This window comes from Alistipes sp. Marseille-P5061 (assembly GCF_900290115.1).
Classification (GTDB): Bacteria; Bacteroidota; Bacteroidia; order Bacteroidales; family Rikenellaceae; genus Alistipes; species Alistipes excrementigallinarum.
Genome location: NZ_LT985750.1, coordinates 341,801 through 388,651, shown reverse-complemented (window position 1 = coordinate 388,651; position 46,851 = coordinate 341,801). Strand labels below are relative to the sequence as shown.

The following is a 46,851-nucleotide window of genomic DNA, read 5'->3' as shown; positions in this document are numbered from 1 at the left end:
TTAACCGTCGTACGGGTGCTGGGACGACAAACAAAAACTTAGTGCAACGATGAAAAAGTTGTTTTTCTTTGCGACCGCTCTGTTTGCGGCAGTCTCGTTTTCGGCATGCTCCGATGATGACAAAGACGATAACAAAGATGCGTCGATCATCGGAACATGGCAGATTACACGTGAGGTCGGCTATGAAATTGTGCCAGGAGAGGGTAAATTCGATAAGGATATAACCTATCCGATTGACGATGTGAACGACGATTACGGATTCTATTACACCTATACGTTCAACGAGGATGGTTCGGGCACATACAAAAGTTTCAATTATTATGAAGACAATCGGTTGCAGGAAGAGTGCCCCTTCAGATATTCTGTCTCAAATAATGTTTTGACAATTCCGGAAGAATACGAATATCACGGGACCTTCCGAATCGAGCAATTAACGGGAACGCAACTCGTTCTTTTCGAGGAAATCGACGACAACGGCCATAAGGCAGCGACGACATATACCTTCAGGAAAATCTGATTTGCGCCCATCGCATGAAAAGTGACAGACTCTGCGGGAAGGTTCATCCGTAAGACCTTTCGGCAGAGTCGGTCACTTTTTATTTCACTTATAACTGGGGGACACGATTTTTCACGCGATATGGACAAAGACAAACAGCCGGAACAGAATCGGAACCGAAAACATGCTCCACGTGCGGTCCCTCTTCCATCTCCTTGTCCCATCACCTTGTCCCAATCGAGGAGCAGCAACATCGGCCCCAGATTGTCGGCCGAAGAGGTATCGGGGACGGGGCGTAAGGTGGAATCGCTCCGGAAACGCCTTGCCGGATAGAACAAACCGACCCGCCGATGTCGGCAGGTCGGAAGGAGCGGCCGGGAAAAGGCCGGATGGAGAGAGGGGGGTGGATAACAACTTGCAACCGGCAGCCAAAGGCATTCACCTCGCACATAGGACGATACGGGGTGGGAAGAGTCTCACCCGGGACCGACGCCCGATGTGTTTTGCGTCAGGCCCTCCGGCCCCGGGAAGCCCGACGCCTAAATGCCGTAATGGTTGCGATAATACTGTATCAGTTTTTTCATCATGTTCATGGATTCATTGGAGGAGGCAACCTTGCATATGTCGTAGATTCCCTGAAACTTTCCTTGGAGCGTACCATACGGACCTTCCAACGAGACAACCGTTTTTGACTCGTCCGGAATAAGCTCGTCGATGTATGAAAACTTCAAGGTGAACTTTTCATCCGCTTCGTTTGTGCAATTCATCTGCATACACCGGGTGTTGTCTTCGGCGGAAAGGACGTCGTCCCGGGCGGATTCGACAAAGAGGATAAAATTCTTGTATACCTCCCCGAGATTCTCGAGCCGAACACCGATTATGGGCGATTTATCCTGCAGCTGGACAAAATAGAGGTAGACTGTTCCTCCCACGTATACATTGACATTCTTGCTCAAGGATGCATAGACCGTGGGGATTTTGTAAAAATAGGTGTTGGTTGAAAGGTCGTAGTTCCCGACTTTGTATTGCGCCGACGCATTCAGGCAGATGAACAATACTCCGAGAAGCGATAAAATCTTTTTCATTGTCTTCATTTTTTAGGTTAGTAATTCCGATTGCAGTTTGTTCCCATGCTCTTTCGCCGGGTTGCCCGCACCTACAAAAAGGCAAGTAAAGCGGCCAGAGCGCCAAAAAAGAGGAGGAGAATAATCAGGTCGATGATTGAGATGATAAATCCGGCGACGGCCAAACCTCTTGGCGCACTGAACAGGCCGATGAACGACAGAAGAAAGCCCAGAAACCAGACAACCCAGCCGACTCCCGGCATCCACGAAAGAATCAGAGAGATGAGCGCCAGGACGAATCCGGCCGTTCCCGCCCCGTTTGACGAACGAGCGGGTGGCTGCTGGATGACAATCGTCTGGCAGCGTTCCGCCTGCGGAGGCTCCTGAGTCTGGACGGCCGCATGAATCGGATGCCCGCATTTGATACATGTCGGGGCATAGCGGGAGACCTCCGCACCGCATGCGGGGCAATGAATCAACAATGGCTCCGGCTCCGACGGTTCGACCGGAGAAGCCTCCGGGGGAGTCCCGTCTGCCGCCTCAGACGGCGTCGCAACGGACGAGCGCCTCCTCTTCAGGAGCTTAACGAGAATCAGTACGACAACAATTGTCGGGACCAGTACCATGACTATAATACCTATGGTATCGTCATATTGCTGCACAAAGCCGGAGAGCAGTTCGAAGGGATTCATCTCTTCCATAATCTTCAAGGTTTAGGCCCTTATCGGGATGCTGTTTTCTTCCAAAGCGACGAGCGGGACGTTCTCCCGTTCATGTTCATGGAGGTTACCTCCCCGATTTTTTCGATTTCCAGTGCCCGGCTGTTCTGTCTGAGGTAGTTCCCGATTTGATTTGCGATGGCACGATGGGGCTCCCGCGTGTCGTCCCCTTCGCGTGCAAGGGCGCTCAGCATCCGTTCGTAATAGGGTCTGAACTCCTCTGGGAAGCGGCTGGTGATGCGGTGCGAATCGAAGGTCGGTTCGGCGATGTTTTCGTAGATGTACCTGCGCAACTGGTCATTGCCCAGCTCCTTGAGGATACGGTAGGTTTCGGTCATAACGGCAAAGGTTGGTTGTTGCCATTCGACTCCTGCATGGCGGGATTTGTACAAAAAGAAAGTGTGGAGTCGTTAGTTTATCTATGCAGAGGCTCTGGTAAAGCCCGAATGTAAATAAACAGATACAATACCCCACACCTGTATAGTATGGGATGTCATCCCCACATACCAATACAGATGATGAGTGTTGCAGCTATCCTTACATTCAGTGAAATTTTCCAGATTTCTGCATAAGGATAAAAGCCAAACACTTTCATCAAATATGTCCGTCGCCTGCGCGACACACAAAGATAGGAAATGTTTTTCAAACAACACGCTTCGGAAGGGGTATTGTAGACACTTCATGTCGAGTAATTGATAAATGTCCGGCCCGAAGTCATCCTTTCGGGCCAAAGCGCCGCAAGTGTTCTGTCACACGGAGCAAAGCGGTGTTTTCACCCGTGGGTGCTCCGACGCAACCCGTCGGAGTTGTTCCCAGGATGGGCCACACCACCCCCTCGCAGCCTCCGGACGCATTCTGTGCCCTCCTGCAGGCTGCCTCATCGGGCTCTCTTTCGTCAAGTCTTTCGGTTTCATACTTGTTCCGTTTTATGGATTACAGGGGCAAAGCTATCACGCGAGTGTGCCGAAGGCCCGCACACTGAAGCATCAAATGAGTAAAAACTCTGAAAAATTGCTGCAGATTCAGTTCCGGAAAGCCGGTTTGGGCCCAGTCACCCGGACAGAGGAGGGGCAGGGTTGTCGAGCCTTTTCGTTTCTGTGCCTGCCCTTCGTCGCAGCCGTGGGACACAAATGGAACAAAGGGCGGGAACTTTCCACCCTTTGCCGGAGTTGGGGCACGAGCAGGAACACCGGCAAGGCAAGGCGCGCACAGCCTCAAATGCTCCGCGTCGGCCAACCGTAGGACTCATATAATAAAAAGGGATGCTGTCACCCGCAGGTGACAGCATCCCTTTCTTACCTTGTGCAACGTCCGGACCGTGACCCGCCCCGGACACCGAGAGCTCTATTTTTTCTTCTGTTCCGGGGCCGAAGCAGCTGTGCTTTCCGCCGCAGAGGCGCCGGCGGTCGTGGCTGCCGAGCCCGTACCGGCCGAAGCGGTCGAAGCACCCGCGGCTCCCTTTGCCTCAATCTCCCCGTCGGGGAAGCCCTGGGCGCGCAGGCGGATGTTCGAGCCGTCGGGCGTCACCAGGCAGGCCCCCGACTCCTCGGAGGTGATGTGGCCGATGACGTCGATGCCCCCCATACGCATCACCTGCTCCTGCATGGCCAGCGGCACGGTGAAGAGCAGCTCGTAGTCCTCGCCGCCGTGCAGCGCCGCCACCACCGGGTCGGAGTGCATCTCCTCGGAGAGCTTCGTGGTCTGCTGCGCAATGGGAATCCGCTCCAGATAGAGCCTTACGCCGCACTTCGAGGCGCGGCAGAGCTGCAGCATGTCGCTCGCGAGGCCGTCCGAGAGGTCAATCATCGACGTGGGGACGATGCCCTCCTCGGCCAGTGCCTCGATGATGTCGGTGCGGGGACGCGGCTTGAGGTACTTCTCGAGCAGGTATTCGTAGCCCCCGAAGCGCGGCTCGGGGTTCTTCACGTCGCTCAGCACGCGCCGCTCGCGTTCGAGGAGCCGGAGCCCCATGTAGGCTGCGCCGAGATTGCCCGTGATGCAGACCAGGTCGTGCAGCCGCGCGCCGTTGCGGCGGACCACCCGCTCACGCTGCGCCGCACCGAGCACCGTGACCGTGATGACGAGCCCCGTCATCGAGGCGCGCGTGTCGCCCCCCACCAGGTCGATGTGCTGCTCGCAGCAGGCGAACGAGATGCCCTCGTAGAGGTCCTGCAGCGCCTCGACGGGGAGCTTCGACGAGACGCCGAGCGACACGGTCAGCTGCCGCGGCAGGGCGTTCATCGCCAGGATGTCGCTCACGCCGGCCGTCACCACCTTGTAGCCCAGATGCTTGAGCGGGAAGTAGGTCAGGTCGAAATCGACCCCTTCGTAGAAGGAGTCGGTCGTGCAGAGCACCACCTCGTCGGCCGACGGCGCGATGACCGCCGCATCGTCGCCCACACCCACGAGTGTCGAAGGATTCGTGGGGGTAAAGTCGCGCGTCAGCAGGTCGATGAGGCCGAACTGACCGAGCGTTGCGATTTCCGTGCGCTGTTTCTTCTCCATGATTATAAATTTTTTTACAAATCTAACGAATCTTTGGCGTATCTACAAAAATTAGCGTATTTTTGTCCAGCTAATCACATAAACGGTTCAATTCATGATAAACATCGTTTTATTCGGCGCGCCGGGCTGCGGCAAGGGCACCCAGGCCCAGCGCCTCAAGGAACACTACGGCATCGAGCATGTCTCGACGGGCGAGGTCATCCGCGGCGAGATTGCCCGCGGCACCGAGCTGGGACGCAGCATGGAGTCCTACATCAAGGCCGGCAAGCTGGCCCCCGACCAGATTGTCATCGACATGATTGCCAACTACGTGGCCGAGCACCGCGACGCCAAGGGGTGCATCTTCGACGGCTTCCCCCGCACGACGGTCCAGGCCGAGGAGTTCGACAAAATCCTCGCCAAGAACGGACTCAAGGTGGACATCATGATTGACATCCGCGTCCCGGAGGAGGAGCTCGTCAAGCGCATCCTGCTGCGCGGCAAGGATTCGGGCCGCGCCGACGACGCCTCGGAGGAGGTCATCCGCGGCCGGCTGGACGTCTACCACAAGCAGACGGCCATCGTCTCGGACTACTACACGGCACAGAACAAGTACGCCTCGGTCGACGGCGTGGGTACGATGGACGAGGTCTTCGACCGCATCGCCGCCATCATCGACAACCTGAAGTAACGGGGGCGTCGCCGGGCCGTTCCCGCCGACACGTCTCCGACAGAAAGGGGAGCATCGCCACCGCGACGCTCCCCTTTTTTCGTGCGCAACGCTTCACGCGGCGGCCCGCAACCGCGGGCGGACCCGCCCTCCGCCGGCCGCTCCTGCGCTATGCCGGTACAGTTACCCGCCCGGCTTCACTACCGGCAGAAGTGGCCGACAAGCAGCGGCACGCTCAGCTCGAGCGCCAGCCCGTGGAGGACGGCCAGCGGGATGAGCTCGCTGCCCGAACTGCGGACAATCATCGGCAGGCAGACATCCATCGAATTGATGCCCGCCACGGAGATGGGCGCCAGTCGTCCGCCCAGGCGGGCGAAGAGCGGAATGCCGAAGAGGGCGACCAGTTCGCGCATGATGTTGGCCAGCAGCGCCACGGTGGCCAGCGCCGCAGCGTCGGCCGCACCTCCCTTTAGATTGGTAATCAGCACCGACGAGAGCGAATAGTATCCGAAGCCGCTCCCCACGGCGAGGCAGTCCATCAGCCGGAGGTCGCGCAGCAGAAAGACCGCCAGCCCCGAGAAGAGCAGCGTCCCGGCAATGGTGAAGAGGGGCAGCAGAAGCATCCGCCAGCGGAACCCGCGCAGCGAGGCGAGCACCTCGCGGTCGCCGCCGAGCGTGATGCCGACCAGAAAGACCAGCCCCGAGAGCAGCACGAGCGGCAGCCCTGGGTGAGCCAGCGCAGCGGGTGCCGTCCCGGTCATTCCGGCGGCAAGTCCCAGCGCAAGACAGGCGAAGATGAGCAGATTCTCCTTCATCGCGCACCTCCTTTCCCGAAGAGAAGCCGCGCCGCCAGCCATGCGGCAACGAGGCTTCCCGCGATGCCAAGGGCCGCAATGACGACGGCCTGACGGCCGAACTGACCGAACTGACTGAGAAGCTCCCCGTGGGAGCCGGTCGAAAAACCGATGACAAAGACCAGCGCCAGCACGACGAAGCGGATGCTCCGCCCGGCGAGGGCCACCACCCGCCGCCCGCGCAGCAGGTAGCCGATGCCGATACCCGACATCAGGAACAGAATAATCGTAAACATGGATTGACTGATTTTCAAGGTTATAAACTGCGTACAGCACGCCGGCGCACGTCCTCCTCAGACACGGACCGGCCGACCTTGGCCGACGGCCCCGCGACGGGGAGGCAGCACCTCGCTGCGGGCGCTTCGCTCCGGAAGGCCCGACCCATCAGCCGCCGCACCCCCGAACGGACCGGCGACAAACCTTGTCAGTCAGATGAAGCCGCTGAACCAGTGGACATGGACCCGGAAGGCACGCGCAATGACGCACCTCCGACCGTAGTAGATATGTCCCTTTCTGCGATACATGGTTCAACGAATGGTTCCGGCCGCAAAGATAGCGCGTGCGGACAAGATTTCCAAATCACCCTCTGCGTCGCCCGGAGAGTGCCGCCCGGCCCGGAGACGTTTGCAGGCACACGGAAGCCGGGCGTGCAACCAAAAGCACCGGACAGAGCATCCCGCGCACCCGAATCGAGGCAAAAGAGGCCCCGACATACCACCCCCTCCGACCGTCCGTAAGCCCCCCTCGCCGCACCGGGCCACTTCCTTCTGTCCGCACCAACCCACCTGCCGCCCCGCACCGGCGCCTCTTCTGCCCGCGCCGGCAACCCGTTTTCCACACACCGGCCGGCATCCGCGCCCTGCACAGCCCCCGAAATATCGGAAAATCAGCGTCCGAACGAAAAAATTTCGGCGCCGCACTTTGCACAGTCTCCGTTTTTTGTTATCTTTGCACCCGCTTTAAGCCTAATTAATTTTTAATTACAAGCATCATGAACAATTACGAAACCGTTTTCATTGTCACGCCGGTACTGTCCGATGCACAGGTACAGGAGGTCGCTGACAAATTCCAGGGCGTCATCACCGAGAACGGCGGTCAGATTGTGAACAAGGAGTCGTGGGGCCTCAAGAAGCTCGCCTACCCTATTCAGAAGAAGACCACCGGTTTCTATTTCCTCATGGAGTTCACCGGTGAGGGTTCGCTCATCAACACGCTCGAGACGCAGTACCGCCGCGACGAGCGCGTGATTCGTTTCTTAACTTTCAAGCAGGACAAGTACGCCGTGGAGTACTCGGCTAAGCGTCGTGCAAAACTTTCTAACAAGCAGGAGGAGTAAACCATGGCACAGGAGAACAAGGCTCAATCGGAAATCCGTTACCTCAACCCGGTGACGGTAGACGTCAAGAAGAAGAAGTACTGCCGTTTCAAGAAGCTCGGCATCAAGTACGTGGACTACAAGGACGGCGAGTTCCTGAAGAAGTTCCTCAACGAGCAGGGCAAGATTCTGCCCCGTCGTCTTACGGGTACTTCGCAGAAGTTCCAGAAGAAGGTGGCCCAGGCCGTCAAGCGCGCCCGTCATCTCGCCATCCTGCCCTTCGTAACCGATTGCATGAAATAATTAAAGAGGAGGAGAGACAATGGAAGTCATTCTGATTAAGGATATGGATAAGCTGGGCTACGCCAACGACATCGTGAACGTGAAGCCCGGTTACGCAAACAACTACCTGATTCCCCAGGGATACGCCAAGGTTGCCACCGCAGCCGCCAAGAAGGTGCTCGCCGAGAATCTGAAGCAGCGCGCCCACAAGGACGCCAAGATTCTGGCCGACGCCCAGGCTCTGGCCGAGACCATCGCCAACCTGCCGCTCACGCTCAACGTGAAGGCCGAGGAGGGCAAGCTCTTCGGTACGGTGACCGCAGCCGACCTGGCCGAGGCACTCGCAGCTAAAGGCATCGAGGTGGACCGCAAGCTGATTGTCGTCGAGCCCATCAAGACCGTGGGCGAGTACGAGGCAACGGCCAAGCTGCACCGCGAGGTAAAGGCTACCATCAAGTTCTCGGTAGTCGCTGCCGAATAAGGCATCGTCTCAACACGACAAAGGCCTTCCGCTCAGCGGAGGGCCTTTTTGTTTGGGTGCGCCCCAGGTGGCGGCCCCACGACGTTACTCGGCGGTCCGCTGAGGAGCAAAGCTCCACAACAGACCTTCCCTCCGGCAAGTTGTCCAGACGGCAAGCCGGTTCAGACGGCAGGCCGGTCCAGACGGCAAGCCGGTCCAGACGGCAAGCCTCCGTTTCTACCCGCATTCTGTCAGACAAGCCCAGCCTTCCGGTCCCGGGCCACTCCAAACCTTCCCTGCCCAACCGCGCCAACCTTCTGCAGACGCGCTATTGCGCTGCGGCCGCACCCAAGGCTCAGCCCAGCCTCACACACCCAAAAGCCTCCACCCGGCCGCGCCACGCTGACGCCGCACTCAGCCGCACTCCTCCGCCCTCGACACCACCCCAATGCCGCCCCGGCACCGCCCCGTCCCGCCATCCTGCCCGAATCGGCCTGCCCCACCACGCTCGTCCCTCTTCCGGCACTTCTTTCTCTCCTCCTCCGACCTCGCCGCACGGGATTGGTTGCCCCGCACCCTCGCGTTCACGCTCTCGCCCAACACGCCCCCCTCACCCTTAATCACAACTCACACGCTCGCCTGCACACACGACTCACCGCACCGCGACAGCCGCCTCTATCCTGTCCCGCGCCGTCGCCACCGCCACCGGAACCGCCACCGGGACCGGACCAGGCACAAAAAAACGCCCGCACCACTCAAGGTGCGGGCGTCGGTATTACCGAATAACCGAAGAATTACTTCTCGTTCTTCTCGGCATTCTCCATGGCGGCCTTCAGAGCGGCCAGACCGGCGATGTCGCCGAGGGTCGTCTTCTCGACCGAAGCGTTAATCTTCTTCACCGTCGACTTCGTAGCGTCGGCAGCAGCGCGCTTCTCGGCCTTCTCGGCAGCGATTTCAGCCTTCTTGGCGTCCGAGTAGGTACGCACGTGCGAAAGCGTGATACGCTTGGTAGCCTTCGAGAACTCGAGAATCTTGAATGCCAGCTTGTCGCCGACCTTCGGCATCGAGCCGTCCTCCTTGGTGAGCTGACGGTTCGGGCAGAAGCCCTCGACGCTGTCACTCAGTGCTACGACGGCACCCTTCTCGGTCATCTCGGTGATGGTACCCTCGTGGATGCTGTCGATGGGGAACTGCTTCTCGAACTCGGTCCAGGGGTTCTCCTCGAGCTGCTTGTGACCGAGCGACAGACGGCGGTTCTCCTTGTCGATTTCGAGCACAACCACGTCGATGTCGGCACCTACCTGCGTGAACTCACCGGGGTGCTTGATTTTCTTGGTCCAGCTCAGGTCCGAAATGTGAATCAAACCGTCGATGCCCTCCTCAATCTCGACGAATACGCCGAAGTTGGTGAAGTTGCGCACCTTGGCCGTGCACTTCGTACCGACGGGATACTTGGTCTCGATGTTCTCCCACGGGTCGGGGGTCAGCTGCTTGATGCCCAGCGACATCTTGCGCTCCTCGCGGTCGAGCGTCAGGATGACGGCCTCAACCTCGTCGCCCACCTTCAGGAAGTCCTGAGCCGAACGCAGGTGCTGGCTCCACGACATCTCCGAAACGTGAATCAGACCCTCCACACCGGGAGCAATCTCGACGAATGCGCCGTAGTCGGCCATCACAACCACCTTGCCCTTCACGTGGTCACCCACCTTGAGGTTGGGGTCGAGTGCCTCCCACGGATGCGGGGTAAGCTGCTTCAGACCCAGAGCGATGCGCTTCTTGGCATCGTCGAAGTCCAGGATAACGACCTTGATTTTCTGGTCGAGCGAAACAATCTCCTCGGGATGGTTTACGCGGCCCCACGACAGGTCGGTGATGTGAATCAGACCGTCCACACCGCCCAGGTCGACGAATACGCCGTAGGAGGTGATGTTCTTGACCGTACCCTCGAGAATCTGACCCTTCTCGAGCTTCGACATGATAATCTGCTTCTGAGCCTCGAGCTCGGCCTCGATGAGGGCCTTGTGCGAAACGACCACGTTGCGGAACTCCTGGTTGATTTTCACAACCTTGAACTCCATGGTCTTGTCGACATATACGTCGTAGTCGCGAATCGGCTTCACGTCAATCTGCGAGCCGGGCAGGAAGGCCTCGATGCCGAACACGTCGACAATCATACCGCCCTTCGTACGGCACTTGATGTAACCCTTGATGACCTCGTCCTTCTCGAGGGCCTCGTTGACGCGGTCCCACGACTTGAGCTGACGGGCCTTCTTGTGCGAGAGCAGCAGCTGGCCGTTCTTGTCCTCGGCCGACTCGACGTAGACCTCTACCTTGTCGCCTACCTTCAGGTCGGGGTTGTAGCGGAACTCCGAAACGGGAATCACACCCTCGCTCTTGTAGCCGATGTTGACGAGAACCTCACGCTTGTTGATGGCGGTAACCGTACCCTCGACAACCTCGCCGACAGCTACGTTCGACAGCGTCTTGTCGTAGGCCTCGGTGATTTGCTCCTTGGGCTGGTCATAGACACCCAGGTCGTTCTCATAGGCGTTCCAATCGAAATTCTCGTTGGCAACGGCAGTTTTGTTTTCTTCCATTGTGGAAAGTTTTGCGATACAATCGCTCGTTAAATGGTTAATAATTAAGTTCATACCCGGAACCATGCGCGCATGTTGCGCGTATGCGGGACTGCAAAGCTACATCTTTTTCGCTGAAAATCAAATTTTTCAGCCGATTTTCGGCCGATTTGCCGCCAAGACCCGCTCCGGGAAAAAGGCCGGGCCTCCCTCCCGCTGCCGGGAAGAAGGCCCGCAAGGCACAAGATGAGGACGCCCCGTCGTCAGTGCGACCCTGCTCCGGATCAGTGCGACGCCGCTCCAAGGTCAGTGCGACGCCGCTCCGAAGTCATGTGACGCCGCTCCGAGGTCAGTGCAACCCGGCTCCGAGGCGGACGACACGCTGCCGCGCCTCGTTGTCGGGGTGCAGCGGGGAGTCCTCGCGCAGCTCTTCGAGCAGGACGCCGGCCACCTCGTCGTCAAGGATGCGGCCATCCGCATACTCCAGCGCGCGGTAGTTGCGGAAAATGTAGTCGTTCATCGCCACGCGGTAGAGGCGTCCTTCGAGCAGCTTCGGGAAGCGCACGTCGAGGGCCCGGTCCTCCGCATCGACAACCAGTTCGTAGGGGGTCGTCGCTATGAGGTCGATGCGGTGCGCCTCCTTCAGGTTCACCGTATCGTTGTACTTCTCGACAATCATCCGCCGCATCTGCGCGGGGGTCATCCGCATCGCGGCCACATGGGTGCCGAAGGGCTCGAGTCCGTAGACCGTGGCAGAGCTCACGGCCCCCTTTTCGACGCGGTCGAGCCGCACGCCGCCCACGTGGTAGAAGCCCACCTCGGCATCGGCGCAGTCGGCCACCGCTTCGGCCATCCAGTTGGCAAGCCCCTGCTTGTCGGCCGCCTCGGCCAGACTCCCCACCGGGGCGTTCAGCTCGGGCGAGGCGTAGATATCCGTCACCAGAGCCTCGTATTCGGGCGCAGGCTCGTAGTCGGAGAGCGGCACCACGCGCGTCTCGACGCCCACCAGGCGATGCCCCTTCAGACGGAGCACCGTCACCCCGACGTTGCGCAGCTCCTTGCCCGTCTGCAGCAGGGGCGTCCCCCCGACGAGGGTGTCGACCACCACGTGGGTGTGGCCGCTCAGCAGCAGGTCGTAGTCGCCGTTCGAAGAGAGGAACTCGCGGTCGCGGTCGTCACCCATGTGCGACAGCAGCACCAGCACGTCGACCTTGTCGCGCAGCTCGCGGGCGCAGCGCGCCGCCGCCTGCTGCGGGTCGGGGAATTCGAGGCCGGCGTAGCTCGAGTCGTTGCCCGCCGGATGGCCCGGGCCCTCGTAGTTGGTCACCACGCCGACGAAGCCGATGCGCACGCCTCCGCGCTCGAGGATGGTCCAGGGGGCCATCTGCGGGAAGGTCGCCGTGTCGCTCACCACGTTGGCGCAGACCACCGCGAAGCGCATGCTGTCGAGCATGCGCCCCAGAAAGGCCTGTCCGTAGTCGAACTCATGGTTGCCGAGCGTCGCCACGTCGAACCCCAGACGGTTCATCAGCGAGAGCATCGGCATGCCGGGCGTGGGGGCCTTGTCGACAAAGGCGTTGCCCGTCCAGCGGTCGCCGGCATCGGCCAGCACCACGTCGCTCACCGTGTCGCGGCAGCGCTCGACGGCCGCGGCCAGACGGGCGAAGCGCTCGATTTTGGCGTGCATGTCGTTGGTCGACAGAATGACCACAACCCGTTCACGCGGTGCACAGGCCACCGTCACAAGGGCCGCCAGCACCGTTACAAAGCGGAAAAGCATTTTCATATTCTCGGTATTCGTTTGCCAAAATTACAAATAATTTCTACCTTTACACATTGAGACATTGAAAAAACATGACCGACACCGTTCAAGTCATCTACGAAACATCCGGCGAGCGAATCCGGATTCCGATGGGCACCTCGCTGCTCGAACTCGCGCGCAAGGTGACCCCGGGCGACCACCCCTTCCTCGCCGCCTACGTCAACAACCGCATCCGCGAACTCAACTACCGCATCTTCTCCCCCGTATCGCTGCGCTTCGTCGACATCACCTCGTTTGCGGGGCTGCGCGTCTACCAGCGCACCTCGTGGTTCCTGCTGCAGCTGGCCGCGGGCGAGCTCTTTCCCGGCAAGCGGCTCCACATCCGCCACTCGATGGGACAGAGCGGCTTCTACTGCGAGATTGAGGGCATCGAGCGCTTCTCCCCGGACGCCGCCGCACGGCTCAAGGAGCGCATGCGGCAGCTGGCAGCGGCCGACATGCCGATTCGGCGCGAGAAGCTGCCCACCGACGAGGTGCGCGCCCGCTACACCGAGCTGGGCTTCGACGACAAGGTGGCGCTGCTGGATACGCGTCCGCGCCTCTACAGCGACCTCTATACGCTGGGCGACACGGCCGGCTACTTCTACGGCTCGCTGGCCCCCTCGACCGGCTACATCACCCTCTTCGACATCACCCCCTACTACAACGGCTTCTACCTCTCGCTGCCGCTGCGCACGGCGCCCGACCGGCTCCAGAGGGAGGTGCACCAGGAGAAGATGTTCGACATCTTCCGCGAATACCAGTCGTGGGTCCGCATCATGGGCGTCCCCACGGTGGGCGACGTCAACTCGAAGGTGCTCGCCGGCGACGCCGGAGGCATGATCAAGCTGGCCGAAGCCTTCCACGAACGCAAGTTCGCCCAGACGGCCGACGCCATTCTGGAGGCCAACCGCACGCGCGGCACCCGCATGGTGCTCATCTCGGGCCCCTCGAGCAGCGGCAAGACCACCTCAGCCAAACGCCTCGGTCTCCAGCTGGGCGTGCTGGGGCTCAAGCCCGTGCTCATCTCGCTCGACGACTACTTCGTCGACCGCGAGCATACGCCCCGCGACGAAAACGGCGAGTACGACTACGAGGCGCTCGAGGCCATCGACCTGGAGCTCTTCAACGACCACCTGCGCCGCCTGATGCGGGGCGAGAGCGTCGACATCCCCCGCTACGACTTCATCACCGGGCGCCGCACGTGGCACAACGCGCCGCTGACGCTCGACGAGCGCTCCATCCTCGTCATCGAGGGCATCCACGGCCTCAACCCGCGGCTGACCCCCGCCATTCCCGACGAGCAGAAGTTCCGCATCTACATCTCATGCTTCACCTCGGTGGCGATGGACAACCTCTCGCGCATCGCCACCACCGACAACCGGCTGCTGCGCCGCCTCACGCGCGACTACCAGCAGCGGGGCTCCGACGCGCTGGCCACCCTCTCGCGCTGGGCTTCGGTGCGGCGGGGCGAGGAGCGGCACATCTTCCCCTATCAGGAGAATGCCGACGTGATGTTCAACTCGTCGCTCTTCTACGAGATTTCGGTGCTGCGCCCCTTCGCCGAGAAGATTCTGCGCGAGGTGCCCGACACGGTTCCCGAATTCGACGAGGCGCGCCGCATGCTCAAGTTCCTCGACAACTTCATCCCCATTGCGCCCGACGAGGTGCCGCCCACCTCGATTCTGCGCGAATTCATCGGCGGCAGCAGCTTCAAGTACTGACCCCCGCCCGAGTACCGGAGAGCAACGACCCGCAACATTCAGAACCCACCACCCCCGCACCCGCATGGAAAAAAGCCTTCTTCTGGCCGCGGCCGCCCTGCCGCTCGCAGCCCACGGAGCCGCCGGAGCTACCGGAGCGGCATCCCGCACCGAGGACGCGCCGACGCGCCGTCCCAACATCATCCTCTTCATGGTCGACGACATGGGGTGGCAGGACACGTCGGTCCCCTTCTGGAGCGAACGGACCCCCTACAACCGCCTCTTCGAGACCCCCGCGATGGAGCGGCTCGCCTCGATGGGAACGCTCTTCACGCAGGCCTACGCCTCGAGCATCAGCTCCCCGTCGCGCTGCAGCCTGCTCACGGGGTGCAACGCCGCACGCCACTGCGTCACGAACTGGACGCTCGAGCGCGACAAGTCGACCGACCACGAGAGCCCCACGCTGCAGCTGCCCGAGTGGAACGTCAACGGCATCCTCCAGTCGGGCGAGGTCGACCGCACCTTCCGCGCCACCTCCTTCGTCGAGCTGCTGCGCCGCAGCGGCTACCACACGATTCACTGCGGCAAGGCTCACTTCGGAGCCATCGACACCCCGGGCGAAGACCCGCACCACTTCGGCTTCGAGGTCAACATCGCCGGCCACGCCGCCGGAGGTCCGGCCAGCTATCTGGGCGAGCAGAACTACGGCAACCGCACCGACGGCGCCCCGCAGTCGCTCTTCGCAACGCCGGGTCTTGAACGATACTGGGGCACGGATACCTTCCTCTCGGAGGCGCTCACGCGCGAAGCGCTCCACGCGCTCGACAAGGCCCGCCGCTACGGCCAGCCCTTCTTCCTCTACATGGCGCACTACGCCGTCCACGTCCCCGTCGACCGCGACGCCCGCTTCTTCGCCAAATACAAGGAGCGGGGGCTGAGCGACCGCGAGGCGGCCTACGCGGCGCTGGTCGAGGGAATGGACAAGAGCCTGGGCGACCTGCTCGACTGGCTCGAACGCAACGACGAGCTGCAGAACACCATCATCCTCTTCATGAGCGACAACGGCGGTCTGGCGGCCGAGGGGACGCGCGACGGCGCGCTCCACACGCAGAACGCCCCGCTCAACAGCGGCAAGGGGTCGGCCTACGAAGGGGGCATCCGCGAACCGATGCTCGTCTACTGGCCGGGCGTCACGCGCGGCGGCGAGCGATGCGACGACTACCTGCTCATCGAGGACTTCTACCCCACCATCCTCGAGATGGCGGGCATCCGCCGCTACCGGACCGTGCAGCCGATTGACGGACGCTCGTTCGTCCCACTGCTTACGGGGCGCGGCCCGAACCCCGCACGCGGGCGCTCGCTCTACTGGAACTGCCCCAACGTCTGGGGCCCCACGGGCCCGGGCATCGGCCCCACCTGCACCATCCGCCGCGGCGACTGGAAGCTGGTCTACTACTACGAGGACGGCCGCCGCGAGCTCTTCAACATCCGCCGCGACATCGGCGAGCGGGAGGAGCTCTCCGCCTCCGAGCCGCGCCGGGTCCGCGAGCTGTCACGCCGTCTGGGACGCTTCCTGCGCCGGGTCGGCGCCCAGCGCCCCTCGTTCAAGGCGACGGGCGAGCCCTGCCCCTGGCCCGACGAGATTGATACGAAGGCCCCCGGGGGCCGATGAGCCGCACCGCCGGAGGCACCGGCACAGCACCGGGCAGAGGCACAGCACCGGGCAGAGGCGCAGCACAAGACAAGGCAACACAATACAAAACACGATACGGAACGCAAAGACAACCAACGCATAACCCGCAAAAACTCAATAACCAACGAATCCTATGTTCGACAAATTCTCCGACCGCCACATCGGCGTCACCCGCGAAAACGAACTGAAGGCGATGCTCGACACCATCGGCGTCGGCTCCGTCGAGGAGCTCATCGCGCAGGTCATTCCCCAATCCATCCGGCTCAAGAAGCCGCTCGCTCTGCCCGCCCAGGGGATGAGCGAATACGAATTCTCGGCCCACATCCGCGCGCTGGCCGACCGCAACCGCACGCTGCGCTCGTTCATCGGCATGGGCTACTACCCCTGCGCCGTGCCGGCCGCCGTGTCGCGCAACGTCTTCGAGAACCCCGCCTGGTACACCTCCTACACCCCCTATCAGGCCGAGATTTCGCAGGGCCGCCTCGAGGCGCTGCTCAACTTCCAGACTGCCGTCATCTCGCTCACGGGGATGGAAATCGGCAACTGCTCGCTGCTCGACGAGGGAACGGCCGCAGCCGAGGCGATGCTGATGATGTTCGCGCTTCGCTCGCGCGAGGCAGTGCGCGAAGGACGCAACCAGCTCTTCGTCGACCGCAACATCTTCCCCCAGACGCTCGACGTGCTGCTCACGCGCAGCGAGCCCTTCGGCATCGAGCTTATCATCGACGAGTACGACGAGTATGAATTCACGGGCAAGGAATTCGGCGCCATCGTGCAGTACCCGGCCGCCAACGGCCACCTGCGCGACTACTCGGACTTCACCGCCGCGGCCCACGCCAAGGGGGCGCTCGTGACGGCCGTGGCCGACCTGCTGGCCCTGGCGCTGGTGAAGGCCCCGGGCGAGTGGGGCGCCGACATCGCCGTGGGTACGGCGCAGCGTCTCGGCACGCCGATGGGCTTCGGCGGTCCGGCCGCCGGCTACATGGCCACGCGCGAAGCCTTCAAGCGCCACATGCCGGGCCGCATCATCGGCGTCTCAGTCGACCGCCTGGGCAACCGCGCGCTGCGCATGGCGCTCCAGATGCGCGAGCAGCACATCAAGCGCGAAAAGGCCACCTCGAACATCTGCACCGCCACGGCCCTCATGGCCTCGATGACGGGCTTCTACTGCGTCTACAACGGTCCCGAGGGGCTGCGCCGCGCCGCCCTGACGGCCCACCTTGCGGCCGTGACCGTCGCCCGCGGGCTCGAGGCGCTGGGCTACACGCTCGCCGCACACGACTTCTTCGACACGCTCGAGGTCGAGGCCGAGGCGGCCGTCGTCCAGTCGCTGGCGCTCGAGCAGGGCATCAACTTCTACTACCCCTCGGAGGAGCGCGTGCGCATGTCGTTCGACGAGGTGACCACCCCCGAGGAGGTCGACCTCGTGCTGCACATCTTCGCCCAGGCGAAGGGCCGCAAGGCCAAGGCGACGAAATACGCCACCGAGGAGAGCATCCCGGCCGCCCTGCGCCGCCAGTCGAACTACCTGACCGAGCCGGTCTTCCACGCCTGCTGCTCGGAGAACGAGCTGATGCGCTACATCAAGCGGCTCGAGCTGCGCGACATCTCGCTGGCCAACTCGATGATTTCGCTCGGTTCGTGCACCATGAAGCTCAACGCCGCGGCGCTCATGCAGCCGCTCTCGCTGGCCGGCTTCCAGAACATGCACCCCTTCGCCCCGGCCGACCAGGCCGAGGGCTACATGGAGCTCATCGCCGAGCTCGAGCGCGACCTGGCCACCATCACCGGCTTTGCCGCCTGCTCGCTGCAGCCCAACTCGGGCGCCGCGGGCGAGTACACCGGTCTGATGGTCATCCGCGCCTACCACCAGAGCCGCGGCCAGGGCTACCGCAACGTGGTGCTCATTCCCGCCTCGGCCCACGGCACGAACCCCGCCTCGGCGGCGATGGCCGGCATGAAAATCGTGACGGTCGCCTGCGACGAGCGGGGCAACATCGACGTCGAGGACCTCGAGGCCAAAGCCCGCGAGCACAGCTCGGAGCTCTGCGGCCTGATGGTGACCTACCCCTCGACGCACGGCGTCTTCGAGAGCCGCATCCGCGAGATTGTCGACGCGGTGCACGACGCCGGCGGCCAGGTCTACATGGACGGCGCCAACATGAACGCCCAGGTAGGTCTGACCAACCCGGGCTACATCGGCGCCGACATCTGCCACCTGAACCTCCACAAAACCTTCGCCATGCCTCACGGCGGCGGCGGTCCGGGCGTGGGCCCCATCTGCGTGGCCGAACATCTGCGTCCGTTCCTCCCCTCGCATCCGATTGTCGGCACGGGCGGCGACGAAGGCATCACGGCGGTGGCTTCGGCCCCGTGGGGCTCGGCCATGCTGCTCCCCATCACCTACGGCTACATCAAGATGCTGGGTGAGGAGGGTCTGCGCCACGCCACCGAGATGGCCATCGTCAATGCCAACTACATGTCGGCGGCCCTCGCTCCGGAGTTCCGCACCTACTACTCGGGCGAGACGGGCCGCGTGGGCCACGAGATGATTCTCGACCTGACGCACTTCAAGCATGACTACAACATCGACTGCGGCGACATCGCCCACCGTCTGATGGATTACGGCTTCCACGCCCCGACGCTCTCGTTCCCCGTCCACGAGACGCTCATGGTCGAGCCCACCGAGTCGGAGCCCAAGGCCGAGATGGACCGCTTCATCGAGGCGCTCGTCCAAATCAAGCGCGAGTGCGAGGCGGCGGTCGGCAAGGCGGACAACGTGGTGGTGAATGCGCCCCATACGGCCGTCGAGCTGGCTGGCGAGTGGACCCATCCCTACACGCGCATGGAGGCGGCCTTCCCGCTGGAGTGGATTCGCCAGGCGAAGTTCTTCCCCTACGTCTCGAAAATCGACAACGGCTACGGCGACCGCAACCTCTGCTGCCGCAACCTCGACTAACCGGGAGCGACACGCTCCGATGCTTCGGGGGCGGCGGCCGCAGGCTGCCGCCCCTGCCTTTTGTCCCGGAAGGAGGCCGAAGGCGGGTGTCCCGAAGAGGAGGCCGGAAGAGGAAAAGGGGACCCGAAGGGAGAGAAGGCCGAAAAAGAAAGAGGCGACCAGAAGAGGAAGGCCGGGAGAAAGGAGAAAAGGTCGAAAAAGCCGAAAGAAGAATCCGGGAGAAGGGTGTCGGAGCGCCGTCTGCGCCCCGTTCCGAGGGGCGGGATGCATTATTTTGCGCAAGAATTTGGCAACTCGCGCCGAAGTGCGTACCTTTGACGACTTGCCGGTGCGAACCGCACCCCGCCGGAGCGTCCGCTCCAACCGCCCGCGCGACGGCGAGCGGCCCCGCAGCAGGACGGAAGCCGGACCGGCACGAAACGGAGTCAATAACTCAAAACAAAGCATATTCAAATGAAAGTAGCACAGAACAAAATGGTCGGCGTGAACTACAAGCTCACCGTCGACGGCAAGATTGCGGACCAGTCGCGTCCGGGCCAGCCCCTCGAGTTCATCTTCGGTACGGGCATGCTGCTCCCCAAGTTCGAGGAGGCGATTCTCGGCAAGGAGGTAGGCGACAAGGTATCCTTCACGCTCGAGCCCAAGGACGGCTACGGCGAGCTGATTGCCGAGGCCATCGTCGACCTGCCGAAGAGCATCTTCATGGTTGACGGCAAGCTGGCCGAGGATATCCTCTTCGAGGGCTCGCAGGTGCCGATGAGCGACGCTCAGGGCAACCGCATGATGGGCACGGTCAAGGAGGTCGGCGACGAGCACGTCAAGATGGACTTCAACCACCCGATGGCCGGCAAGACGCTCAACTTCGAGGTTGAGGTGGTATCGGTGCGCGACGTGACGCCCGAGGATTTGAAGGGCGGCTGCTCGTGCGGCTGCGGCGAACACGACCACGACTGCGGCTGCGACGACCATGGTTGCGGCGACGGCTGCGGCCACTGCCACTAATCGCACGAAAGAAGAAGCAGGGCCGGGACATCCGGCCCTCTTTTTTTATAACACCATACTGCACGCGTGTACACTCTTCGCCAATACCTCACAACGCTCGAGGAGCCCTCGGGGCTCTGCCGCACGCTGGAACCCTTCGAACTCTGCCGCGACCAGCAGGGAAGGCCGCTCTATGCCGTGGGCAACAGCGCGGCGGTCTTCCGCATCCGCCGCGAAGGGCGCCTTCAGGCGCTGCGCTGCTACATGCGGCCGGCCGAGCATCTGGCGGAAATCTACGGCAGCAGGCTCCTGACACGCGAGCTCTTCCTCTACACCTCGCCCGACGAGGGGGTCTGGTGCGACGTGGTGGTCGACGACTGGGTCGAGGGGCGCACGCTCCGCGAGGAGATTGACCTTGCGCTGCAGGCTGCGGACCGGGAGCGGATCGGTGCGCTGGCCAACCGCTTCGACCGTCTGGCCGCCCGCCTGGTGGCCGACGACTGGGCCCACGGCGACCTGAAGCCCGAGAACATCGTGGTCCGCCCCTCGGGCGAACTGCAGCTCATCGACTTCGACGCGATGTTCCTCCCCGCCTTTGCCGGGCGGCGGAGCCCCGAGCTGGGCACCACGGCCTACCAGCACCCGGCCCGCGAGGCCGGCGACTTGGACGCCTCGCTCGACGACTACCCCGCGGCGCTGATTTCGACGGCACTCCACGCCCTGGCGCTCGACCCCTCGCTTGCGGCGCGCCACGCCTCGGACGGGCTGCTCTTCACCCCGTCGCGGATGGACCGCGACGGAGTGCTGGAGGAGGTGCTCACCCTCTTCGAGCAGCGGGGCATGGCCGTCGCCTACCGGATTGCACGATTGTTGTGCTCACCCACGCTGCAGCTCTTCGGCCTGGAGCACCTGCTGCGCCTTGCCGTCGCCCGCGCCGACAGGAAGGGGTGCCCCGGTGGTGCCGAAACCGGAGGTGCAGCAACCGAAGGAGCGGCCGGAGCCGGGGAAATGGCCGGAAGCGCTCCCGGCGAAGTTCCATCCCCAGCCGCGGAGACCGCCCGGACCGACACCGGGGCGGAGCGAGCCGAGGAAATGGCCGGAGAAGAGACCGAACCCGGCGAGGAGCCCGAGCTCTTTGTCGAGAACGGGCTGTGGGGCTACCGCTGCAACGGGCGGGAGGTCATTCCGCCCCTCTACGACTGCGGCTTCGACTTCAGCGAGGGGCTGGCGGCCGTACGGCTGGGGCACACGTGGCACTACATCGACCGCAGCGGACGCACGCGGCTCAGCCTGCCGGGATGCGAGGCGGTGAAGCCCTTCCGCAGTGGAAGGGCCCGCATCTTCCGCGACGGCACGTGCCGCACCATCGACCCCGAGGGGCACGAGTGCGGGGAGTGACCCGCCCCGTGCGCGGGCCCGCGACAACGGCCCGACCGTGGCTGCGCAACGCCGCCCCGGACCGCAGGAGGGAGCCGAGGCGACGATTCCGACGGCTGCAGCCTCCGCCGGAGCAACGGCCCGCCGGAAGAGCCCTCCCGCTGCCTCTTACACACATCACATCTGACGCCGCCGACACATAATGTAGACTATGCTTACTCTCAATCCCATTACTAAAAAAATCAGTTGAATCTAGCTACGACGGCTTCCTGATGCCTTTGACAACCTCTTTGTGCGCATCGGTTGCTTTCCACATACTCGACCATTACACCTATCTCCCCACACTACAATTGTNGCGGAATTGGGACATAGGCTCCATTCGTTTGATGCAAAGATACGAAAAGGCGGGGCAAAAAACTCATGCGGGCGCGCTTTTTGCCCCGCCTTTTCGTATCTTTGCATCAAACGAATGGAGCCTATGTCCCAATTCCGCAATCTGACCGACGACGAGGTGCACCGCCTCGAGGCTACCGGCTGCAGCGCCTCCTCGTGGAGCGACGTATGGGTGGCCGCAGACTTCTGCACGGAGCAGCTGGCCGCATGCCGCCTCGAGGGGCGTGTCCGCATCGCCTCCGGTGCGCGCATCTACCGCTCGCGGGTCCGCAACTACGACATCGGCGAGCGCTCGCTCGTGGCCGACGTCACGGCGCTCGAGTGCCGCCACGCCTCCCCGTTCGGCAACGGAGTGCCGGTGGCGACGATGAACGAAGGGGGCGGCCGCACGGTGAAAATCTTCACCGCGCTCTCGGCCCAGACGGCCTATCTGGCGGCCCTCTACCGCCACCGCCCGCAGCTTGTCGCCGCGCTGGAGCGCATGGCCGCGGAGGAGGCCGGGCGCGTACACTCGGAGTTCGGACGCATCGGCTCCGACTGCCGCATCACGACCTGCCGCCTGCTGCGCGAGGTGCTGACGGGCGACCGCGTGGAGCTCGACGGCGTCTCGCTGCTCGAGAACGGCACGCTCTGCGACGGGGCCCGCGCCGGCATCGACGTCAAGGCGCGCGACTTCATCGCCGCCGAGCAGGCGCAGCTCGACAACGGCGTCATCGTCGAACGCTGCTTTATCGGCGAGTGCTGCCGGCTCGACAAGGGATACTCGGCCACCGACGCCCTCTTCTTCGCCTGCTCGCACTGCGAGAACGGCGAGGCGGCCTCCATCTTCGCCGGCCCCTTCACCGTCTCGCACCACCGCTCTTCGCTGCTCATCGCCGGAATGTTCTCCTTCTTCAACGCCGGCAGCGGCACCAACCAGAGCAACCACCTCTTCAAGAGCGGCGCCGTACATCAGGCCGTCCACCTGCGGGGCTGCAAGTTCGCCAGCGACGCCTACGTCATGTCGCCGGCGCTCGAAGGGGCCTTCACCATGGTGATGGGCCACCACACCCACCACCACGACACCTCGGACTTCCCCTTCTCGTACCTCATCGAGAAGGAGGGGCGCTCGGTGCTGATGCCCGGGGCCAACCTGGCCAGCTACGGCACGGTGCGTGACATCGAGAAGTGGCCCACGCGCGACCACCGCACGCGGCGGCGCGACGTGGTCAACTTCGAGGCCTTCAACCCCTACCTCACCCAGGCGATGCTCCACGCCGTCGACACGCTCCACACGCTCTCGGACGAGGAGCCCGACGCCCCCTTCTACAACTACCGCAAGACGGTCATCCGCCAGACGGCGCTGCGCCGCGGCATCGCGCTCTACAACAAGGCGATTGCCGCCTCGCTGGGGGCGATGCTCGAACGGGGCGAGGCGCCGCTCGAGGCATCACTCGGGGAGCCTGCCCACTGGCTCGACGTGGCGGGAGCCTACATCACCCGCAGCGAGGTCGAGGCGCTGTGCGACGCCATCGAACGGGGCGAGCTGACCTTCCCCGACCTAATTGACGAACGCTTCCGCAGCTTCGCCCGCCGCTACGATGACCATGCCCGCCGCTGGGCGCTCTCCATCTATGCCCGGCTGCTGGGCCACCTCCCCTCGCAGGAGGAGGTCGACGAGGCGGTCCGGGGAGGCGCCCACGCCCGCAGGGCGCTGCGCGAGATGACCGATGCCGACCGCGCCCGCGACTGCTCGCCCGACAAGGCGGTCGGCTACGGACTCGACGGCGGCGAGGAGGAGCGGCTGCTCGACTACCGCGCCGTGCGGGGGCTCGACTGAGCCGCACCCGAGTTTCCGCCCGGCAACCCGCACCCGAGGCGCCGGCCGTAAAACCGCACCGGGCCCTCCGCCCGACGCCCCGCCAGAGGCCGGGGCCGCCCCAGGGAATACGCCCGGAAAGAACCGCCCCGGAAAGGCCCGCCCGACAGCGCCCGACAAACCCGAACCGAGAAAACCCGAACCGAGAAAACCCGAACCGAGAAAACCCGACACTACGACCCATGTATACGCAAAGCATCACGCGCAGCCACCGCACGGCCTTCTTCCTGGCCATCGACTGCTCCGGCTCGATGGCCGAGCCGATTCACTTCCGCGGCGGCTGCAAGGCCAAGAGCGAGGTGGTGGCCACCATCGCCAACGAACTGCTCTTCGAGCTTATCGAGCGGGCGCGCCGCAGCGACGGCGTGCGCGACTACTACGACATCGCCGTGCTGGGCTACCACGGCGACGACGAGGTGACGCCGCTGCTGGCCGACCGGGCGGCGATGCACACCGTCTGCGAACTGGCCGCCATGGAGCCCCGCATCCGCACCGAGCTGCTCGAATACCGGTTGCCCGACGGCGGCATCTCGCTGCGCGAAATCCCCACGCCCTGCTGGGTCGAGCCCCGCGCCGAGGGGCAGACGCCGATGTGCGAGGCGCTGCGCCGCATCCGCGACCTGGCCGCGGAGTGGGTTCTCCGCCCCGAAAACGCCGAGAGCTTCCCGCCCGTGGTCTTCAACATCACCGACGGCGAGGCGACCGACTGCGACGGGGAGGAGCTCCGCACGGTGGCCGAACAAATCCGCTCGCTGGCGACGGCCGACGGCAACGTGCTGCTGGTCAACATCCACATCGCCACGGCCGCCGACATGCGCCCGCTGCTCTTCCCCGAACCCTCCGAGGAGCACTACGCCAACCGCTACGCCTCGCTGCTCTACGACTGCTCGAGCACGATGCCCGAACCCTTCCATGCGGCCATTCGCGAGCTGAAGGGGGCCGGGGCGCTCCCGCCCTTCCGCGGCCTCTGCTTCAACGCCTCGGCCGCCGAGCTGGTCTCGGCGCTCAACATCGGCTCCATCAGCGTCAAAACCGAATAAGACAATGACACCCACACTCAACGACTTCACCCGCGCGCTGCTCACGCCCGACCTCTCCTTCGCAACGCTCGCCGACGCACGCGCCGTCACCGACCGCCAGGGGCTCCCCCTGCTGCGCCGGACGACCCGCTTTGCCGAGGCCCGCATCGAGTGGCGGGGCGGCAGCTGGCTGCTCTTTCTGCCGCTGGCCCCTCAGGCGCTGCTGCGCATCGAGCGCACGGCGGCCCGTCTGCGCCGGCTGACAAGCAACCTGCTGGCCTCCTACCGCATCCTCCCCGGCGAAATGCAGTGGTGCGACACGCTGGGCACGCCCCGCACCACGGACCTCATCCTGCAGGAGCTGCCCGCCGGTGCGGAGTTCTCTACGGCGTTGGAGACGGAGGAGCCCGCCACACTGCTTGCGGCGCTCGACACGCTGCAGGAGGGGCTCCGCAGCCTCGGCTTCAACCACCGCAACCTCAAGCCCGAGAATCTGCGCTGGTGCGCCGGGCGCTTCATCCCGCTGCGCTACCACGACGCCCGCTTCGGCACCACGGGGGCCGACGACGAGGCCTTCGAGGCGCTGCGGCAGCTGGTCATGGAGCAGGGCCGGAGCCATACCGCCGCGGACGCGGGGCAGACGCTGCACGATACGGCGGCCTCCTACACCGCCCTGCGCCGGCTGAAGGGGCACCGCTGGTGCAGCAACCTCTTCGAGGGGCTCGTCTGCGTCGAGGACGAGACGGGCTACGGCTTCGTCGACGCCTCGAACCGGGTGGTCATCCCCTCGCACTTCCTCTGGGCCAACGACTTCCACGAGGGACGCGCCGAGGTGCAGACGGCCGAAGGGATGGGCCTCATCGACAAGCAGGGCGGCTATGTCATCCCGCCGCACTACGAAATCGTGGAGTACGACCCCGCGACGAGCCTTAGCCTCGTACGCCGGGCAGGCAACTGGGCCCGCTTCGACTACCTCGGACGGCAGCTCACCCGCTTCGCACCCCTTGCCGAGCTCGGCGAGGAGGAGCCGGCGGCCGATGCAAGGGAGCCCCTTCCCGTCGGATGACGCGCCAGGCGGCGAACCGGCGCCGCAACAAGTTACGAATCACAAACACCAACAACCCATAGAGAACATGGAACAAGTCAAAGTCCTGATTATAGGCAGCGGCCCGGCGGGATACACCGCGGGCATCTACACCTCGCGCGCCAACCTGGCGCCCGTACTCTACGAGGGCATCGAGCCCGGCGGACAGCTCACCACCACCACCGAAATCGAAAACTTCCCGGGCTATCCCGAGGGGGTGGACGGCAACCAGATGATGGCCGACCTGCGGCGTCAGGCCGAGCGCTTCGGCACCGACGTACGCTCGGGCGTCGTAACGCGCGTCGACCTCTCGCAGCGCCCCTTCCGCGTCGAGGTCGACGGAGAGAAGGAGCTCCGGGCCGAGACGCTGATTGTCTCGACGGGCGCCTCGGCCAAGTACCTGGGCCTTCCGTCGGAGACGCGCTTCAGGGGGATGGGCGTGAGCGCCTGCGCCACGTGCGACGGCTTCTTCTACCGCAAGAAGGATGTGGCGGTGGTCGGCGGCGGCGACACGGCCTGCGAGGAGGCCACCTACCTCGCCTCGCTCTGCCGCAAGGTCTACATGATTGTGCGCAAGCCCTATCTGCGCGCCTCGAAGGCGATGCAGGAGCGCGTCTTCCATACGCCCAACATCGAGGTGCTCTTCGAGCACAACACGGTCGAGGTGCTGGGTGACGACAACGGCGTGACGGGGGCTCTGCTGCGCCACAACGACGGCACGGAGCGGCGCATCGACATCGACGGCTTCTTCCTGGCCATCGGCCACCACCCCAATACGGAGCTCTTCGCCGGACAGCTCGAGCTCGACGCCGAGGGGTACATCCGCACCGAACCCGGCACCTCGAAGACCTCGGTCGAGGGTGTCTTCGCCGCCGGCGACGTGCAGGACCCCCACTACCGGCAGGCCATCACCGCCGCCGGGTCGGGCTGCATCGCGGCGCTCGACTGCGAGCGCTTCCTGCACCAGTAGGCCGCGCTGACGGGAGATAACTCCGCAAGGAAGCACAAAGAGAGGCGACCGTCGCACGACGGCCGCCTCTCTTCGCATACGGCTCCAGCCTCCCGGGCAGTCTTCCCCCGGCAGTCCGGGCGGCATCTCCCGGAGCCCCGCTCCGGACTGAGCGCCGCACCTGGACAGAAGGCCCCGCACCGACCCGAGCGCCTCACTCCAGCAGGAAGAGGAAGAGCAGCGGGATGACCATTCCGGCCAGCAGCTCCACGCCGCCGCGCCCCCACAGCCCCCTGGGGCCGCGCACCATGACCAGCCCCGTGAGGACAATCACCACCAGCCCCGCCAGGAAGAGGTCCGAGAAGAGGGTCCACCACCGCGAGGGGTTGTAGTGCAGGCGGTTGAGCCCGCTCAGCAGCGGCCGCCGGCGAATCTCCTCGTAGAGCCCCTCGCCGCGACGAAGGTCGACCGTGAGCGTGGCGCCGCCGCGCAGGAAGAGCTTCATTGTCCCCGCCTCGGGGAAGTAGTGCTTCAGACAGCTCCACTCCCCGCCGGCGGCCGCAAGCAGGCTGTCGACCCGCCCGCGGCTCCACGACGCCTCGTCCGCCGGCAGCGGCCCGGCAAAGGCGACCGCACGCCGCACGACGGAGTAGTCGGCGTTGAAGTCGCGCTTGTGGTTGAGCATGAAGCCCGAGACGGCATAGAGGAGCAGCACCCCCGTGAAGAAGTACGAGAGGTCGCGGTGCAGCAGCCGGCTCCACCGCCTCAGGGTGTTCATCCGTTCGTTCCGACCCACGGCGCGCTACTCGACGATTTCGTACGCGGAGCCCTCCACGTGGTAGAACGACAGGTAGGCCTTCCCCTCGCGGGCCTCACGCTCGGCAATGCGCCGCCGGAAGTCGGCGATGCGCCGTGCGGCACCCGCCTCGAGTGATTCGCCGCGGGCCTGCTTCTCGGTCGTGCATCCGCCCTCGCCGTCGCCGTGACGCTCCCCTTCTCCACTGTGCAGGCGCGCCTCCCAGGCCGCCAGATAGGCCTCGTCGATGCGGCTCTCGCACACCGTGCCCGTCACCCGTACCGGACGGTTGACGCACTCGGGGCTGAAGCTGCCGATGCGCTCCCCAGCCTCGATGCGCAGCAGGCGGCGCGGCGCGGAGCCCATGAGGAAAATCTTGCGGCCGCCGTGTTTGCAGATGTGGGTGCAGACTCCCTCGATGCGCACCTGACGCCCAACCAGCGAGGCCGCGTCGGCAAGCAGTGAGTCCACCCCGACAACCGCCGGCGTAGCCGCGGCATCGGCCGTCTGCGGTGCCGCACGCTGCTCCCGGGTCCGGCTGCCGCCACCGCCGCAGGCCGTCAACACGAGGAGGAGCCCAAGGGCCGCTCCCCGAAACATGATTTGTTTCATCTTCATAATCATTTCCGTTTGGTTCGTATTTTTCCGACGGCAAAGGAAGCGCATCCGTCCCGGCGGGACAATACCCACAAATGGGGATTCGCGCCCCGGCAGCATCCCCATCCCGGCGGGCGGAAACCTTTGGCGGTGCGGGGAAAAATTCGTACTTTTGCCGACGGAGCGCCCCTCAGGCCACCGGCCGCACGGGAGCCCGCCGCAAAACCCGCACAACGATGAGTTTCAACGTCACCATACTCGGCTCCTCGTCGGCCAAGCCGACCATCGACCGCCACCCCTCGGCCCAGGTGGTGAACGTCCACGAACAGTACTACCTGGTCGATGCGGGCGAGGGGACGCAGCAACAGCTCATCCGCTACGGGGTCAACCCGCTGAAGCTGCGCGCCGTCTTCATCTCGCACCTCCACGGCGACCACCTCTTCGGACTCTTCCCGCTGCTCTCGACGCTGGGGCTCTACGGCCGCCGGACCGAGCTTCCGGTCTATGCGCCGGCCCCCTTCGGCGAGCTGCTCGCCTGCCACCTGCGCTACTTCGACACGGACCTCCCCTACGAGGTCACCTGGCACGAGGTGCGCACCACGGAGCATGCGCTGCTCTTCGAGAACCGCACGCTCGAGGTGTGGAGCATCCCGCTGCGGCACCGCGTGCCGACGGCCGGCTTCCTCTTCCGCGAGAAGCGCCCGCCGCTCAACATCGAGAAGCACCAGATTGTGCGCTACGGCCTCTCCATCGCCCAGATTGCCGCCGCCAAGCGGGGCGAGGACATCCTCCTCGACTCGGGCGAGCGGATTCCCAATGCGGAGCTCACCTACCTCCCCTACGAGCCGCGCTCGTACGCCTACCTCTCGGATACCAACTTCTCGGCCAAGGCCGCCGGGCTCTGCCGAGGGGTGGATTTGATGTACCACGAGGCGACCTACGCCGCCGCGGAGCAGAAGCTGGCCCGTGAACGGGGCCACTCGACCACGCTCGACGCCGCGCGGGCGGCCCTCAAGGCCGGAGCCCGGAGGCTCATCATCGGCCACTTCTCGACGCGCTACAAGCAGCTCGACGAGCTGGTGGCCGAGGCCCGCACGCTCTTTCCCGAAACCTACGCCGCCCGCGAAGGCGAAACCTTTACCCTGGAGAAACGCCAATGACCAAAGCCGAACTGCAACTCGTCCGCTCGCTTGCCGACAAGCGGGGACGCACCGAAACGGGACTCTTCGTCGCCGAAGGAGCCAAGCTCGTCGGCGAGCTGCGCGCCTCGCACCTGCGCGTGCGCAAGATTTTCGCCCTCGAGGGGCTCTTCGAGGGGCCCGAGGTCGAATGCGTCACCCCGCGCGACATGGAGCGCCTCTCGCTGCTCAAGACCGCCTCCAATTCGCTGGCGCTGGTCGAGATACCCCGCTACCGGTTCGACGCCGCCGGGGCGGGGCGGCGGCTTACGCTCGCCCTGGACCAGGTGCAGAACCCCGGCAATCTGGGGACCATCATCCGGCTGGCCGACTGGTTCGGCATCGGCGATATCGTCTGCTCGCCCGACTCGGCCGACTGCTTCAACCCCAAGGTGGTGCAGGCGACCATGGGGGCCATCCTCCGCGTGCGGCTCCACTACACGGAGCTCGATGCGCTGCTGGCCGACGCCGCGGCACGCCGCACGCCCCTCTACGGCACCTTCCTCGAGGGGGAGAACCTCTACGATGCGGAGCTGACCGAGGGCGGCATCGTCGTGATGGGCAACGAGGGGCGCGGCGTCTCGGAGCGGGTGGCCCGCCACATCGACCACCGGCTCTTCATCCCGCCCTACCCGGCCGACCGGCACGGCTCCGAATCGCTCAACGTCGCCATGGCCACCGGCATCGTCTGCGCCGAGTTCCGCCGCCGCGCCGCACGCCGCTGACAGGGCCGTTCCCGCACACACTCACCGCCGCGTACCCGCCGCATCACCTTCCGTCGGACTGCACCCTTCCGGGACATCGCCCTCCGAGACTACACCCGCACCCGCCGAGCCGCACCCGTCCGGAGCGTCGCCCGCCGAAGCCGCTTCCGCACACTCTTCCCGAGCCCGCGTTCCACCGCCTCGCCGCTGCACACCGTCCCCTGCCGTCCCCACCATCGTCACACCTCCTCCCGCCGCACCCGCCTTCCATCGTCCCGCTCCTGCACGCCGCCCCCTGCAACACCCCTCCGCCGCCCGCCGCTTTTTGAGGCTCCGGGGCGCGGCGTTGCGATTTTTTACCTATCTTTGTCATTTGAAACGATTTTGACTATGTCGGAACAGAAACTCAGAATAGGCATCACGCAGGGCGACCCCAACGGCATCGGCTGGGAGGTGATTCTCAAAACCTTCGCCGATATGCGCATGACGGAGCTCTGCACACCCGTCATCTACGGCTCGCCCCAGGCGGCCGCCTTCTACCGCAAGTGCGTCGAGGATTCGGGGGAGCTCACGCTCAACCCCATCGTCTCGGCCCACGAGGCTCGCCGCGGCCGCGTCAACCTGGTCGCCTGCGGCGACATGAAACCCGAACCGGGCAAGGAGTCGGCCGAAGCGGGCCGCGCCGCCGTCGAGGCACTCGTACGCGCCACCGACGACCTGAAGCAGGGGCTGCTCGACGCGCTGGTCACCGCCCCCATCAACAAGGAGGCCGTCCAGTCGGACGACTTCCGCTACACGGGCCATACGGAGTTCTTCGGCGCCGAGTTCGACGGCGAGCCGATGATGATTATGTGCAGCGACGTGTTGCGCGTGGGGCTGGTCACCAAGCACATCCCCGTGACGGAGGTGAGCCGCAACATCTCGACCGAGAAGATTCTCCGCGACCTCCACACGCTGCGCCGCTCGCTCATCCGCGACTTCGGCATCGTCGAGCCGCGCATCGCCGTCATGGCGCTCAACCCCCACGCCGGCGACGGCGGGCTGCTGGGCCACGAGGAGGAGGAGATTATCCGCCCGGCCATCGTCGAGGCCTTCAACCAGGGGGTGCTGGCCTTCGGACCCTTTGCCGCCGACGGGCTCTTCGCCGGGGGCGGATTCGCACGCTACGACGGCATCCTGGCCATGTACCACGACCAGGGGCTGACCCCCTTCAAGACCCTCTCGCCCGACGGTGTGAACTTCACGGCCAACCTCTCCGTCGTGCGCACCTCGCCCGACCACGGCACGGCGTTCGACATTGCCGGCACGGGCCGTGCCGACGCCCAGTCGATGCGCAATGCCATCTACGCCGCCATCGACATCACGCAGCGCCGCCGCGCCTGGGAGGAGTGGACGAGCAATCCTCTGCCGCATGCCGAGCGCGAGAAGAGCACGCGCGACGTCTCGGTCAAGGAGCTGCCCCAGACCGAGAAAGAGTAGCCGGAACGCTGCGGACCCGGAACCCTGCGACCGACACGCCGCGACCGGAGCGTCTCAATGGAGAGCCCCGACCAACGCCGCAACCGAAACAGCCGCGGACCCGGAACCCTGCGACCGACACGCCGCGACCGGAGCGTCTCAATGGAGAGCCCCGACCAACGCCGCAACCGGACAGCCGGGACCGACATGCCGGTCCCGGAATCGTATGACCGGATGGCCGCTCCCGGAACAGCCGCAACCGGAATGCCGCGGCCCCGAGACCATGCTCCCGGAAGGCCGCTCCCCCTTGCCCCGGCGCCGCCCCAAAACGGACGAAACGGGGTACGAAGCCGGACGAAACCCGTTGAAGGAGAGCCCCGGGGGCGCTCCGACAGGCCCGAAAGGGAGAAAACGGAGAATCGAAGCGATTTTTTTCGGTTCGGCGGTACAGAATTCGTACATTTATTTTTAATTTTGCCGCAACACCCGGACAAACCGAGGGCGTATTCCGTCTCGTAATTGTGGAAGCGCCCGAGGAGCCGAAAACTTAAACAAAACAACAAAATGGTAAAAATCACTTTTCCCGACGGCTCCGTGAGAGAGTATGCCGAAGGGACGACTGCGTACCAGATTGCGGAGAGTATCAGCCCTCGTTTAGCTGCCGACTCGCTCGCTGCCGCAGTCAACGGCGCAACGGTGGACATGATGCGCCCGATTAAGGAGGATGCCTCCATCAAATTCTACAAGTGGGACGACGACGAGGGCAAGCACGCCTTCTGGCACACCTCGTCGCACCTGCTGGCCGAAGCGCTCGAAGCCCTCTACCCGGGCATCAAGTTCGGCATCGGCCCCGCCATCGAAAACGGCTTCTACTACGACGTGGATTCGCCGACCCCCATCACCGAGGCCGACCTGCCGCGCATCGAGCAGAAGATGCAGGAGCTGGCCCGCAACAAGGAGCCGCTCATCCGGCGCGAGGTCCCCAAGGCCGAGGCCCTGAAGACCTTCACCGAAAAGGGCGACCAATACAAGGTCGAGCTCATCACCGACCTTGAGGACGGTACGATTTCGTTCTACACCAACGGCGCATTCACCGACCTGTGCCGCGGTCCGCATATCCCCAACACGGGCTACATCAAGGCCATCAAGCTGACGTCGGTTGCCGGTGCCTACTGGCGCGGCAACGAGAAGAACAAGATGCTGACACGTATCTACGGCATCTCGTTCCCCAAGAAGTCGATGCTCGACGAGTACCTCACCATGATGGAGGAGGCCAAAAAGCGCGACCACCGCAAGCTGGGCAAGGAGCTCGAGCTCTTCACCTTCTCGCAGCGCGTGGGTCCGGGTCTGCCCCTCTGGCTGCCCAAGGGTGCCGCGCTGCGCGACCGTCTGGAGCAGTTCCTGCGCGGCGTGCAGAAGGAGTACGGATACCAGCAGGTCATCACCCCGCACATCGGCAACAAGGAGCTCTACGTCACCTCGGGCCACTACGCCAAGTACGGCAAGGACTCCTTCCAGCCGATTCACACCCCGGTCGAGGGCGAGGAGTATCTGCTCAAGCCGATGAACTGCCCGCACCACTGCGAAATCTACCGCTCGAAGCCCCGTTCGTACAAGGACCTGCCGCTGCGCCTGGCCGAATTCGGTACGGTCTACCGCTACGAGCAGTCGGGTGAGCTCCACGGACTGACGCGTGTGCGCGGATTCACGCAGGACGATGCCCACATGTTCGTACGCCCCGACCAGCTGCTCGAGGAGTTCGAGAAGGTGATTGACATCGTGCTCTACATCTTCAAGACGCTGAAGTTCGATAACTATACGGCACAGATTTCGCTGCGCGACCCCAACAACCGCGAGAAGTACATCGGTTCGGACGAGAACTGGGAGAAGGCCGAGAACGCCATCATCCAGGCAGCGAAGGACAAGGGGCTCAAGACGGTGGTCGAGTACGGCGAAGCAGCCTTCTACGGCCCGAAGCTCGACTTCATGGTCAAGGATGCCATCGGCCGCAAGTGGCAGCTGGGCACCATCCAGGTGGACTACAACCTGCCCGAGCGCTTCGATTTGACCTACAAGGGGGCAGACGACAAGCTGCACCGCCCCATCATGATTCACCGCGCGCCCTTCGGCTCGATGGAGCGCTTCGTCGCCGTGCTGCTCGAGCACACGGCCGGCAAGTTCCCGCTCTGGCTGGCGCCCGACCAGGTGGTCGTACTGCCCATCTCGGAGAAGTACAACGACTACGCCAACGAGGTGTCGGAGTACCTCAACCGCTACGACGTCCGCGCCCAGGTGGATGACCGCAACGAGAAAATCGGCCGCAAGATTCGCGACAACGAGCTCAAGCGCATCCCCTACCTGCTGATTGTCGGCGAGAAGGAGCAGGCCGAGCGGCTCGTCTCGGTCCGTGCCCAGGGCGAAGGCGACAAGGGACAGATGACCCTCGAGCAGTTCCGCGACTTCATCACCGGACTGGTCAAGGAGGAGATTGAATCGCACAAGCTGAAAAAGGCATAACACCGACGAAGCGCAGGGCCTGCGGCTTCAGTCGCAGACCCTGCCTTTTTTCACGCTCCGACAGCTCCTTTGGAAGAGACCGCCCAAAAGGCACCGCAAACGGTCGTGGCAACCCGGAGCGGATGTCTCCGACTAAGGCGCCAGCGAGCAGCGAAACAACAATAGAAAACATTTAACCATTTAATTTACAACAACTATCGCAGCACCGAAACCATTCCCGCCGAGGCCGTTCAACCCCGGGAATAACAGACCGAAACCGGCCGGTGGCGCTCCCCGCACGGGACGCAAGCCCGAAAAGGAGAACCCGCACCGCATCAACGACCAAATCACCGCACCCGAGGTGCGCGTGGTGGGCGACAACATCGAGCAACCCAAGGTCATGTCGCTCCGCGAGGCTCTGCGCCTGGCGGACGAGATGGAGCTCGACCTGATTGAGATTTCGCCGAAAGCCGACCCCCCGGTATGCCGCATCGCCGACTACCAGAAGTTCCTCTACCAGCAGAAGAAGAAGGCCAAGGAGCTGAAAGCCAACCAGACGAAGGTGGTGGTCAAGGAGATTCGCTTCGGTCCGCAGACCGACGACCACGACTACAACTTCAAGCTCAAGCATGCCGAGAACTTCCTCAAGGAGGGGGCCAAGGTGAAGGCCTACGTCTTCTTCCGCGGCCGTTCGATTGTCTTCAAGGAGCAGGGCGAAATCCTGCTGCTGCGCTTCGCCACCGACCTGGAGGAGTATGCCAAGGTGGAGATGATGCCCAAGCTCGACGGCAAGAAGATGAACATGATGCTTGCCCCGAAGAGCAAGAAGTAGAGCGGCTCCGGACCCGTACGGCCCGACCTGCGAACAAGACGACAACCGCAGCGCGGAACAACTCCGCCGCTGGCGGTTGTTGTTTTTTTAGGCGGGGGGGGGCGACGCGGCGAAGACCGACCGATGCTGAACTACCAGCCCCGGGGGAGACCAACCGACGCGGAGCCACCCGACCCAGAGGAATGACTACCCGCGTGTACCGGGGACGCCGGCCTGGAATTGCGGATGCCGGGGCGGGCGGCCAAGAGTTGCAGATACCGAGACAGCCGGCCACAAGTTGCAGATGCCGGGACAGCCGGCCGCACCGGCCGCACCGAATGAACCGCCGAAACGGAGGCATCGAAACGGAGCCGCCGCCCGACAGGGCCTCCCCCACCCGGAAGGGCATCGGAAAAGGGAATTCCGAAATCGGAAATAAATCGCTACCTTTGCAGCAAATGGTTTCAGCCTACATGCTTACCGACGACGACCTGTTCCGCATTGCGGACAACGAAGCTTTCGAGGCGGCGGCGCTGGAGACCTTCCGCTTCCAGGCCGAAAGGTGCGCCCCCTACCGCCAATACCTCGCACTGATTGGAGTACGCCCCGGGCAGATTCACCGCCCGGAGGAGATTCCCCATCTACCCATCGGCCTCTTCAAGACGCACGACATCTACTGCGGCGACGCGGCTCCCGAGGCGGTCTTCACCTCGAGCAGCACCACGGGCATGACCCCATCGCGCCATGCGATGCGTTCGCTGGCGCTCTACGAGCAGGCCTTCCGCGCCTCGTTCCGCACCTTCTACGGCGAGCCGCGGCGGTGGAGCCTCTACGCGCTGCTGCCCAACTACCTGCGCCGCAAGGGTTCGTCGCTGGTCTACATGGCCGACCGGCTGATTGCCGACTGCGGCTCGGGAGGCTTCTACCTCGACGACTACGAGCGGCTGCTCGACGACATGGCCGCCGACCCGAAGCCCAAGATTCTGCTCGGCGTGAGCTATGCGCTATGGGACCTGGCCGAACGCTACTCGCCGAAGCTAAAGGATACGGTGGTGATGGAGACCGGCGGCATGAAGGGCTACCGCGAGGAGCTGCCCAAGGAGGAGTTCCACCGCATCCTCTGCGACGCCTTCGGCGTGGAGGTCATCCACTCGGAATACGGCATGGCGGAGCTCACCTCGCAGGCCTACTCGCTCGGCGGCAACCGCTTCCGCTGCCCGGGGTGGATGCGCGTGGAGGTGCGCGACATCAACGACCCCTTCGAGCTGCTGCCCGACGGCTCGCGCGGCGGCATCAACATCACCGACCTGGCCAACCGCTGGTCGTGCGCCTTCATCCAGACCGAGGATGTGGGCAAACGCTTTACGGACGGCTCGTTCGACATCGAGGGGCGCATCGACCACAGCGACATCCGGGGCTGCAACCTGCTGGTGCAGTAACGTCTATCAACCGACCGAACACGTAACACGAAAGAGATGAAAACCGTAGCATTCGTACCCATACGCCTCAACAGCCAGCGCGTGAGCGGCAAGAACCTCCGCCTGCTGGGTGGCGAACCCCTCATGTGCCACATTCTGCGGACGCTGACCCGCGTCGAGGGCATCGACGAGGTCTATGTCTTCTGCAGCGACGAGCGCATCCGCGAGCTGCTGCCCGAGGGGGTCCGCTTCCTGCAGCGCAGCGCGGAGCTCGACCGCGACACCACCCTCGGCCGCGAAATCTACGACGCCTTCACCGCCCGCGTCGAGGCCGACCTCTACGTGCTGGCCCACGCCACCTCGCCCTTCATCCGCCCGGAGACCATCTCCGGGGCTCTTGCGAAGGTGCAATCGGGGGAGTACGACTCGGCCTTCAGCGCCGAGAAGATTCAGACCTTCGCCTGGTTCAAGGGGCGTCCGCTCAACTACGCGCTCGACAACATCCCCCGCACGCAGACCATCGAGCCGGTCTACATAGAGACCAGCGCCTTCTTCATCTTCCCGCGGGGGCTGTGGTGCGGCGACCACCGCCGCATCGGCGACCGCCCCTACATGGCGGTGGTCGAGCGGGTCGAGGGGCTCGACATCGACTATCCGGAGGACTTCGCCATGGCAGAGATTATCGCCGCCAGCCGCGGACTCTGAGCCGCCCGCGCCGCCGCGCCGACAAACAGGGCCTCCGGGGATGTGCATCATCCCCGGAGGCCCTGTTTTTTCATCGACGGACCGAAGCTGAAGGAGGCTATTTCGGCTCCGCCTCCTGCTGCTCGGCCTCGCCGGCGCGCTCATAGGCGTCAATCATCGAGCCGGCCGTGTGGTTGACAATCCGCGCACCGAGCGTTGCGGCGTAGTCGCGCAGCACCTCGTGGCCGCGGAAGAGCTCGGCCACCTCGGCCAGGTAGGAGGCCATCGTGTAGGGGACGGGCGGAAGGGTGGCGTTGAAGTAGATGGGGCGCGGAGCCGCGGCCGCACCCTGGTCGTAGTAGTGGCGGTCGGCGCGGCAGAGGCGGTTCGAGGCGTCGACGCACAACCCCTCGAGCAGCGTATGGTCGACGCCGTAGAGCGACAGATGGCGGTAGCCCAGCAGCAGCCCGATGTACTCGCCGTTCTGGATGACCGTGCCGAAGTTGGCGCTCCCCAGCCCGTGGCGGAAGAGCCAGAACTCGACGCTGCGGAAGCCGTGGTAGAGCAGCGTATGGAAGGGGACGATGCGGATATGGGGGTTGGTCAGCCGGCGGCGATAGTCGAACCGCTCGGGGTTGTAGTACTGCACGTAGAGGTTCATCTCCCACGTGACCTTCTCGTTGAGCGTTCGGTAGAGCGCCTCGACCCGCTCGCGGTTGACGCTCTGACGAAAGAACATCGGGTCGGAGAGGACGTAGTATTTGGGGCGAATCTCCTCGAAGCGATCATCCTCGGCGAAGAAGTTGACCACCAGGAAGTCCTTCGTGCGGTGGTCGCCGCGCGCAAGCAGCCGCGGCAGTTCGCGCCCGAGCGAGGGGCCGTTGGCCAGCAGCACGAGCTCCTGCGAGGGGCGGCCGACCACCCCGGCGCGGCCGACGTAGTTGCGGAAGTTCTCCTTCACGGCCATCGCCGCGAAGTAGAAGAGCGTATCGAAGGTATTGCGGAGCAGAGCAACGATTCTGAGCGACAGGGTCATGGGCTGATGTTTTGAAATTGGGCACGCGGGCAGCCCGACACCCGTCGGAGCGGCCCGATGCCGCTTGCAAATGTAGCAAAATAACGATACCTTTGCAAAAAAGAGCCCGACGCCGTGAGCACACCCACCTTTTCGGTCATCATACCCCTCTACAACAAGGAGGCGGAGGTCGCCGCGACCCTCCGCTCGGCCCTCGAACAGAGCCTCCGCCCGCTGGAGGTCATCGTCGTCGACGACGGCTCGACGGACCGCTCGGCCGAGGTTGTCGTCTCCTTCCGCTCGCCGCTCGTCCGCCTCATCCGCCAGCCGAACGCCGGCGTGAGCGCCGCCCGCAATAGGGCCATCGCCGAGGCGCGGGGCGAGTATGTCGCCCTGCTCGACGCCGACGACCGGTGGCGCCCCGGCTTTCTGGCCGAAATTGCCTCGATGATTGAGCGCTGGCCCGACTGCGGGCTCTACGCCACGGCCTTCGACATCGTGAGCGACGAGGGGCTCGTGCCGGGCCGCACCCCCCGCGAGCGGGGACCCGTCGACGACTTCTTCACCCGCTCGATGAGCTGCTACGTGGCCATCCCCTCGGCCAGCGTCATTCCGCGTACCCTCTTCGCAGAGGTGGGGCTCTTCCCCGTGGGGATGAAGCTGGGCGAGGACCAGTACCTCTGGACCCGCATCGCCCGCTGCCGCCCGGTCTGCTTCTCGCCCGAGCGGCTGGTGCTCTACTCACGCGTCGCCTCGAACCGCTCCAATGCGGTCTACACCCCCGAACGGAGCCGCCACACGCTCGAGGAACTCTACGACGCCTCGGCCTCGGAGGCCAGCAACGAATACGTCGCCCGCGTGGCGCTGGGCAAGGCGCTGGTCATCAGCGCCAAGGGCGGCACCGAGGAGGCGGCGCGCACGGTCCGCTTCTTCGGCTGGACGCGGCTGAACCGCCGCCTGCTGCGCAAGGTGCGGATACTCAACGCGCTCCCTGCGGCGTGGCGCCCTGCGCTGCTCGACGTCTACAACCGTCTGGCCTGGCGCCTGGCCCGCAAGGGGCTCTGAGCGGAGGACTCCCGGGCGGCAGAGACCGGGCATCAAACGACAGGCATAAGACGACGGCTCCGCCTCATAATCGACCCGCACCGATTCCGGACAACTGCTCCGAACGCCCATCCCGGACCGCTGCTCCGGACAGGCTGCGACCGCCCGTCTTGACAGCCGTCCTCAACGTCCGGCGACCGACATGGAGGCTCGGGGAGCCCGGCAATCATCCGGAGCTTCCGGCGACCGACGGGAAAATCCAGCATCCGACCGGCCCGCACAAAAAAACATCCGACCCCAAAAGGTCGGATGTTTTCTTATGTTTTAGAGTATCCCAGCGAAAGGAGGGTCTCCATTTCCAGGCTGCCCCCCGTCTGTATTACTGACTCAGCGATTCCACTCCCGGACGGCCACGTCGTTTTCCGCGTGCACCGATACCTTTCTGCCTGTGCTCGGCTTGTCGCCCCGCCGGCTCCCCGCTGCACCTCTTCACCGAGCCCCTCTCCGCCGGCCCCTCGCGGCGCCCCTCGGTGTCAGATGTCGACAATCCCGTGACGGATGGCGTAGACAACCAGCGAGGCGGTATTCTTGCACCCCGTCTTCTCCAGAATGTTGGCCCGGTGCTTGTCGACCGTGCGCTTCGAGATGAAGAGCTCGTCGGCAATCTCCTGATTCGAGAGGCCGCGGCAGACCGCCACCAGAATCTCGCGCTCGCGCTCCGAGAGCTGCTCGTCGGGGGCATCCTCGCGCGCATGCATGCGTCCGGCAAGCGACGAGAGCAGCTGCGGGCTGAAGTAGCTGCCACCGGCCTCGACCGTGTCGATGGCCTGCAGCACGTCGCTGATGTCGGAGTCCTTGAGCAGGAAGCCCCGCGCCCCGGCCTGCACCATACGCTGGTAGTAGCTTTCGTCGCCGAACATCGAGAGGGTGATGATTTTCAGCTCGGGACGCTGCGCCAGCGCCCGTTCGGTCGTCCGCGCGCCGTCGATGCCCGGCATCGAGAAGTCCATGAAGACCACGTCGGTCTCCAGCCCGGGCAGCAGAGCCAGGAACTCCTCGCCGCTGGCCGCCTCGGCCACCACACGATACCCCTCGCAACGGTCGAGCAGCCCCCGCAGTCCATTGCGGAAGAGCGAATGGTCGTCGACCAGCACGATTCTGCACTCCTTCTTTTCCATCTTCACCGTCTCCGTTTACTTTTTACGCGGCGGCACGCCTTGTGCCACCCCTACGTGAATCGAGGCGCGCATGCCCCGCCCCCGCGAACTCGTTATCTGGAAGCGCCCCCCGAGCGAATTAATCCGCGAGGCGATGTTCGAGAGCCCCATGCCGCAGTCCATCATTGCCTGGGGGTTGAAGCCCCGCCCGTCGTCCGTGTACTCGAGCGAGAGCGAACCGCTGCTCTGCGAGAGCGAGAGGTTGATGGACTTGCAGCCCGAATGTTTGAGCGAATTGTTGATGAGCTCGCAGATGACACGGTAGAGAATCACCTCCGTGTCGGGGTCGTAGCGCTCCGTGCGCAAGTTGGTCGTGAAGCGAATCTTCACATTGTGCATCGCGGCGCTGCGGTCGATGAAGTTCTGTACGCCGCGCGCCAGTCCGAAGTCGATGAGCACGTGGGGCGAGAGGTTGTTCGAGATTTCGCGCAGCGAGCGAATCGCCTCGTCGATGACGTAGGTCGTGTTGGCGATAATCTCGCGCTGCTCGGGGTCGCGCTCCTCGCGCGCGAGGGCCGAGAGCGACATCTTGGCCGACGAGAGCAGCGGGCCCAGCCCGTCGTGCAGCTCCTTCGAGAAGCGCGAGCGGGTCTTCTCCTCGGTGCGCAGCACGGCCGTCAGGATGCGGCGGTTGAGCAGCTGACGCTGGCGGTTGAGCCGCCCGATGTACTTGAAGAGCTTGTGGGCGTACATGACCCCGATGGAGAGGCAGACCGAGATGACGATGCCCAGGTAGGCGAACCACCCCCGCGGGACATACTGCCCGCTGGCGGCGAGGAACTGTACCAGCCGCTCGACCGAGAGCAGCGAGAAGCCCACGATGAAGAGAATCCACACCGAGTTGTACTTCGTCGTACGCACCAGACGCAGGGCGTAGAGCGTGGCCAGGGTCTGGATGACGATGGCGATGATGAGCAGTATCTTAATCAGCATAAAGCGCCGCAGTTTTCCTGGGGTTAAACGGATGCGCGGCCCGGGCGCGGAGTGTCGGGCAGGCGCGGAGCCGCCCGGCAGACCGCCCTTCGCGGGCGTACCAATTACAAAGATACGAAAATCCGCGGATATTCCGCAAACGTCATGCGCAACGTCCGCACCCGCCTCCCGCCGGCGGCTATCCGAAGAGGGGCGTCAGTTCGCGCAGCCGCGCGTAGTCGGTCAGGTCGGTCTGGACGGGCACCACCGAGACGTAGCCGTGGGCGAGCGCCCACTCGTCGGTATCCTCGGCCTCGGGCTCCTGGTTGACGAAGTCGCCCGTGAGCCAGAAGTATTCGCGGCCGCGGGGGTCTTCGTGGCGGTAGAACTCCTCGCGCCAGAAGCCCCGGTTCTGGCGGCAGAGGCGGATGCCCCGCAGCTCCTCGGGACGCCCCACCGGGACGTTGACATTCAGACAGAGCGGCGGCTGCACCCCGCCCTCGAGCAGGCGGCGCAGAATCCGCTCGCCGTAGAGCGCCGCAGCGTCGAAGTCGGCATCGGCGCTGTAGTCCGTGAGCGAGAGGCCGACGGCGGGACAGCCGTAGAAGCTCCCCTCGATGGCCGCCCCCATCGTCCCCGAATAGAGGACGTTGACGGCCGAGTTCGAGCCGTGGTTGATGCCCGAGAGCACCAGGTCGACCCGCTTCCCGCGCAGCAGGTAGTCGAAGGCCATCTTCACGCAGTCGACCGGCGTGCCGGAGAAGGCGTAGACGTCGAGCCCCTCCTCGGAGCGTACCCGCCTCAGAAAGAGGGGCGTATTCATCGTAATGGCCTGGCTCATGCCGCTCTGCGTCGTCTCGGGCGCCACGACCACCACCCGTCCGAAGCGGCGCGCCACCTCGATGGCGGCGGCGATGCCGCGCGAGTCGTATCCGTCGTCGTTGGTCACCAATATCAATCGTTCGTTCATCATTTTCCCGTTTTGCGGAGCAAAGATAGCACATAAATCGGAGTCACGAAGCGATATTTTTGCGCCGATGCGTGAAAATCCGAAAATTATTCCTAACTTTGCCGTCCCTTCGGGGACGTATATCAACCTCTTTCATTGGGCTTAACGGCACAGGCGGCACAACCGCGGGATTGCACGGCAGGGACCGGGCATGGTAGCCGGAGGGCAGCGGGAACGTTGAATGCGAAATCAAAAAAAACAGTTGCAACAATGAACAAAGACGCAATCATCAAGCTCGTCAACGAGCAGATGTGGCCCAAGACGGATGCCGACATTCCGTCGTTCAAGGCCGGTGACACCATCACCGTAACGTATCGCATCGTCGAGGGCAACAAGGAGCGCCTGCAGAGCTTCCGCGGTGTGGTTATCCAGATTAAGGGTTCGGGCAAGACCAAGATGTTCACGATTCGCAAGATTTCGAACGGCGTGGGCGTTGAGCGTATCTTCCCGCTCTACTCGCCCCACATCGACAAGATTGAGGTGAACAAGGTCGGTGTCGTTCGTCGCGCCCGCATCTACTATCTGCGCGACCTGACCGGCAAGAAGGCCCGCATCAAGGAGAAGCGCATGGTTGCCAAGAGCGAGAAGGAGTAAGTTCCGCTCCCGCAACACGGAAAAACGGAATGTTCCCCACCCGGGGAGCGTTCCGTTTTTTTAATGTCCCGGCCGTTCTCCACGCCGCTTGTTCCAACCGCCCTTCACGCAGTTTGTCCCGGGGCAGCCCCGCCCGTCGTTTTTCCATGGGCTCGCGCCGTCCCTTTGCTTTCCTTTTTCCGGCAGTCCATGCCAGCGCCCTTGCCGCTCTTTTTCCCCGGCAGCCCGCGCCAGCTTCCTTGTCTTCGTTGTCCTATTGTCTCGGCTGCAACCGCTCTCTCCTCGCCCCGGCTGCGCACCCGCGACCGCATGCTCCGGCGTGCTCTCACCCCCCCCCGTCGCTCGGCCCCTGTTGCCGCTCCCGTTCCCGGCCGGGCAAAAAAAGAGAGCGGTTCTTTGCGAACCGCTCCCCGAATTGTTCCTTTGCGCGCCACGACCCCCGGGCCGCCCGCCGCGCCTCAACCGAAGGGCTACTCCTCCTCGGGCTCCTTCATGTTGTGGTAAACGTTCGTCACGTCGTCGTCCTCCTCGAGGCGCTCCACCAGCTTCTCGACCGACTCGCGGCCCTCGGCGTCGAGCTCCTTGGTATCCGTAGGCAGGTAGACCGACTCACCCGAGACAATCTCCCAGCCTTTGTCGTCGAGCCACTTCTGGATGGCGCCGAACGACTCGTAGGGGGCGTATACCGTCACACCCTCCTCGTCGGGATAGAACTCGTCGACACCCAGGTCGATGGTCTCGAGCTCGAGCTCCTCCATGTCGGTGCCGGCCGGAGCGTGGAACTTGAAGACGCACTTGTGCTCGAACATGAAGGCCACCGAGCCGCTGTTGCCCAGCGCACCGCCGCACTTGTTGAAGTGCATGCGCACGTTGGCCACCGTACGGTTCGTGTTATCGGTTGCCGTCTCCACCAGGAAGGCGATTCCGTGGGGGCCATAGCCTTCGTAGATAACCTCCTTGTAGTCGGCGGCGTCCTTCTCGGTGGCACGCTTGATGGCGCGCTCGACGTTCTCCTTGGGCATGTTCTCGGCCTTGGCGTTCTGAATCAGAATGCGCAGACGCGTGTTGCCCGACGGGTCGGGACCTCCGGCCTTCACGGCGATTTCAATCTCCTTGCCGATTTTGGTGAACGTGCGGGCCATGTGACCCCAGCGCTTCAGCTTGCGTGCTTTGCGATATTCAAAGGCTCTTCCCATAGGTGCATGCTTTTTGTATTTTATTTTTTCGTTTCGCAAAAGTATAAAATTCTTGCAAAATAATGAAATATCGGCAAAATATTCGGCCGGGCCCCTCGCGTGGCGCCGGGAGGAAGGAGGAGGAAGGAGGAGGAAGGCGGCGAGTACACCGGAGCCGGCTGCAGGGAGGATACCGGGCCACACTGCAGGCAGAACCGGCGGCGGGAGGAGAGACAGACGGCGGTACGGGGGCCGTTACGCGGGCGGCGATGTCGAAAACTGCGTTTTCCGTTTGCCTCGGCCCGCACCTTTTCGTATCTTTGCACCCAAATTCAGGACACTTATGGAAATCAAAGGCAAATTCGACCACTTCAACATCAACGTGACCGACCTGGCCCGCAGCATCGACTTCTACGGCCGGGCGCTCGGTCTGCACGAAATAGGCCGCCAGAAGGCCGAGGACGGCTCCTTCGAGCTGGTCTTCCTCGGCGACGGCGAGAGCAACTTCCACCTGGAGCTCACCTGGCTGCGCGACAAGGAGGGTGCCTACGAGCTGGGTGACAACGAGAGCCACCTCTGCATCCGCGTGGCGGGCGACTACGACGCCGTGCGCGAGTTCCACCGCGCCAACGGCTGGGTCTGCTTCGAGAACCACGAGATGGGGCTCTACTTCATCAACGACCCCGACGACTACTGGATTGAGGTGCTGCCCCTGAAGCGATAGGGCGCCCCGTTCCGGTGGAATCCGCCCCGTGCAGGGCGTGCCGAAGGAGCACACGAACCGAAGCCCCTCCCCGCACCCTGCACCTCGGGCCAACCAACAAAGACGAGCATCATGAAAAACGAAACCGAACTGCAGCACGAAGTCGACGAGGCGGTCCGCACGCTGCGCGAAGGCGGGCTGCTGCTCTACCCCACCGACACGGTGTGGGGCATCGGCTGCGACGCCACCAACGCCGACGCCGTAGCACGCATCTATGCGCTCAAACGGAGCGAGAACAAGAAATCGATGCTGGTGCTCTGCGCCTCGCCCGACATGGTCGTGCGCTACGTGAACAAGGCGCCGGGCATCGCCTTCGAGGTGATGGAGCTGGCCACCAGCCCCCTCACGCTCATTCTGCCGGGCGCCACGGGGCTTGCCGCGAACCTCATCCCCGAAGAGGGGACGCTCGGCGTGCGGGTGCCCGACCACGAGTTCTGCCGCCGGATGCTGCGCGCCTTCGGCCGGCCGATTGTCTCGACCTCGGCCAACATCTCGGGCGAGAAGACCCCCGCGGGGCTCGACGAGGTGGCGCGCGAAATCATCGACGGCGTCGACTTCGTGGTCAACCCCCGCTTCGAGGGGAAACCCACGCGCAAGGCATCGTCGATTATCGCCTTCACCGAAGGGGGCGAAGTGAAAATCATCCGCGAGTAAGATGGCACGCACATTGACAACACCGGTCCAGCAGCGTTTCTCGGACATCGACTCGTTCCACCACGTGAACAACGTCGCCCAGCAGATGTACTTCGACGTGGGCAAGGTGGACTACTACCAGAAGGTGCTCGGCGAGGAGGTGCTGCTGGGACAGAACCGCATCATCACGGTCTCGACCTCGACCTCCTACATGGGGCAGGTCCGCATGGGCGACGACATCCGGGTGACGACCACCTGCGAGCGCATCGGCAACAAGAGCATCGTACTCTTCCAGCAGCTGCTCTGCGGCGAAGAGGTGCGCAGCGAGAGCCGCTCGGTGATGGTTGCCTTTGACTTCGACCGCCAGGAGAGCTTCCCCGTCCCCGCGCTGTGGCGCGAGCGGATGCTCGGCGAGTAATCCGGCCGCTCCGGCGGCGGAGGGTCCGGCAAGGCGCTGAGAGGTGCGAAGAGGAACCGGGAAGGCACCGGGACAGTTTTCCAAAAGACGACCGACATCAAATGACAAGCCGACCGACATCCGTAGATGTCGGTCGGCTTGTTTTTGTTACGCCGGAGAAGGGCAACGCAAAGCCCCTTCACGGCCGGATGAACGCTGCTGCGCTCCGGGCGGACTATGCGTCGGACCGTTCAATCTTTCCGGTTGCTTCGGCCGAAACGGCCGGGGTATCCGACGCCGAAACCGCCGGGCGCTCCGATGCCGCACCTGCCTCCGCCTCCGCAGAAACGGCAGAAGAGGGCTCCGCCGCCAGGCCCTCCGGCGCGGAGGTCGCCATAGCAGCCGGGGAGGTTGCAGCCGCCGGAGCTGTCGCCGCAGTCGGCTCCGCAGCCTCTGCCGGGGCCGCCCCCTCCGCCGCAGGCCGCGCCACGGGCCGCAGCCCGTGCTCGGCCGCCAGACGCTCCATCAGCGCATGGGCGGCGGCATATTCGTTGGGTATCTCGCCATCGAGAATCGCATTCTTGATGACTTCCTTGATGTCGCCGATAAGGCGGCAAGGGCCGATGCCGTAGGTCTCCATGATGATTTCGCCCGTAATCGGCGGCTGGAAGTTGCGGATGCGGTCGCGCTCCTCCAAATCCTTCATCTTGCGCCGCACCAGCTCGAAGTTGGCCAGGAAGCGGCGCACCTTGGCGTCGTTGCCCGAGGTGATGTCGGCCTCGCAGAGGGTCATCAGCGCCTCGACGTCGTCGCCCGCCTCGAAGAGCAGCCGCCGCACGGCCGAGTCGGTGACCTGCTCCTCCGAAAGGATGATGGGGCGCAGGTGGAGGAAAACGAGCTTCTGGACGAACTTCATGTGCTCGTTGAGCGGCAGTTTGAGCTGGCGGAAAATCGCCGGCACCATCTTCGAGCCCAGCACCTCGTGGCCGTGGAAGGTCCACCCCGCGCGGGGGTCGTAACCCTTGGTCAGCGGCTTGGCGATGTCGTGCAGCAGCGCGGCCCAGCGCAGCCAGAGGTCGTCGGAGCGGCGCGCCACGTTGTCCAGCACCTTGAGCGTATGGATGAAGTTGTCCTTGTGGGCGTGCTGACCCCGCCGCTCGACCCCCTTCAGGCGGTGCAGTTCGGGGAAAATCAGCTCCAGCAGCCCCGTCAG

At 64.0% G+C, this 46,851-nt stretch carries 41 protein-coding genes and 1 pseudogene (1 of these 42 running past the window's edge); 26 read left to right on the top strand and 16 right to left on the bottom strand.

All coding sequences use genetic code 11. The features are described 5' to 3' along the window. Nucleotides 1–49: 49 nt before the first annotated feature. Nucleotides 50–517: a lipocalin family protein gene (locus C8267_RS08650; RefSeq protein ID WP_106634348.1), complete on the top strand. Its 468-nt coding sequence runs from the start codon at nt 50–52 to the stop codon at nt 515–517. 518 nt (nt 518–1,035) lie between these two features. On the opposite strand, the gene C8267_RS08645 is transcribed toward C8267_RS08650, so the two are convergent. The 4 genes from C8267_RS08645 to thiL all read right to left on the bottom strand — a co-directional run bounded on the left by C8267_RS08645 (nt 1,036) and on the right by thiL (nt 4,784). Then, nucleotides 1,036–1,581, bottom strand: a complete 546-nt coding sequence (locus C8267_RS08645; protein ID WP_106634347.1) for a hypothetical protein — start codon at nt 1,579–1,581, stop codon at nt 1,036–1,038. 71 nt (nt 1,582–1,652) lie between these two features. Continuing rightward, nucleotides 1,653–2,261: a zinc ribbon domain-containing protein gene (locus tag C8267_RS11045; RefSeq protein WP_234025737.1), complete on the bottom strand. Its 609-nt coding sequence runs from the start codon at nt 2,259–2,261 to the stop codon at nt 1,653–1,655. 20 nt (nt 2,262–2,281) lie between these two features. Continuing rightward, on the bottom strand, nt 2,282–2,617 hold the full coding sequence (locus C8267_RS08635) for a hypothetical protein (protein WP_106634346.1): 336 nt from the start codon (nt 2,615–2,617) through the stop codon (nt 2,282–2,284). Nucleotides 2,618–3,623: 1,006 nt separating this feature from the next. Then, the gene (gene thiL / locus C8267_RS08630) at nt 3,624–4,784 is read right to left on the bottom strand and encodes a thiamine-phosphate kinase (protein ID WP_106634345.1); all 1,161 of its coding nucleotides are present in this window, start codon (nt 4,782–4,784) and stop codon (nt 3,624–3,626) included. Between the two features lie 94 nt (nt 4,785–4,878). Here thiL and C8267_RS08625 point away from each other — a divergent pair, with 94 nt between their 5' ends. After that, nucleotides 4,879–5,454, top strand: a complete 576-nt coding sequence (locus tag C8267_RS08625; protein WP_087359968.1) for an adenylate kinase — start codon at nt 4,879–4,881, stop codon at nt 5,452–5,454. A gap of 179 nt (nt 5,455–5,633) precedes the next feature. Here C8267_RS08625 and C8267_RS08620 read toward each other — a convergent pair whose 3' ends face one another. Beyond that, a complete protein-coding gene (locus tag C8267_RS08620; protein ID WP_106634344.1) occupies nt 5,634–6,248 on the bottom strand; it encodes a lysine exporter LysO family protein in 615 nt (204 codons plus the stop codon). Then, entirely contained in the window at nt 6,245–6,523 is a 279-nt protein-coding gene (locus C8267_RS08615) for a LysO family transporter (RefSeq protein WP_087359961.1), read from the bottom strand. Before C8267_RS08615 ends, C8267_RS08620 begins: the two co-directional genes overlap by 4 nt. Nucleotides 6,524–7,278: 755 nt before the next feature. Here C8267_RS08615 and rpsF point away from each other — a divergent pair. The 3 genes from rpsF to rplI are packed head-to-tail and all read left to right on the top strand — an operon-like array spanning nt 7,279 to nt 8,365. Continuing rightward, nucleotides 7,279–7,623 carry a 30S ribosomal protein S6 gene (rpsF, locus tag C8267_RS08610; protein ID WP_087359958.1) on the top strand — a complete coding sequence of 115 codons (345 nt, stop codon included), beginning with the start codon at nt 7,279–7,281 and terminating at the stop codon, nt 7,621–7,623. 3 nt (nt 7,624–7,626) lie between these two features. Further along, on the top strand, nt 7,627–7,905 hold the full coding sequence (gene rpsR, locus C8267_RS08605) for a 30S ribosomal protein S18 (RefSeq protein WP_087359955.1): 279 nt from the start codon (nt 7,627–7,629) through the stop codon (nt 7,903–7,905). Nucleotides 7,906–7,924: 19 nt separating this feature from the next. Next, nucleotides 7,925–8,365, top strand: a complete 441-nt coding sequence (gene rplI, locus C8267_RS08600; protein ID WP_087359952.1) for a 50S ribosomal protein L9 — start codon at nt 7,925–7,927, stop codon at nt 8,363–8,365. Between the two features lie 773 nt (nt 8,366–9,138). Here rplI and rpsA read toward each other — a convergent pair. Both rpsA and C8267_RS08590 read right to left on the bottom strand, forming a co-directional pair. Next, on the bottom strand, nt 9,139–10,941 hold the full coding sequence (rpsA, locus tag C8267_RS08595; RefSeq protein WP_087359945.1) for a 30S ribosomal protein S1: 1,803 nt from the start codon (nt 10,939–10,941) through the stop codon (nt 9,139–9,141). Nucleotides 10,942–11,269: 328 nt separating this feature from the next. After that, on the bottom strand, nt 11,270–12,706 hold the full coding sequence (locus C8267_RS08590) for a bifunctional metallophosphatase/5'-nucleotidase (RefSeq protein ID WP_106634343.1): 1,437 nt from the start codon (nt 12,704–12,706) through the stop codon (nt 11,270–11,272). 68 nt (nt 12,707–12,774) lie between these two features. On the opposite strand from C8267_RS08590, the gene C8267_RS08585 reads away from it, so the two are divergent. From C8267_RS08585 to trxB, 9 genes are all read left to right on the top strand, one after another. Beyond that, the gene (locus tag C8267_RS08585) at nt 12,775–14,445 is read left to right on the top strand and encodes a nucleoside kinase (RefSeq protein WP_087359939.1); all 1,671 of its coding nucleotides are present in this window, start codon (nt 12,775–12,777) and stop codon (nt 14,443–14,445) included. Nucleotides 14,446–14,509: 64 nt separating this feature from the next. Continuing rightward, nucleotides 14,510–16,096 carry a sulfatase gene (locus C8267_RS08580; RefSeq protein ID WP_106634342.1) on the top strand — a complete coding sequence of 529 codons (1,587 nt, stop codon included), beginning with the start codon at nt 14,510–14,512 and terminating at the stop codon, nt 16,094–16,096. 154 nt (nt 16,097–16,250) lie between these two features. Beyond that, nucleotides 16,251–19,076, top strand: coding sequence for an aminomethyl-transferring glycine dehydrogenase (gene gcvP / locus C8267_RS08575; protein ID WP_106634341.1), 2,826 nt, complete (start codon nt 16,251–16,253; stop codon nt 19,074–19,076). Nucleotides 19,077–19,529: 453 nt separating this feature from the next. Then, nucleotides 19,530–20,078 (top strand): FKBP-type peptidyl-prolyl cis-trans isomerase, encoded by a 549-nt coding sequence (locus C8267_RS08570; RefSeq protein ID WP_087359930.1) that lies wholly within the window; start codon nt 19,530–19,532, stop codon nt 20,076–20,078. 66 nt (nt 20,079–20,144) lie between these two features. Further along, entirely contained in the window at nt 20,145–21,455 is a 1,311-nt protein-coding gene (locus tag C8267_RS08565; protein WP_106634340.1) for a WG repeat-containing protein, read from the top strand. A 457-nt stretch (nt 21,456–21,912) separates the two neighbouring features. Next, nucleotides 21,913–23,646, top strand: coding sequence for a DUF4954 family protein (locus C8267_RS08560; RefSeq protein WP_106634339.1), 1,734 nt, complete (start codon nt 21,913–21,915; stop codon nt 23,644–23,646). A gap of 221 nt (nt 23,647–23,867) precedes the next feature. After that, nucleotides 23,868–24,725: a hypothetical protein gene (locus tag C8267_RS08555; RefSeq protein WP_087359924.1), complete on the top strand. Its 858-nt coding sequence runs from the start codon at nt 23,868–23,870 to the stop codon at nt 24,723–24,725. A gap of 4 nt (nt 24,726–24,729) precedes the next feature. Further along, nucleotides 24,730–25,770: a WG repeat-containing protein gene (locus tag C8267_RS08550; protein ID WP_106634338.1), complete on the top strand. Its 1,041-nt coding sequence runs from the start codon at nt 24,730–24,732 to the stop codon at nt 25,768–25,770. Between the two features lie 67 nt (nt 25,771–25,837). Continuing rightward, nucleotides 25,838–26,758, top strand: coding sequence for a thioredoxin-disulfide reductase (trxB, locus tag C8267_RS08545; RefSeq protein WP_087359918.1), 921 nt, complete (start codon nt 25,838–25,840; stop codon nt 26,756–26,758). 193 nt (nt 26,759–26,951) lie between these two features. On the opposite strand, the gene C8267_RS08540 is transcribed toward trxB, so the two are convergent. Both C8267_RS08540 and C8267_RS08535 read right to left on the bottom strand, forming a co-directional pair. Then, a complete protein-coding gene (locus tag C8267_RS08540; protein WP_106634337.1) occupies nt 26,952–27,515 on the bottom strand; it encodes a PepSY-associated TM helix domain-containing protein in 564 nt (187 codons plus the stop codon). A 24-nt stretch (nt 27,516–27,539) separates the two neighbouring features. Beyond that, nucleotides 27,540–28,151, bottom strand: a complete 612-nt coding sequence (locus C8267_RS08535) for a hypothetical protein (RefSeq protein WP_199792094.1) — start codon at nt 28,149–28,151, stop codon at nt 27,540–27,542. Between the two features lie 215 nt (nt 28,152–28,366). On the opposite strand from C8267_RS08535, the gene C8267_RS08530 reads away from it, so the two are divergent. The 7 genes from C8267_RS08530 to C8267_RS08500 all read left to right on the top strand — a co-directional run bounded on the left by C8267_RS08530 (nt 28,367) and on the right by C8267_RS08500 (nt 36,900). Then, nucleotides 28,367–29,290, top strand: a complete 924-nt coding sequence (locus C8267_RS08530) for a ribonuclease Z (RefSeq protein ID WP_106634336.1) — start codon at nt 28,367–28,369, stop codon at nt 29,288–29,290. Then, the gene (locus C8267_RS08525; protein WP_087359905.1) at nt 29,287–30,033 is read left to right on the top strand and encodes an RNA methyltransferase; all 747 of its coding nucleotides are present in this window, start codon (nt 29,287–29,289) and stop codon (nt 30,031–30,033) included. Before C8267_RS08530 ends, C8267_RS08525 begins: the two co-directional genes overlap by 4 nt. Before the next feature lie 369 nt (nt 30,034–30,402). Beyond that, nucleotides 30,403–31,491 (top strand): 4-hydroxythreonine-4-phosphate dehydrogenase PdxA, encoded by a 1,089-nt coding sequence (pdxA, locus tag C8267_RS08520; RefSeq protein WP_106634335.1) that lies wholly within the window; start codon nt 30,403–30,405, stop codon nt 31,489–31,491. A 543-nt stretch (nt 31,492–32,034) separates the two neighbouring features. Continuing rightward, on the top strand, nt 32,035–33,987 hold the full coding sequence (gene thrS, locus C8267_RS08515) for a threonine--tRNA ligase (RefSeq protein WP_087359899.1): 1,953 nt from the start codon (nt 32,035–32,037) through the stop codon (nt 33,985–33,987). Between the two features lie 196 nt (nt 33,988–34,183). Further along, nucleotides 34,184–34,798 carry a translation initiation factor IF-3 gene (gene infC, locus C8267_RS08510; protein WP_374045515.1) on the top strand — a complete coding sequence of 205 codons (615 nt, stop codon included), beginning with the start codon at nt 34,184–34,186 and terminating at the stop codon, nt 34,796–34,798. 452 nt (nt 34,799–35,250) lie between these two features. Beyond that, nucleotides 35,251–36,216 carry an acyltransferase gene (locus tag C8267_RS08505; protein ID WP_106634429.1) on the top strand — a complete coding sequence of 322 codons (966 nt, stop codon included), beginning with the start codon at nt 35,251–35,253 and terminating at the stop codon, nt 36,214–36,216. 36 nt (nt 36,217–36,252) lie between these two features. After that, complete coding sequence (locus C8267_RS08500; protein WP_087359891.1) at nt 36,253–36,900, top strand: acylneuraminate cytidylyltransferase family protein; 648 nt, start codon at nt 36,253–36,255, stop codon at nt 36,898–36,900. A 97-nt stretch (nt 36,901–36,997) separates the two neighbouring features. Here C8267_RS08500 and C8267_RS08495 read toward each other — a convergent pair whose 3' ends face one another. Further along, nucleotides 36,998–37,915 carry a hypothetical protein gene (locus tag C8267_RS08495; protein WP_106634334.1) on the bottom strand — a complete coding sequence of 306 codons (918 nt, stop codon included), beginning with the start codon at nt 37,913–37,915 and terminating at the stop codon, nt 36,998–37,000. 114 nt (nt 37,916–38,029) lie between these two features. Between C8267_RS08495 and C8267_RS08490 the strand changes: the two genes are divergently transcribed. Then, on the top strand, nt 38,030–38,959 hold the full coding sequence (locus C8267_RS08490) for a glycosyltransferase family 2 protein (protein ID WP_106634333.1): 930 nt from the start codon (nt 38,030–38,032) through the stop codon (nt 38,957–38,959). Between the two features lie 512 nt (nt 38,960–39,471). Here the strand turns inward: C8267_RS08490 and C8267_RS08485 are convergent. The 3 genes from C8267_RS08485 to surE all read right to left on the bottom strand — a co-directional run bounded on the left by C8267_RS08485 (nt 39,472) and on the right by surE (nt 42,040). Next, nucleotides 39,472–40,116: a response regulator gene (locus tag C8267_RS08485; protein ID WP_087359884.1), complete on the bottom strand. Its 645-nt coding sequence runs from the start codon at nt 40,114–40,116 to the stop codon at nt 39,472–39,474. A gap of 15 nt (nt 40,117–40,131) precedes the next feature. Next, nucleotides 40,132–41,088 carry a sensor histidine kinase gene (locus C8267_RS08480; protein WP_087359881.1) on the bottom strand — a complete coding sequence of 319 codons (957 nt, stop codon included), beginning with the start codon at nt 41,086–41,088 and terminating at the stop codon, nt 40,132–40,134. Between the two features lie 178 nt (nt 41,089–41,266). Beyond that, nucleotides 41,267–42,040: a 5'/3'-nucleotidase SurE gene (gene surE, locus C8267_RS08475; RefSeq protein ID WP_087359879.1), complete on the bottom strand. Its 774-nt coding sequence runs from the start codon at nt 42,038–42,040 to the stop codon at nt 41,267–41,269. 246 nt (nt 42,041–42,286) lie between these two features. Here surE and rplS point away from each other — a divergent pair, with 246 nt between their 5' ends. Further along, nucleotides 42,287–42,670: a 50S ribosomal protein L19 gene (gene rplS / locus C8267_RS08470; protein WP_087359876.1), complete on the top strand. Its 384-nt coding sequence runs from the start codon at nt 42,287–42,289 to the stop codon at nt 42,668–42,670. Between the two features lie 470 nt (nt 42,671–43,140). On the opposite strand, the gene C8267_RS08465 is transcribed toward rplS, so the two are convergent. After that, nucleotides 43,141–43,866: a YebC/PmpR family DNA-binding transcriptional regulator gene (locus C8267_RS08465; RefSeq protein WP_087359873.1), complete on the bottom strand. Its 726-nt coding sequence runs from the start codon at nt 43,864–43,866 to the stop codon at nt 43,141–43,143. 322 nt (nt 43,867–44,188) lie between these two features. Here C8267_RS08465 and C8267_RS08460 point away from each other — a divergent pair, with 322 nt between their 5' ends. The 3 genes from C8267_RS08460 to C8267_RS08450 all read left to right on the top strand — a co-directional run bounded on the left by C8267_RS08460 (nt 44,189) and on the right by C8267_RS08450 (nt 45,659). Beyond that, nucleotides 44,189–44,569, top strand: coding sequence for a VOC family protein (locus C8267_RS08460; RefSeq protein WP_087359870.1), 381 nt, complete (start codon nt 44,189–44,191; stop codon nt 44,567–44,569). Nucleotides 44,570–44,680: 111 nt separating this feature from the next. Further along, nucleotides 44,681–45,262 carry an L-threonylcarbamoyladenylate synthase gene (locus C8267_RS08455; RefSeq protein ID WP_106634332.1) on the top strand — a complete coding sequence of 194 codons (582 nt, stop codon included), beginning with the start codon at nt 44,681–44,683 and terminating at the stop codon, nt 45,260–45,262. A 1-nt stretch (nt 45,263) separates the two neighbouring features. Then, nucleotides 45,264–45,659 carry an acyl-CoA thioesterase gene (locus C8267_RS08450; protein WP_106634331.1) on the top strand — a complete coding sequence of 132 codons (396 nt, stop codon included), beginning with the start codon at nt 45,264–45,266 and terminating at the stop codon, nt 45,657–45,659. A 466-nt stretch (nt 45,660–46,125) separates the two neighbouring features. On the opposite strand, the pseudogene C8267_RS08445 reads toward C8267_RS08450, so the two are convergent. After that, nucleotides 46,126–46,851 (bottom strand): annotated as a pseudogene (locus tag C8267_RS08445) (CCA tRNA nucleotidyltransferase) (its annotated part continues 660 nt past the right edge of the window); the annotation flags it as partial.

Excerpts from the sequence above, each read along its gene's own strand:
- C8267_RS08465 (WP_087359873.1), bottom strand. The coding sequence starts at position 43,866 with ATGGGAAGAGCCTTTGAATATCGCAAAGCACGCAAGCTGAAGCGCTGG.
- pdxA (WP_106634335.1), top strand. The coding sequence starts at position 30,403 with ATGTCGGAACAGAAACTCAGAATAGGCATCACGCAGGGCGACCCCAAC.
- C8267_RS08580 (WP_106634342.1), top strand. The coding sequence starts at position 14,510 with ATGGAAAAAAGCCTTCTTCTGGCCGCGGCCGCCCTGCCGCTCGCAGCC.
- C8267_RS08590 (WP_106634343.1), bottom strand. The coding sequence starts at position 12,706 with ATGAAAATGCTTTTCCGCTTTGTAACGGTGCTGGCGGCCCTTGTGACG.
- C8267_RS08450 (WP_106634331.1), top strand. The coding sequence starts at position 45,264 with ATGGCACGCACATTGACAACACCGGTCCAGCAGCGTTTCTCGGACATC.
- C8267_RS08540 (WP_106634337.1), bottom strand. The coding sequence starts at position 27,515 with ATGAACACCCTGAGGCGGTGGAGCCGGCTGCTGCACCGCGACCTCTCG.
- C8267_RS08620 (WP_106634344.1), bottom strand. The coding sequence starts at position 6,248 with ATGAAGGAGAATCTGCTCATCTTCGCCTGTCTTGCGCTGGGACTTGCC.
- C8267_RS08495 (WP_106634334.1), bottom strand. The coding sequence starts at position 37,915 with ATGACCCTGTCGCTCAGAATCGTTGCTCTGCTCCGCAATACCTTCGAT.
- thrS (WP_087359899.1), top strand. The coding sequence starts at position 32,035 with ATGGTAAAAATCACTTTTCCCGACGGCTCCGTGAGAGAGTATGCCGAA.
- C8267_RS08635 (WP_106634346.1), bottom strand. The coding sequence starts at position 2,617 with ATGACCGAAACCTACCGTATCCTCAAGGAGCTGGGCAATGACCAGTTG.
- gcvP (WP_106634341.1), top strand. The coding sequence starts at position 16,251 with ATGTTCGACAAATTCTCCGACCGCCACATCGGCGTCACCCGCGAAAAC.
- C8267_RS08560 (WP_106634339.1), top strand. The coding sequence starts at position 21,913 with ATGTCCCAATTCCGCAATCTGACCGACGACGAGGTGCACCGCCTCGAG.
- C8267_RS08505 (WP_106634429.1), top strand. The coding sequence starts at position 35,251 with ATGCTTACCGACGACGACCTGTTCCGCATTGCGGACAACGAAGCTTTC.
- rpsA (WP_087359945.1), bottom strand. The coding sequence starts at position 10,941 with ATGGAAGAAAACAAAACTGCCGTTGCCAACGAGAATTTCGATTGGAAC.
- C8267_RS08530 (WP_106634336.1), top strand. The coding sequence starts at position 28,367 with ATGAGTTTCAACGTCACCATACTCGGCTCCTCGTCGGCCAAGCCGACC.
- C8267_RS08645 (WP_106634347.1), bottom strand. The coding sequence starts at position 1,581 with ATGAAAAAGATTTTATCGCTTCTCGGAGTATTGTTCATCTGCCTGAAT.
- C8267_RS08570 (WP_087359930.1), top strand. The coding sequence starts at position 19,530 with ATGAAAGTAGCACAGAACAAAATGGTCGGCGTGAACTACAAGCTCACC.
- rplI (WP_087359952.1), top strand. The coding sequence starts at position 7,925 with ATGGAAGTCATTCTGATTAAGGATATGGATAAGCTGGGCTACGCCAAC.
- C8267_RS08585 (WP_087359939.1), top strand. The coding sequence starts at position 12,775 with ATGACCGACACCGTTCAAGTCATCTACGAAACATCCGGCGAGCGAATC.
- C8267_RS08525 (WP_087359905.1), top strand. The coding sequence starts at position 29,287 with ATGACCAAAGCCGAACTGCAACTCGTCCGCTCGCTTGCCGACAAGCGG.
- rpsF (WP_087359958.1), top strand. The coding sequence starts at position 7,279 with ATGAACAATTACGAAACCGTTTTCATTGTCACGCCGGTACTGTCCGAT.
- rplS (WP_087359876.1), top strand. The coding sequence starts at position 42,287 with ATGAACAAAGACGCAATCATCAAGCTCGTCAACGAGCAGATGTGGCCC.
- C8267_RS08550 (WP_106634338.1), top strand. The coding sequence starts at position 24,730 with ATGACACCCACACTCAACGACTTCACCCGCGCGCTGCTCACGCCCGAC.
- trxB (WP_087359918.1), top strand. The coding sequence starts at position 25,838 with ATGGAACAAGTCAAAGTCCTGATTATAGGCAGCGGCCCGGCGGGATAC.
- C8267_RS11045 (WP_234025737.1), bottom strand. The coding sequence starts at position 2,261 with ATGGAAGAGATGAATCCCTTCGAACTGCTCTCCGGCTTTGTGCAGCAA.
- C8267_RS08625 (WP_087359968.1), top strand. The coding sequence starts at position 4,879 with ATGATAAACATCGTTTTATTCGGCGCGCCGGGCTGCGGCAAGGGCACC.
- C8267_RS08555 (WP_087359924.1), top strand. The coding sequence starts at position 23,868 with ATGTATACGCAAAGCATCACGCGCAGCCACCGCACGGCCTTCTTCCTG.
- thiL (WP_106634345.1), bottom strand. The coding sequence starts at position 4,784 with ATGGAGAAGAAACAGCGCACGGAAATCGCAACGCTCGGTCAGTTCGGC.
- C8267_RS08535 (WP_199792094.1), bottom strand. The coding sequence starts at position 28,151 with ATGAAGATGAAACAAATCATGTTTCGGGGAGCGGCCCTTGGGCTCCTC.
- rpsR (WP_087359955.1), top strand. The coding sequence starts at position 7,627 with ATGGCACAGGAGAACAAGGCTCAATCGGAAATCCGTTACCTCAACCCG.
- C8267_RS08480 (WP_087359881.1), bottom strand. The coding sequence starts at position 41,088 with ATGCTGATTAAGATACTGCTCATCATCGCCATCGTCATCCAGACCCTG.
- C8267_RS08455 (WP_106634332.1), top strand. The coding sequence starts at position 44,681 with ATGAAAAACGAAACCGAACTGCAGCACGAAGTCGACGAGGCGGTCCGC.
- C8267_RS08485 (WP_087359884.1), bottom strand. The coding sequence starts at position 40,116 with ATGGAAAAGAAGGAGTGCAGAATCGTGCTGGTCGACGACCATTCGCTC.
- C8267_RS08615 (WP_087359961.1), bottom strand. The coding sequence starts at position 6,523 with ATGTTTACGATTATTCTGTTCCTGATGTCGGGTATCGGCATCGGCTAC.
- surE (WP_087359879.1), bottom strand. The coding sequence starts at position 42,040 with ATGATGAACGAACGATTGATATTGGTGACCAACGACGACGGATACGAC.
- C8267_RS08500 (WP_087359891.1), top strand. The coding sequence starts at position 36,253 with ATGAAAACCGTAGCATTCGTACCCATACGCCTCAACAGCCAGCGCGTG.
- C8267_RS08460 (WP_087359870.1), top strand. The coding sequence starts at position 44,189 with ATGGAAATCAAAGGCAAATTCGACCACTTCAACATCAACGTGACCGAC.
- C8267_RS08650 (WP_106634348.1), top strand. The coding sequence starts at position 50 with ATGAAAAAGTTGTTTTTCTTTGCGACCGCTCTGTTTGCGGCAGTCTCG.